This is a genomic window from Tepidibacter formicigenes DSM 15518 (assembly GCF_900142235.1).
GTDB classification, from domain to species: Bacteria; Bacillota; Clostridia; order Peptostreptococcales; family Peptostreptococcaceae; genus Tepidibacter; species Tepidibacter formicigenes.
Window position 1 is genome coordinate 1 of sequence record NZ_FRAE01000012.1, and the last position, 57,671, is coordinate 57,671.

Annotated in this window: 67 protein-coding genes (1 of these 67 running past the window's edge); 11 read left to right on the forward strand and 56 right to left on the reverse strand. The window is 33.4% G+C overall.

From position 1 onward, the window contains the following. The coding region (locus tag BUA77_RS13700; protein WP_278280551.1) for a hypothetical protein at positions 1-186 on the forward strand (186 nt) is incomplete at its 5' end. Positions 187-335: 149 nt separating this feature from the next. Here BUA77_RS13700 and BUA77_RS03425 read toward each other — a convergent pair. The 40 genes from BUA77_RS03425 to BUA77_RS03605 form a co-directional block, all read right to left on the reverse strand. Beyond that, positions 336-1,247, reverse strand: a complete 912-nt coding sequence (locus BUA77_RS03425) for a phage tail protein I (protein WP_072887328.1) — start codon at positions 1,245-1,247, stop codon at positions 336-338. After that, on the reverse strand, positions 1,240-2,370 hold the full coding sequence (locus BUA77_RS03430) for a baseplate assembly protein (protein WP_072887330.1): 1,131 nt from the start codon (positions 2,368-2,370) through the stop codon (positions 1,240-1,242). Before BUA77_RS03430 ends, BUA77_RS03425 begins: the two co-directional genes overlap by 8 nt. Next, positions 2,357-2,686 (reverse strand): GPW/gp25 family protein, encoded by a 330-nt coding sequence (locus BUA77_RS03435; protein WP_072887332.1) that lies wholly within the window; start codon positions 2,684-2,686, stop codon positions 2,357-2,359. The genes BUA77_RS03430 and BUA77_RS03435 overlap by 14 nt, the downstream gene beginning before the upstream one ends. 5 nt (positions 2,687-2,691) lie before the next feature. Then, positions 2,692-3,093, reverse strand: coding sequence for a phage tail protein (locus tag BUA77_RS03440; RefSeq protein WP_072887334.1), 402 nt, complete (start codon positions 3,091-3,093; stop codon positions 2,692-2,694). Position 3,094: 1 nt separating this feature from the next. Continuing rightward, on the reverse strand, positions 3,095-3,565 hold the full coding sequence (locus tag BUA77_RS03445) for a hypothetical protein (RefSeq protein ID WP_072887336.1): 471 nt from the start codon (positions 3,563-3,565) through the stop codon (positions 3,095-3,097). 3 nt (positions 3,566-3,568) lie between these two features. Beyond that, positions 3,569-4,867 carry a phage late control D family protein gene (locus BUA77_RS03450; protein ID WP_072887338.1) on the reverse strand — a complete coding sequence of 433 codons (1,299 nt, stop codon included), beginning with the start codon at positions 4,865-4,867 and terminating at the stop codon, positions 3,569-3,571. Then, on the reverse strand, positions 4,864-5,076 hold the full coding sequence (locus BUA77_RS03455; RefSeq protein WP_072887340.1) for a tail protein X: 213 nt from the start codon (positions 5,074-5,076) through the stop codon (positions 4,864-4,866). The genes BUA77_RS03450 and BUA77_RS03455 overlap by 4 nt, the downstream gene beginning before the upstream one ends. Continuing rightward, positions 5,069-8,512, reverse strand: a complete 3,444-nt coding sequence (locus tag BUA77_RS03460; RefSeq protein WP_072887343.1) for a phage tail tape measure protein — start codon at positions 8,510-8,512, stop codon at positions 5,069-5,071. The genes BUA77_RS03455 and BUA77_RS03460 overlap by 8 nt, the downstream gene beginning before the upstream one ends. Before the next feature lie 53 nt (positions 8,513-8,565). Further along, complete coding sequence (locus BUA77_RS03465; RefSeq protein ID WP_072887346.1) at positions 8,566-9,225, reverse strand: hypothetical protein; 660 nt, start codon at positions 9,223-9,225, stop codon at positions 8,566-8,568. A 246-nt stretch (positions 9,226-9,471) separates the two neighbouring features. Then, the gene (locus BUA77_RS03470) at positions 9,472-9,882 is read right to left on the reverse strand and encodes a hypothetical protein (RefSeq protein ID WP_072887348.1); all 411 of its coding nucleotides are present in this window, start codon (positions 9,880-9,882) and stop codon (positions 9,472-9,474) included. 57 nt (positions 9,883-9,939) lie between these two features. After that, positions 9,940-10,458 (reverse strand): phage major tail tube protein, encoded by a 519-nt coding sequence (locus tag BUA77_RS03475; protein ID WP_072887350.1) that lies wholly within the window; start codon positions 10,456-10,458, stop codon positions 9,940-9,942. 15 nt (positions 10,459-10,473) lie between these two features. Continuing rightward, positions 10,474-11,919: a phage tail sheath family protein gene (locus tag BUA77_RS03480; protein ID WP_072887352.1), complete on the reverse strand. Its 1,446-nt coding sequence runs from the start codon at positions 11,917-11,919 to the stop codon at positions 10,474-10,476. A gap of 3 nt (positions 11,920-11,922) precedes the next feature. After that, positions 11,923-12,291, reverse strand: coding sequence for a hypothetical protein (locus BUA77_RS03485; RefSeq protein WP_072887354.1), 369 nt, complete (start codon positions 12,289-12,291; stop codon positions 11,923-11,925). After that, positions 12,285-12,770 (reverse strand): hypothetical protein, encoded by a 486-nt coding sequence (locus tag BUA77_RS03490; RefSeq protein WP_072887356.1) that lies wholly within the window; start codon positions 12,768-12,770, stop codon positions 12,285-12,287. Before BUA77_RS03490 ends, BUA77_RS03485 begins: the two co-directional genes overlap by 7 nt. Before the next feature lie 15 nt (positions 12,771-12,785). Further along, positions 12,786-13,343: a phage tail protein gene (locus BUA77_RS03495; protein ID WP_072887358.1), complete on the reverse strand. Its 558-nt coding sequence runs from the start codon at positions 13,341-13,343 to the stop codon at positions 12,786-12,788. Then, a complete protein-coding gene (locus BUA77_RS03500; RefSeq protein ID WP_072887360.1) occupies positions 13,340-13,675 on the reverse strand; it encodes a hypothetical protein in 336 nt (111 codons plus the stop codon). Before BUA77_RS03500 ends, BUA77_RS03495 begins: the two co-directional genes overlap by 4 nt. After that, the gene (locus BUA77_RS03505) at positions 13,675-14,730 is read right to left on the reverse strand and encodes a major capsid protein (RefSeq protein ID WP_072887363.1); all 1,056 of its coding nucleotides are present in this window, start codon (positions 14,728-14,730) and stop codon (positions 13,675-13,677) included. The genes BUA77_RS03500 and BUA77_RS03505 overlap by 1 nt, the downstream gene beginning before the upstream one ends. Before the next feature lie 18 nt (positions 14,731-14,748). Next, entirely contained in the window at positions 14,749-15,129 is a 381-nt protein-coding gene (locus tag BUA77_RS03510; RefSeq protein ID WP_072887365.1) for a hypothetical protein, read from the reverse strand. 13 nt (positions 15,130-15,142) lie between these two features. Further along, on the reverse strand, positions 15,143-16,273 hold the full coding sequence (locus tag BUA77_RS03515; protein ID WP_242939075.1) for a head maturation protease, ClpP-related: 1,131 nt from the start codon (positions 16,271-16,273) through the stop codon (positions 15,143-15,145). Beyond that, positions 16,248-17,777: a phage portal protein gene (locus BUA77_RS03520; RefSeq protein ID WP_072887367.1), complete on the reverse strand. Its 1,530-nt coding sequence runs from the start codon at positions 17,775-17,777 to the stop codon at positions 16,248-16,250. The genes BUA77_RS03515 and BUA77_RS03520 overlap by 26 nt, the downstream gene beginning before the upstream one ends. A 15-nt stretch (positions 17,778-17,792) precedes the next feature. Next, entirely contained in the window at positions 17,793-18,026 is a 234-nt protein-coding gene (locus BUA77_RS03525) for a DUF6148 family protein (RefSeq protein WP_072887369.1), read from the reverse strand. Next, complete coding sequence (locus BUA77_RS03530; RefSeq protein ID WP_072887371.1) at positions 18,027-19,847, reverse strand: phage terminase large subunit family protein; 1,821 nt, start codon at positions 19,845-19,847, stop codon at positions 18,027-18,029. Then, positions 19,828-20,328 carry a hypothetical protein gene (locus BUA77_RS03535; RefSeq protein WP_072722910.1) on the reverse strand — a complete coding sequence of 167 codons (501 nt, stop codon included), beginning with the start codon at positions 20,326-20,328 and terminating at the stop codon, positions 19,828-19,830. Before BUA77_RS03535 ends, BUA77_RS03530 begins: the two co-directional genes overlap by 20 nt. A gap of 168 nt (positions 20,329-20,496) precedes the next feature. Next, positions 20,497-21,258, reverse strand: coding sequence for a phage terminase small subunit (gene terS, locus BUA77_RS03540; RefSeq protein WP_242939076.1), 762 nt, complete (start codon positions 21,256-21,258; stop codon positions 20,497-20,499). A 155-nt stretch (positions 21,259-21,413) separates the two neighbouring features. Then, entirely contained in the window at positions 21,414-21,842 is a 429-nt protein-coding gene (locus BUA77_RS03545; protein ID WP_143145337.1) for a hypothetical protein, read from the reverse strand. Positions 21,843-21,920: 78 nt separating this feature from the next. Then, positions 21,921-22,982 (reverse strand): ParB/RepB/Spo0J family partition protein, encoded by a 1,062-nt coding sequence (locus tag BUA77_RS03550; RefSeq protein ID WP_072887373.1) that lies wholly within the window; start codon positions 22,980-22,982, stop codon positions 21,921-21,923. Between the two features lie 36 nt (positions 22,983-23,018). Continuing rightward, positions 23,019-23,780 (reverse strand): ParA family protein, encoded by a 762-nt coding sequence (locus BUA77_RS03555; RefSeq protein WP_072887375.1) that lies wholly within the window; start codon positions 23,778-23,780, stop codon positions 23,019-23,021. Positions 23,781-23,797: 17 nt separating this feature from the next. Continuing rightward, entirely contained in the window at positions 23,798-24,049 is a 252-nt protein-coding gene (locus tag BUA77_RS03560) for a hypothetical protein (RefSeq protein WP_072887377.1), read from the reverse strand. A gap of 2 nt (positions 24,050-24,051) precedes the next feature. Beyond that, the gene (locus tag BUA77_RS03565; protein ID WP_072887379.1) at positions 24,052-24,960 is read right to left on the reverse strand and encodes a M78 family metallopeptidase domain-containing protein; all 909 of its coding nucleotides are present in this window, start codon (positions 24,958-24,960) and stop codon (positions 24,052-24,054) included. Then, entirely contained in the window at positions 24,935-25,189 is a 255-nt protein-coding gene (locus BUA77_RS03570) for a hypothetical protein (RefSeq protein ID WP_072887381.1), read from the reverse strand. Before BUA77_RS03570 ends, BUA77_RS03565 begins: the two co-directional genes overlap by 26 nt. Before the next feature lie 20 nt (positions 25,190-25,209). Beyond that, entirely contained in the window at positions 25,210-25,506 is a 297-nt protein-coding gene (locus BUA77_RS03575; protein WP_072887383.1) for a hypothetical protein, read from the reverse strand. Then, entirely contained in the window at positions 25,503-26,051 is a 549-nt protein-coding gene (locus tag BUA77_RS03580; RefSeq protein ID WP_072887385.1) for a Holliday junction resolvase RecU, read from the reverse strand. Before BUA77_RS03580 ends, BUA77_RS03575 begins: the two co-directional genes overlap by 4 nt. A gap of 16 nt (positions 26,052-26,067) precedes the next feature. Beyond that, positions 26,068-26,883, reverse strand: a complete 816-nt coding sequence (locus tag BUA77_RS03585) for a rolling circle replication-associated protein (RefSeq protein WP_072887387.1) — start codon at positions 26,881-26,883, stop codon at positions 26,068-26,070. A 528-nt stretch (positions 26,884-27,411) separates the two neighbouring features. After that, positions 27,412-27,615 (reverse strand): hypothetical protein, encoded by a 204-nt coding sequence (locus BUA77_RS03590; RefSeq protein WP_072722899.1) that lies wholly within the window; start codon positions 27,613-27,615, stop codon positions 27,412-27,414. An 81-nt stretch (positions 27,616-27,696) separates the two neighbouring features. Next, positions 27,697-28,017 carry an NUMOD4 domain-containing protein gene (locus BUA77_RS03595; protein ID WP_072887389.1) on the reverse strand — a complete coding sequence of 107 codons (321 nt, stop codon included), beginning with the start codon at positions 28,015-28,017 and terminating at the stop codon, positions 27,697-27,699. After that, positions 28,014-28,187: a hypothetical protein gene (locus BUA77_RS13705; protein ID WP_159428939.1), complete on the reverse strand. Its 174-nt coding sequence runs from the start codon at positions 28,185-28,187 to the stop codon at positions 28,014-28,016. The genes BUA77_RS03595 and BUA77_RS13705 overlap by 4 nt, the downstream gene beginning before the upstream one ends. Positions 28,188-28,238: 51 nt before the next feature. Continuing rightward, positions 28,239-28,406 (reverse strand): hypothetical protein, encoded by a 168-nt coding sequence (locus BUA77_RS13710; RefSeq protein WP_159428940.1) that lies wholly within the window; start codon positions 28,404-28,406, stop codon positions 28,239-28,241. A 6-nt stretch (positions 28,407-28,412) separates the two neighbouring features. Then, on the reverse strand, positions 28,413-28,559 hold the full coding sequence (locus BUA77_RS13715) for a hypothetical protein (protein WP_159428941.1): 147 nt from the start codon (positions 28,557-28,559) through the stop codon (positions 28,413-28,415). A gap of 20 nt (positions 28,560-28,579) precedes the next feature. Then, positions 28,580-28,750, reverse strand: coding sequence for a DUF6906 family protein (locus BUA77_RS14130; protein WP_200773914.1), 171 nt, complete (start codon positions 28,748-28,750; stop codon positions 28,580-28,582). A 285-nt stretch (positions 28,751-29,035) separates the two neighbouring features. Beyond that, positions 29,036-29,290 (reverse strand): hypothetical protein, encoded by a 255-nt coding sequence (locus tag BUA77_RS03605; RefSeq protein ID WP_072887393.1) that lies wholly within the window; start codon positions 29,288-29,290, stop codon positions 29,036-29,038. Positions 29,291-29,402: 112 nt separating this feature from the next. Here BUA77_RS03605 and BUA77_RS03610 point away from each other — a divergent pair, with 112 nt between their 5' ends. From BUA77_RS03610 to BUA77_RS03625, 4 genes are all read left to right on the forward strand, one after another. After that, complete coding sequence (locus BUA77_RS03610) at positions 29,403-29,795, forward strand: SWIM zinc finger family protein (RefSeq protein WP_072887395.1); 393 nt, start codon at positions 29,403-29,405, stop codon at positions 29,793-29,795. Between the two features lie 170 nt (positions 29,796-29,965). Continuing rightward, on the forward strand, positions 29,966-30,511 hold the full coding sequence (locus BUA77_RS03615; protein ID WP_072887397.1) for a helix-turn-helix domain-containing protein: 546 nt from the start codon (positions 29,966-29,968) through the stop codon (positions 30,509-30,511). Positions 30,512-30,551: 40 nt separating this feature from the next. Then, entirely contained in the window at positions 30,552-31,061 is a 510-nt protein-coding gene (locus tag BUA77_RS03620) for a hypothetical protein (RefSeq protein WP_072887399.1), read from the forward strand. Positions 31,062-31,122: 61 nt separating this feature from the next. After that, complete coding sequence (locus BUA77_RS03625) at positions 31,123-33,042, forward strand: recombinase family protein (protein WP_200773915.1); 1,920 nt, start codon at positions 31,123-31,125, stop codon at positions 33,040-33,042. Positions 33,043-33,159: 117 nt separating this feature from the next. Here BUA77_RS03625 and BUA77_RS03630 read toward each other — a convergent pair whose 3' ends face one another. Continuing rightward, positions 33,160-33,909, reverse strand: coding sequence for a 16S rRNA (uracil(1498)-N(3))-methyltransferase (locus tag BUA77_RS03630; RefSeq protein ID WP_072887403.1), 750 nt, complete (start codon positions 33,907-33,909; stop codon positions 33,160-33,162). 2 nt (positions 33,910-33,911) lie between these two features. After that, entirely contained in the window at positions 33,912-34,853 is a 942-nt protein-coding gene (gene prmA, locus BUA77_RS03635; protein ID WP_072887405.1) for a 50S ribosomal protein L11 methyltransferase, read from the reverse strand. Positions 34,854-35,030: 177 nt separating this feature from the next. On the opposite strand from prmA, the gene BUA77_RS03640 reads away from it, so the two are divergent. The 5 genes from BUA77_RS03640 (at position 35,031) to BUA77_RS03660 (ending at position 41,829) form a co-directional block, all read left to right on the forward strand. Continuing rightward, on the forward strand, positions 35,031-36,044 hold the full coding sequence (locus BUA77_RS03640; protein WP_072887407.1) for a copper amine oxidase N-terminal domain-containing protein: 1,014 nt from the start codon (positions 35,031-35,033) through the stop codon (positions 36,042-36,044). A 111-nt stretch (positions 36,045-36,155) separates the two neighbouring features. Next, entirely contained in the window at positions 36,156-36,668 is a 513-nt protein-coding gene (locus tag BUA77_RS03645; protein ID WP_072887409.1) for an NADH-quinone oxidoreductase subunit NuoE family protein, read from the forward strand. Positions 36,669-36,680: 12 nt separating this feature from the next. Further along, entirely contained in the window at positions 36,681-38,567 is a 1,887-nt protein-coding gene (locus BUA77_RS03650; protein WP_330389990.1) for an NADH-ubiquinone oxidoreductase-F iron-sulfur binding region domain-containing protein, read from the forward strand. 15 nt (positions 38,568-38,582) lie between these two features. Beyond that, complete coding sequence (locus BUA77_RS03655; RefSeq protein ID WP_072887411.1) at positions 38,583-40,421, forward strand: NADH-dependent [FeFe] hydrogenase, group A6; 1,839 nt, start codon at positions 38,583-38,585, stop codon at positions 40,419-40,421. 175 nt (positions 40,422-40,596) lie between these two features. Next, entirely contained in the window at positions 40,597-41,829 is a 1,233-nt protein-coding gene (locus BUA77_RS03660) for an EAL and HDOD domain-containing protein (RefSeq protein WP_072887413.1), read from the forward strand. A 69-nt stretch (positions 41,830-41,898) separates the two neighbouring features. Here BUA77_RS03660 and dnaJ read toward each other — a convergent pair whose 3' ends face one another. The 8 genes from dnaJ to gpr all read right to left on the reverse strand — a co-directional run bounded on the left by dnaJ (position 41,899) and on the right by gpr (position 52,079). Continuing rightward, positions 41,899-43,044, reverse strand: coding sequence for a molecular chaperone DnaJ (gene dnaJ / locus BUA77_RS03665; protein WP_072887415.1), 1,146 nt, complete (start codon positions 43,042-43,044; stop codon positions 41,899-41,901). 59 nt (positions 43,045-43,103) lie between these two features. Continuing rightward, positions 43,104-44,948, reverse strand: a complete 1,845-nt coding sequence (gene dnaK / locus BUA77_RS03670) for a molecular chaperone DnaK (RefSeq protein ID WP_072887417.1) — start codon at positions 44,946-44,948, stop codon at positions 43,104-43,106. A gap of 51 nt (positions 44,949-44,999) precedes the next feature. Further along, a complete protein-coding gene (gene grpE / locus BUA77_RS03675; RefSeq protein WP_334292345.1) occupies positions 45,000-45,539 on the reverse strand; it encodes a nucleotide exchange factor GrpE in 540 nt (179 codons plus the stop codon). Between the two features lie 22 nt (positions 45,540-45,561). Next, positions 45,562-46,596, reverse strand: coding sequence for a heat-inducible transcriptional repressor HrcA (gene hrcA, locus BUA77_RS03680; protein WP_072887419.1), 1,035 nt, complete (start codon positions 46,594-46,596; stop codon positions 45,562-45,564). 92 nt (positions 46,597-46,688) lie between these two features. Next, positions 46,689-47,825, reverse strand: coding sequence for a radical SAM family heme chaperone HemW (gene hemW, locus BUA77_RS03685; protein WP_084605466.1), 1,137 nt, complete (start codon positions 47,823-47,825; stop codon positions 46,689-46,691). Between the two features lie 88 nt (positions 47,826-47,913). Beyond that, complete coding sequence (gene lepA / locus BUA77_RS03690) at positions 47,914-49,716, reverse strand: translation elongation factor 4 (protein WP_072887423.1); 1,803 nt, start codon at positions 49,714-49,716, stop codon at positions 47,914-47,916. A gap of 342 nt (positions 49,717-50,058) precedes the next feature. After that, complete coding sequence (gene spoIIP / locus BUA77_RS03700; protein WP_072887425.1) at positions 50,059-51,054, reverse strand: stage II sporulation protein P; 996 nt, start codon at positions 51,052-51,054, stop codon at positions 50,059-50,061. Positions 51,055-51,131: 77 nt separating this feature from the next. Continuing rightward, the gene (gpr, locus tag BUA77_RS03705) at positions 51,132-52,079 is read right to left on the reverse strand and encodes a GPR endopeptidase (RefSeq protein WP_072887426.1); all 948 of its coding nucleotides are present in this window, start codon (positions 52,077-52,079) and stop codon (positions 51,132-51,134) included. Between the two features lie 263 nt (positions 52,080-52,342). Between gpr and rpsT the strand changes: the two genes are divergently transcribed. Further along, positions 52,343-52,609 carry a 30S ribosomal protein S20 gene (gene rpsT / locus BUA77_RS03710; RefSeq protein ID WP_072887427.1) on the forward strand — a complete coding sequence of 89 codons (267 nt, stop codon included), beginning with the start codon at positions 52,343-52,345 and terminating at the stop codon, positions 52,607-52,609. A gap of 46 nt (positions 52,610-52,655) precedes the next feature. Here the strand turns inward: rpsT and holA are convergent, their stop codons facing one another. The 6 genes from holA to BUA77_RS03740 form a co-directional block, all read right to left on the reverse strand. Continuing rightward, positions 52,656-53,687, reverse strand: a complete 1,032-nt coding sequence (gene holA / locus BUA77_RS03715) for a DNA polymerase III subunit delta (RefSeq protein WP_072887428.1) — start codon at positions 53,685-53,687, stop codon at positions 52,656-52,658. Next, complete coding sequence (locus tag BUA77_RS03720) at positions 53,665-54,927, reverse strand: ComEC/Rec2 family competence protein (RefSeq protein ID WP_072887429.1); 1,263 nt, start codon at positions 54,925-54,927, stop codon at positions 53,665-53,667. The genes holA and BUA77_RS03720 overlap by 23 nt, the downstream gene beginning before the upstream one ends. Before the next feature lie 129 nt (positions 54,928-55,056). Continuing rightward, on the reverse strand, positions 55,057-55,575 hold the full coding sequence (locus BUA77_RS03725; RefSeq protein WP_072887430.1) for an ECF transporter S component: 519 nt from the start codon (positions 55,573-55,575) through the stop codon (positions 55,057-55,059). Between the two features lie 83 nt (positions 55,576-55,658). Then, on the reverse strand, positions 55,659-55,904 hold the full coding sequence (locus tag BUA77_RS03730; protein WP_072887431.1) for a hypothetical protein: 246 nt from the start codon (positions 55,902-55,904) through the stop codon (positions 55,659-55,661). A 55-nt stretch (positions 55,905-55,959) separates the two neighbouring features. Beyond that, positions 55,960-57,117, reverse strand: a complete 1,158-nt coding sequence (locus BUA77_RS03735; RefSeq protein ID WP_072887432.1) for a GNAT family N-acetyltransferase — start codon at positions 57,115-57,117, stop codon at positions 55,960-55,962. A 1-nt stretch (position 57,118) separates the two neighbouring features. Further along, positions 57,119-57,671: the 3' portion of a DUF2156 domain-containing protein gene (locus BUA77_RS03740; RefSeq protein WP_143151289.1), read on the reverse strand. The gene runs 332 nt beyond the window's last position; the window shows 553 of its 885 coding nt (coding positions 333-885); the start codon falls outside the window, past its right edge — the gene reads right to left on this strand; its stop codon occupies positions 57,119-57,121.

Genomic DNA, 57,671 nt, shown 5'->3' on the forward strand with positions numbered 1-57,671 from the left:
ATTTGTGAAAGGTCTATTTCTCAACTAAAAAACTTTATTCAAATCAAATCATCTAAAGTTAGAAATACTGTTTCTTTAAAAGCTGATGTTTTACTGGCTTGTATTTCTCAGTTAGTTGCGTTTGTTTTAATGTTTAAGACTAACAATATCCACAATCCTCTTGCTATTAAATCTTTAATTGCTTAAGTTTTTTTAAACTCTATATCCTTTTTAAAAAGGTTTTACTGAACCTTTATTTAACTGCGTCTTTTTTTGAATATTACTGTTAATAACTCTTTCTATTTAGTAATTTCAACTCAATTTTTCTGTGGATAACCTTTCACTCTATTTTGCAACTACCTATAACTCTTACAAAGTGATGTGCCGCAACGTTTTACATTGTACTTGTACCCCTCTGCTGTAATTGATTGCGATATTCCGCCATCGTTAATGCTTGCGCCTGTGTTTCTTTGCGGCAATGTTCCCGTCTTTGCTTTCCTTGTCATTTCGGCGGTATATTTGAATCCTTCTGCTACTACTGGGGCATTTATGTTGCTTTCATGTAAAGCCGCTATGATTGAGCGATATGGAACGGTCCCTGCCGCTGGACTTGTGAATTTGAATCCCTCTGAATCCTTATGCAATTCAACATCTGATTCGCCAATTGCTCCTATTGTATTTCTTTGCGGCAATGTCCCTGCAATCTGCTTCCCTGTAATTCCGGCTTTATAATGGAACGCATTCGTCTCAATTCCTATTTCAAGTTTTACAGTGCATTGATAGATAAGTTCATCCATATGCGCACTTTTTCTTTTATACGAATCTACTGCTTTTTTTATTTCAAAATATCCCGCTCCTGCTCTCGAATGTGTTGTGTCTAATACAACCCGGAAAGAGAAAGGCTCCCCGTTATATTTAAACCATTCTTCTACATAACTATTGGGATGAAGGTTCCCCAGCGCTGTTTCAACTGCAAATTTTGTTCCTAACCTTTTATGGACCTTGACACTATCTTTAATCAAAGCCCGTTTTGCTTCAATTGGATAAGAATAATCGTACCAATCAACGTGCAAATCGTATGCTAAAATATCAAGCGCCTCTTCTTCCAGTTCATCAATTCTGGCATATATGATATTTTTTCGCGCCATCTTGCTTGTTTTTTGCAATTCTTCTCCAATTACTTTTGCAAGAGCAAGCATGTTTTCATCTTTTTTCAAACTTGGCGGCAGCATTCTCGTCAAATCAATATCGTAAATAGTATTATTCATCTTCAACCCCTCCATTTATTATGCTTGGGGGGTTTTGAAGCGTTGCAACCTTGTTTTCTTCCACAACTGCATGTGTTGGACTTGTTACTTCGACACGTTTTATTCCCGTTTTCATGAGCAGTGAAATCAAATAAGATGGGTTTATATCTCTTCCCATCTTCTCGGTTTGCCACTTCTTATATTCATTTACCGCCTTTTTAACTTCTTTTGATATCACCATACCACTGTTTGCACTTGGCTTCGGAATGTAGTACGTAAATTCGATATTAAACGGCACAACCTCTGGTGCTGACACCGTTACAAAATCCGTAAGAGGTCGTGTGTTATCTGCTGAAATAGCTGTTTCAACATCTTTCAAAACCTCTTCCCCGGGCAATTCTCCATCTTTTAGTAATACTCGTACATCTACAACTCCGCGTTCCGGTGAAGTTGCTGAAACGTCCGCTACTTGTGAAGAAGCTGTTTTGGCATGATATATATATGCACCTTCCGGTCCTGCTGTCGAAAAACTTTCCATACTTTCGCGCATTCGCTCGTAAAAAGCTTCGTCCGTTTCTCTTTCTGTACCTCCTGCGCTAGTTGTAATGTTTTCTACCTTTTCATAATATGGGAATAAATCAACAATTTGAGTTATTTGCCCCGGTATAAAATCGTTCCCTATTTCCCCAGCCTTTTGACATACCGCAAGTACATCACCGTATAATTCACCAGCTTTAATGTAAAGGTCCTCTATAGTTTCAAATGTAATTTCTCCATCAACTGTTACTCTTGTCCCTTTTGGCACGATTTGTTGCGAAGAAAGTATTGTTGATAAATAAAACCTAAATGTCGTTTTTGCCGCTTTTGCTTCAAGTCTGTATGTGTCTTTGAAAATTTCTGCAAGCGAATCCAGATACTCCCCTTCTGCATACCTCGGAATATTTTGTTTTGCTGATTCATCAATAATGACCCTTTCTTGTATGATTATATCGGCAACCCAAAGAATGAAAAGGCGTGTCGGGTCCGCGGGATATAGAGTTCTCCCGGTAAACATTTCATATGATTTTATCAAGCTGTTTACAAGCAATTCCGTATCTGTATCAACAAAGCTTATTTCTGGGTATTTCCTGTTATTCTCCGTCAACTATATTCACCTCCACCCGCGGAATGAGTTTCCCTGCTTTTGTTTCCTGCTCTTCCTCTACAAATGTAATGTTTTCAATTTCTGCTCTCGGCTCATATCTTTCAATTGCGTCCAGCACTTCTGTCACAAGAATTGCTTTCGCTACTGGTAGGGGTTTATCCAAAAAGCGTTGAGGAAGCCCGAAACCTCTGTCAAGCGGCACTGTAAATTGTGGCGTTGAAATAATCATTGCCACATTCTGCAAAACCTCTTCAACAACCGTTTCTGGTGCAAGGTTTATTTTTTTATTATCATTCGCCGTAACAATATGAGCCATCCTCTTCACCTCCTTACATATTCTTTTAGTGAAATAGATACTTTTGCAATAAGTAAATTTCCTTTGTTGTCAAACCTCTCTAAATCCTTCGAGGTTTTCTCTATAACCCATTTGTATTTCCCGTATGCTTTATTACCTATCACAAGACGCATAATTTTTCCTTTTCTCTCCGCGTCAAGAAGTTTATTTATTTCTTTAATAGGGTTTACTCCTAAAAACGCTGAAAAATTCATTTTAAATGAAATAGAATCCGCATTTCTTCCTGTAAATTCGAGTAACGTATCTTTTAAGTGCCTGTCATGAGTGGCATACTTTACGGAACTGTCCCATTTCATACCTTCAAATGTTTTCACTGTTTCTTTTGATACACTAAAAACTATATCTCCAAGTGTTCCTATGATAGCCACATCACACCCCTCCTATTACAAATCCATCACTTCCGCCGTTCGGCATGTATATACAAAGTACCAATTGACCTACATATGGAATCCACGGATATACTTTCACGATATGTTTATGTGTCTTTTCTTCAATCACTCCGGTATACGTGCAACTCCCTGTGCTTTCCGGAATAGATTCTTTCTTTTCATACTGGATTGTCTTTTGCAAAATAATAGTGTCCGGGTCCGTGTTTGTATAAATTTCACCTAGCCCAAACTTTCTGTCCGCTGTTGCGTATTGAGCCGTTAAATCCCACTTTTCGCCGTCAACCTCTTTTTCAATTGTAATTGTCGGGCTATTTTTAAGAATTTTTAACGGTCCAGAAACAAGGTTGTTTTTATCAGCGAACTTCACTCTTGCCGTTCTATTTTCTACATCAACCGAACTCACCGTGCCAACTCGCACCATATTTTTTAATACATTCAATTCCTCTTTCATTTATCAATATTCCTCCAATACACGGCGTAATTTAATGTTTACAGTGTACCCGCCTGTCAAATTATGCGTTGCGCTTTCGATGATATATTTTCCATCAAATGCGCCATACCCCACAACATCAACCGTTACCCCTGCAACTAGGTCCAAATCTCCAACGAGAGTAAACTCCGCGGTAAATTCTTTTTTATTTTTTTCTCTTAGTCTTTTCATTGCAAGTTTTCTGGCTTCTTCTCTGTCATTTACTTTCTCGTTAATTTCCAGAACTTGACCGCTACCCGGTGTATTTCTCGGCTGGTAAGTGTATTCAATTGTTTTCCCTGTTTTAGGGTCTGTATAACTAACATGACATTTATCATATGCCGTGTCATTGAAGTTTGTTGAAAATCTATAACTTTTCACATCTGATTCACCGCGTTTTATCTTTCTTATCGTGTCTTTTTTCTCGTATGTTGCAGCGTCAAATAGAACAATCGTTTTTGCTGTTACTTTTAGCGATATTCCTGCATTCTTGCAAAGTGTTTTTAAAAAAACAATATCAGATTGTTGCACTTGCTCTCTTCGGTCATAGTATGGATTGTATGCCGATTCAAACATACACTTCATGCCGTTTTTACTTGCAATTTCTTCTGCTATAGCTTTAAGAAAAATATTTTCCCACGCTTTGGTTTTTTTCTGCTTTCGTATTGTTGATGTATAAGGGATTGAAGTTCCTTTTAGGCTTACTTTAGCAGGTGGTCCGCTTCCATCCACGCTGTCTATTTCAAATAAACCACAATCAAGAACTTTATCCTTTCCTGTCGAATCCCAATTTTTCTGAACGATAAGTGCATGAATCATCGCGCCTTTTGCTCCACCGCTGTTTGTCATTGTTTCTCGTTTTGCCGAAATCTTTTCCACTTGATTTTCAGCAAACCACCCTCTTTTGTCAACATGAATTGGGTATGGCACGCCTTGTTTTATGTTCAACTTAGTAATTTTTCCTTTGTAGTTTGTCACAGCACTTCCCGGTGTTCCTCTTCCATAACTGCTATATTGAGGTTTACCATTCACAATTACTTCATCACCTATTTTCCAACCACTATTATTAGTCTCTGGTGTTCGGGGCTGGGCTGGCGTATTAAGCCAATCGTCCAGCCAAACCCCTTCCCTATCATCAAGCGTTAATTGCAAATCATCCGTTTTATCCTCTTCGTTATCAGTATAAGTCATTGACAAAAAATATTTGTTTACATCCGCGCTGATATCCACCCCCTCAAATTCAAGGCGTATTTCAACGCGTCTTGCCATTTCATTATTGCTCATACTATCCCTCTTTTCCACGGTGGCAGTTTCGCCGAAACCTCCGCTTCTATTTCTGGAATATCAATCACTATTCCTGCGGGGAAAATGGCGGTGTGACGATGTTGCAAATTGTTTTTTATGAGTTTATCGGTATATTTTTCATCTCCAAGCGTTTTATATGCTATCGTGTCCCACATATCGCCTAAAACCGTTGTATATTTTTTACTCATATCTTCCCCGCCTTTCGTCCTCTTCTTTTTTTCTTATTCTTTCTTCCACTTCGTTTAATAATTCCTCATTGTTTTTCTTCAACTTCTCTTCTAGGTCATTCGGTGCGTTACCGTCAACATGGATTGTCGGTTGGTTATGAATTGTTATTTTTGTTACGACTTGTGTTGAATCTGCTTTTACTGTTGGTGCTGTAACTCCTGCCGCCGTGCCTGTGCTATATGCAAGTTGAAGTTGCGGCAACATAGGTCCTCTTGGCACTGCCGCTCTTATAGAAGAAAGCATTGCTTGCAACATCGGTGCAAACATAACAACTTCTTTTACTTCATTGTAATTATTCTGCGTATTTGCTTTATTGATATTGTTGAATATTTTCCCTGTTTGTGCGGCTGTAAATACTTTTCTTCCTTTTGCATTGGTAATAAGTTCCGCACCTTTTTCACCAGCAATAAATGTGTCCGGTGTATAGTTTGACCCTTTTGCAAACATCGGAATTTTAGGAATGTTTAAATCAAACTTTTTCCCTCCGACCACCGGAACCCAATCCGGTATGTCAAAACCAACCTTGTTGATACTTCCTATAACTCCATTCACTATTGAAATAACGGCATTCAAAGGCGCTTTTACAATACCGCCCAATGATTGGAATATTCCTTTGAAAATATCTTTTACGCCTGTCCAAGCTTTTTCCCAATCACCTGTGAACACGCCCACTATGAAATTGATTATGCCTTTAATTGTGGTCAATAACCCCCCAATAACTTGCATTATCGTGTGGAGCGCCCCTGTGATAATTGATTGAATCATCGGCATTACCACACTAACAATATTCATAACCGCCGTTGCCACACCTTGAATTATAGTCCATAGTCCTTGAATAATACTCGCTATGGTCGGCGCCCATTCTGCAAATTTTTGTGCAATCATTGGAAGCACTGTCACGACTATAAAGTCGAAAATATCTGCTATTACTGGTTTTACATACGTGTCAACAAAAGTTATAAACTGTCCCACGATATTTCCTATTGTTTGGAATACTGTCACGAACCCATTTAAAAATTCAGCTAATGCCGGGTTATTTTCCCCAAATGTATCATTGATAAATTTCCTTATGTTTTGGATTCCTCCATCCGAAAATACATTCTTAATTGCATTACCGATGTTGCCTATCGTTGCAACTACTTTGTTAAATACTTTAAGTCCAGCTTCTCCAAATACTCTTTCTACAACACCTCTTACTCCATCTAGGTTATCGCGTAAAATCTGAATAGCAGAAATGATTAACATGACCACTCCAACGACCGGGAATATTTTCCCGAATATGCCGCTAAACGGTCCTAATATTGCGCCGCCTAAGTTCATGAGAGGTGAAATTAATTTCCCTATGCTCATAAACGGCTTCGCTACCATCATCCCTATTCTTCCAAGTGGTCCAGCAATTATCCTGCTTCCCACTCCACTAAATATTGATGTTATTCTGCCGCCCATTCCTCCAAATACGCCTAATATCCTACTGCCAACACCACCGAATATGCCTGTAACTGCATTCCCAATGCCAGAAAATATAGTTGCAATTCTTCCGCCACTGAATATTTGTCCAATCGCACTCCCAACACCACCAAGCGCACCTCTTATTCCTCCGAAATAATTTCTTAATCCTGCACCCGCTGTTGTCAATCTGCTTGAAAGTCCCATCGCTTCAACGCCTGCAACTGCCGCTCTCCCTCTAAACAATGAAAATACTTTTTGAACGCCTAGAACTCCGCCTTTTAATTCCAGAAATCCTAATTTTGCTGTTATCGTTGCAACTTTAAAAGCAAGAAGCCCAGCGGCAACCTTTGCTACCGTTTCAATTAATTCTGGATTCTTTTCTGCAAAGTCTGCAAATTTTGTGACCAATTCGGACAACTTTTCCGCGGCTTTCCCTACATATGGCAAGAATGTATTCCCCAAAATAACACTAAGTCTTGTAATACTATTTTTGGCTAGCTGTACTTTGTTTTCTGTTGTTCCTGCTCTTGAAGCGTATTCCTCTTCCATGCTTCCTGCGTACAAAGACGCGTCTCCAACTTTGTTCAATTGTTCTTCAAGCAAATTCAATTTTGTTAGCATAGGAGAAAGTGCCGCCACTGATTCTTCTCCGAAATAATTTTTCAGCGCCGCTGTTTTTTCTGCTTCTGGTAACTTATTAACCGCCTTCATAAAATCAAGAAGAGCGCCTTTTGCGTCTTTTTGCATGCGTTCCGCCAGTTCCGTTGCCGATATTCCCAGCTTATCAAGTACGGCTCTTTGTCTTTTGGTAGCGGCATTTCCCGCAGTCATAGTCGTCATTACTTTTTTGATACCTGTTGCGGCAACATCTTCACTTACTCCAACCGCGACCAACGTTGCTCCGAGCGCGGCAACTTCTCCACTGGCAAAGCCTGCCACTTCTCCCAACGGTCCAACTTTAGTAACAATTGATGAAATCTGCTGGGTATTCGCCGCTGATGTATTGCCTAAATAGTTTATTTTATCGGATAACTCCACAACTTGTTCTTGCGTAAGTCCAAACGATGTTCTCCACTTTGCCAGCCATTCTCCAGCTTGTGCCGCTGTCGTGTCAAAAGCAATACCCATTTTTGCGGCATCTGTTGAAAAACCGATTATTTCTTTTCTTGCAATCCCCGCTTGTCCAGCCGCCGCCGCAATTTCCGTTAGTTCTTTAGGTATCATAGGTATTTTTGTTGATAAATCAAGAATTTCTTTTTTCATTAAATAATATTCTTTTGTCAATTTCCCTGTTGTATCATCTTTTAATCCATCAACAACCTTTGCCACGTCCGCCATTGAAGATTCAAAATCTTTTGCGCTTTTTACAGGACCAGCATAGAACGCCGCACCTATTGCAGAAACAACGCCCACCGTGCCTACAAGCTGTGTTCTAGTGTTTGCAATTGCGGCGGCATTCTTTCTTTGGGCGGTGTTAATCCTGCTCAACTCTTCTTGACTTCTCTGCACTGATTGGTAACTTCTAGCAAGTCTTTCATTTGCCGTTTCCAAGTTGTTTGTATTTACACCTGCACTCCGCAATTCTTCGCCTAACTCTCCAAGGCGTCTTTCCTGTTCCTCTATTCGAGTGGTGGTTGCTTCTATCTGGCGGGCATTCCTTTCAAATCTTCTTCTTAAAGATTCAGAAGGTGTCTCTGTTTGGCTCATTTCCTGTTGCAATCTTTCATGTTCCGCAGTTAATTCCGCCAGTTTTTGCCTACTTTTTTCAACTGCATTCGATTGCTTTTTATATCCGTCTATTTTCCCAGAAAGAGAATTTATCCTTGTAAGAGTTCCTTGAAGTTGCCTTGTTGTATTCAATGCTGACGTAAATGAACTATTGAAATTTGAACCCAGCGCCGCTTTCAGTTTAAATAAAAGTTCATATTCTTTTCTACCACCCGCCAAACTCCCACCTTCTTTCATGCAACTAAAAAGCAACCTACCTCAAAAGGTGGTTGCTATTTTCCATTATGGCTTTTTTGTTTTTTTACCGGTGTTGTGAATGCTTTTTCAACACTCCAATCATATTTGTATATTCTATTCAACAATACATTTCGTTTAAATCCTAATGTCTTTTCCCATTCTGTTATTGTCTTTGTTTCTCCATTGTATGTGATATTGATATTATTTCTTGTGTTATTGCATTGAGTTTCCCAATCGGTCCATCTGCAATTTTCGGGCGAATATCCCTTATCATTATCTATTCTGTCAATACTTAAATTTTCTTTGTATCCATTAGATATGGACCATTTTTTAAACACTTGAAAATCTTCTTCCCATTCTTTACATATTGTTATCCCTCTGCCTCCATAATTTTTGAACGCTTGGGAATTAGGATTCTTCACTCGTTGTCGCATAGCTATCCAAATTTGATATAGTTTTGTCTTGCTTTCGCCAGTGTTGTCTTTTTTTATGTTGTATCTTGTGATTTTTTCACGGCGTAAACACCCACAACTTTTTGCGCGTCCATTGCGTAAATTCCCTCTTGTAACAAGCACTACTTCACCACAATCGCATTGACAATACCACCTTGCGTGATTGGTTTTATCATTTTTTCCTCTTTTTATCACAACAAGTTTTCCAAATCGTTGTCCAGTTAAATCAATTAGCTTTGCCATAGCTTTGCCTCCCTATTTCACTCTTTATTTAAAATACTACAAAAACTCAAGCGCGTTGGCAAGCGGTTCGGTATAGCACCTCTTAAAAAATTTATTTTCCTTTATCCTCTTCCATCGCGCTATTAATATCCTCAATCCACATAATAAGTTCTTGTATTCTCATATCTAAGAAAAAAGGAATAGGGGTATATGTTGCCCTAGCCAATCGGAAACTTTGTTGTCTGAACCATTGTCCGGGTTTAACTTTTAGTAACCCGCATTGATTAAAAAATCGCGCGCGGCATTTGTAATTTTATTAAATTCCGGAAGCGGTAAGCATTCCAATGCGTCCGTTCCGATATTTCCAGCTTTAGCCGCCATCCTGCATTGAAACCCTCTTGAAATTTCTGGTGCAAGCGCGTATTCTCCCATAGCCTGCATTTCCCCCTCTATACTTATCATATCTTTTCCAGTTAATTTGTCGAAATAGAAATTCAGCTTTTCAAATTTCTTCCCTTCGTATTCAAACGGCTTTTTAAATTCATGCACATAAACGCCGTTATTCCCTTCTGTTGCTTTGTTTTTCTCTTTCGATGTATTTACCTGTCCATTTGTTTTTTCTTGCCCTGTTCCCACTCCTGTGCCTTCTGCATTAATATTTTTGATTTCTCCACTCATTGTTTTTTCCTCCCTTTTTTATTCGGTTAAATTAAAACCAGCGGTTGTTGCCGCTGGTTATTTTCCAAGTGCTTTTCTTACATCTGCCAAATAATCTGTTCCATTGACAAGATAAATGAAATTTAATATATCAACTTCAAGTACCTTTTCACCGTCAATGAATGTAGCCCAATACGTCACCGCATATTCTCCGCTTGCCTCTGCCGGTGAAGCTGGCGCAACTTTCCCCGGATTGAGTTTCTTTGGTTTTACAACCATAACATGCTTAATTGGTGTTACGGTAGTTTTCCCAGAAACAGTGTCTTTTCCTTGCTGTGCCACTCTTAAATCAATTTGATGGTCGCGCGGTTCAAGAAGCGCCACCGCGTCTTTTACAAGTGTTCTGAAATTCAGTGTCAATGTCATTGCTTCAAGATGTCCCAAAACAACACTCTCAAAAGTTCCGCTGATTCCTGCGCCTTTTACTTCTTCCGTTAAGTTTGAAATTTCCGGCAATGTTACTTCTGCCATCCCGTAATATTCTGTTGAATTTTCATATACCGCAAAGTTAATTACGGCTTCGTTTACTTTTGGCATACTCTTTTACCCCCTTTACGCTTTAAATGCCGCCGAAACATAGTTCGCGTCATATTCTAAAATAAATTCAAGTTCTTTCGCTGGGCTAGGTGGTGTCATGTAAATATGGAATGTTGCTTTTCCACTCATGAGTGCTGTTGTGCTGTTTTCTTTGTCTCTAAACTCAACCCTACCACCAAGCAACTTTTCTTCCGATGTAAGCCCATTCAGCCATATGTTAAGGCTGTCAATAATCGAATCAATTAATCTTCGATTCAATTTGTTATCTATCTTCGACCAATATGTCAAGATTACACTGTTTGAAACCCATCCAAACATACGAGAAACGCAAATAAAATGATCTTTTACGTCTGTACTAGCTGGGAAGCAAGCCGTTTCATTTCCCCATAAAACAAAGCCCCCAATAAAATTGAGTGCCGTAACAATACCATTTGAATTGAGGAAGTTTGCTTGCTGTAAATCAAGCGCGACTTCTGTTCCATCCGCAAGAACTGTGCTATTAATTTGCAATAACTTGTTAGATGGGCTTTCGCATGGACTATCTCCATTTTCTATATCAACCTTTGTCATAAGTCCTGCCGCTTGCGTTGACATATGGAATACTTTTTCTCCTAATTTACACATCGGGAAGCAAAGTATTTGAGTTTTAACATTGATATTATTGGCTTTTTTCCAAGCCGGCGCGTCTGCATAATGCTTTGTTGACGATGTGTCTACATCTATCAGCGCTTTCCCTTCAAATATTCCATTAATATTTTGGGCTTTACTGCTCATAATCGCCGCAACTTCTGCTTTGTGTGACCATCCCGGGCAAAGTATAATGTCCGGAACTATACTGAACAATGGAAATACCTTGTCTATCAATTCAAACCCTGTAGTCTCTTTGGTTTCAACATTAAAACCGCCTATGATTTCCGCGTCTGTCACCATTGATGGGTCAACTTCATCATAAGCAATATTTAATTTCGTTGCCGCTTCTGGTATAGTTCCGCCGTCAAGCACTTCAAGGACCAGTTTCCCGCCATCATAAAACAAATCATAATCCGTTTCAATTGTGTACGCCTCTCCTGTTCCTGTTTCCGCTTTAACGACTACGGTACTTTTAATTGCTTCAAATGGCAAATAAACCTTGCCTTCTGTCAATTCCAAGTCTGCGGCGGCAACTGTCTTTTTATGCTTTGTTGGGTCAAGCACATTGACAAAGATAACCGGACTTACACCGTATAACTTGTAATGTGAATACATCACTTCGCAAAGGCTGTATTTCGCCCAATCGTCACTATAACCAAGCTCCGCAACTGCTTCACTGTAGTTATTACCGAGAATAGGCACATTTGTTTTCCCACTCACCGTATGCACTGGCGCCGTTCCTACTACAAAAGCAATGCCGCTTCCTGCTGTCACCGGAGTTGAAACCGATGTTTCAATTTGTCGCGTTTTTACGCCGTGATAAAATGCCATTTTCTATTCCTCCTTATTTTCACCCATCGCGGAAACTATATCATCATAATATTTGTTGATGATATTCCCGTGTGTCTGGGTTTTTTCTTTTAGTTCCCCAAGTTTCCCAACCGGAACAATCAAACGTTCCACTTGCGGGTATTTTTCTATTACTTCTTTGTAATATTCTTTAATGCTTTCTATGCCACCACATAGGACTGTATTGCTCTTTAATCTTCCACCGGGCAATGATGGTCCTATATATACAAAATGCTGGCATTCCTTGCCTTTTACTGTATTGGCTTTTACTTCTGTTTTTTTAACCTCTTCCCTTTTCTCATTGCTGGTAGAGGTTGTTGTTTCCGTTGGATTTTCTTTTCTTTTTGCTACCATATATTTTTAACCTCTCTTTCTATTTCTGGCATTTCCCAAATAGTGAGCATTTCACCCATATAGTACGGTGCGGTATCATCTGGATATACAATGTATTCAAGCGGTTTTTTAATCAAGAATTGTTCACCTACAACCCCATCTTTTAACAACGAAATACGTATTCGTGTTAATACATTCAAAACGTCCATTGCCCCTTCGCCGCCATCCTCTGAATACGTCGCCACAATTATTCTTATTTTGCATTCACTCTCCGCACTTTGTCCTTCTTTTTGTTCATCTTTTCCAGTTAAAAACTGTAAAAGTATATAAGGAATACGCTTTGTTTCACCTTCCTTATCTGGCAAACGCATTTTATGAACTTCTGCTGGGCGTTCTTTAGCTTCTTCGCTACTTGATTTTGTACGAACCGAAAGAATAATATCTTTCGTGTGTTCCTCAATATATTTTTTTAGTTTTTCAAGTAATACAACCGCCGTCATGCTTCAACCTCCTTATTAAACATAACCGTTTAGTATTCGGCTTATTTCATGTTCAATACGTTTATTCACCGTCTCTTGTGTGGCAGCTTCAACCCTTTGCAAAACCTCTTCATTTTCCATCATATGGGCTGTCGATGGTCCAAAAAGTTGTTGTGATGTTTCACGCTTTCTTGTCATTCTCTCGAATACACCAACGCCATACCTTCCTAAATTTGCAACATATGCTGATTGCAACCTTTTTGCGCCTTCATTCTTCAACACCGAAACGCTTACAACTTTCCTTTTGGGTTGGCTTGGCGTCACCTTGAATTTAATTAATGGTATTACTGCGCCACCAAACTCAATTTGTCCTTCCAGATTGCTTGAACTCGCCCGCTTTACCTTCATGTTTCGATTGCTAGTAATGTCTTTCTGTTTTATACGGTACGTTTCTCTAATCATTTTACCGGATTTTGAACGTACCGTTGCTAATCCTCTATTTATCGTGCTGTAAAAGACTTTATTCGGGGCGTTTTTTATTCCGCCAAGTATTAAATTCACTCTTTCTATTTGTTGATTTGTTATTTCAATCATTCATCCAAGCTCTCCAAATCAAGAATTATTTCGCCCGCTTCATTTCCTACTTTTACAATATTGAAAATATCGTCCCCAATCTCTATACTCGCGCCCTGTCTTGGCATAAAGTTTAAATCACTAAAAGCAACATATAACTTGACATCAACACGAAAAATGCCGCCTGCATTATCGCTTGACGGCTTTTTCCTGTCTTGTGCGCCCTCGTAATCAAGAATTACAGGAATCGTGTGATATTCTCCATCGTAATAAATTTCCATTTCTTCCGCAAATTCATCCGTATTGTGGAAAACCGCTTTTACATCACGCTTCATTTGTTCTTTTAGATTCATTACAGAACTTGTGCAACAAACCAGCTATCGACTTCGTGAGGAATTGGAAGCGGGTTACTGTTAAGCTGTAAAAATCTGCGTGATGGATTTCTTTCAATCCAAGAATCCGGAACTCTCTCTCCTTCTACTGTAATGAAATTCTTCGTATTTTCATCGAGTAGTGTAACTGCTCCATAGTACATAGAGTAATTCGCTCCTGTAGAAATAAGAGCAAGTGTTTTTTCTGGTACAAGTGGTTTTTGCTCTGGCGCTTCTGGATTTGTCCAATCGTCCAAATACCATTCATTGTAAGTATAAATGTCCAAACCTTCTGCGTGAAGAGTACCTATATATGTTGTACCGTTTGGAAGTTCGCGTGGTTTGATAGACGCAAGGTCATAACCTTTTGTATCAAGTATTTTTTGCACTTTAGGGTGATTAATAAATGCCGTCGCAACATCATCTGACATTACACACACATCGCAATTTACAAAGCCGTTTTTTTGAACTTGCTTCCTCCATCTTTTCAAGTCTGCAATCGGGTCTGATGTTTCAGCACCCCATTTTTTAGCCGCTGTTGTGATAGTTTCTTTGTTCGTAAAACTAAAGTCAATTACTTCGTTGATTCCATCGCCAACAATCGGAATCGTACCCGTGAAAATCGCTTGCGCGCACATCCATTCTTCACGCCTTACAATCATTTCGTTAAGCTCCGTGAAATCTCTCGCAAGTTTTTCAACTACTCTTTCTGCTGGACTTTTACCTCCATATATACTTTCACCCGGCATTCTTTGCATAAGGTCGTCCACTGTCGTAATTTTGTTTGGCGCTACAAGTGGCGGCGTATAAGATTTCGTTTGATATCCACTATTTGGAATCGTCTTGCCTCCAATTTTTCTATGAACAAATGGCGCAAGCGCTCTGTTCCCTTTTTTAAAATCTACATCAACGCTTTTTGTTGTAAAAGTCTGAATGTTTTTAAAGAATGTCGTTCTAAAAAATGTATGCACTTTCGGCATACGCGTAACAACCTTCCCCATAGTACGCGGTTCAAAAATACTTATTTCATTTGCCATTTTCTATTCCTCCCTTTTCTACTTTAAGAAAATCCCTAGTTTTCTGAATGCTGGTTTCAGCATATCAATTGTAACGTCTGCCGGAAGTGGAATTTTATCCGCGAAAAATTCGCCAGTTAGATAAATAGCCGCTTCCCCGCCACTTCCATCTTCTGCGGCTATTCCATAAAGATTTTCGACTGTGTTTTCTTCAATTGTTTTTGCAGGAATCGCATTAGTCGTGTCTACCTCTGTTGCTTCAATTTTAACAACTGGTTCAATTTCTCCCCCGACAAGTTTAACGGGCGTATGTTTAGCTACTGTTGCCCCACTTTTAATCGGATATACACCTTTTGTAATCGGATAATCGCCTGCAATAATATTTTCCGGCGTGTTTGTTGCGGTATTTACTTCATACATGTTTTATCCCTCCTTATTTGCTTTCTGGAAACAACTTATCAATAGCCGCGTCATATGGATTTTCTCCATTGTTATTCTCCACGCCTTCTTGACTGCTGCTTCCTACTTTATTGATGTTACTGTTCACTACATCTGCATTTCTACTTGCAAGGTAATTTGCTCCTTGCTTTTTCTGCTCTGCCACAATCTTCATTGCTACTTCTGCGGCGGCAATTGGGTTTTCAAATTTTGCATTGTTTACAATCCCTTCGTAACCATCAATCGCCATTTCTTCAATGTTTTTAATGCGTTCACGTTCTTCTTTTGCCGCGGCATTTTCTATTTGCTTTGTTAAATCTGGGAACGCGGCTTTCAATTCATCAACTGTCTTAATTTCCATAGTGTTTTCACTCTCCTTTGTTTTGGTTTGTTTAGGTGTTTTATTTGAAAAACCTCTGCTGTCATGTAGAGAACATAGGTTTAACAACGAAATAGGTGGATTTCTATACATCTGCATATCCAATGCGGCTGAATTGACTACGTTTTCAATGGTGTTTTCTGCTTCTTCTTCAAACATCAATTCATCGCAAAAACCGTTTTCAACTGCTTCATCTCCTGTGTACCATGTTTCAGCCGTCATAAGGTCTGAAATTTCTTTTTTGTCTTTTCCTGTTTTTGCGGCATAAGCATTTATAATGCCTTGCTTTATTTTTTCAAGCATGGCTTGCCCTTTACTGAAATCACTTATGTTGTAATATCCATAAGCAAAAACCATCGGGTCATGTATCATAAAATAACCACTTGATGAAATCGCTATTGATTCGCAAGCTGCCGCAATACCAACTGCCGCACTTCCACAAAAACCATCAATTTTACAATTTATTTTCTTTCCTTCTTGCCTTTTTTCTCTTATAGCAGTTCTTATTGCTTCCGCCGCAAAAACATCGCCTCCACCACTATTTATGCGCACGCATATTTTCGATGTTGTTATTTTGTTCAACTCTTCTTTGAACAAAATTGGTGTCACTTCCGTTCCTTTTTCATCTGTCCACCAATTATAACTTTGTTTATCAGCAATCACATCGTATATTAATATTTCTGTTAAATCTCCGTTAGCTTGCGTGAAATTCCACGCAATTTTACTTGCTATTAGCTTCTTCTGCAATGTTTCTCACCTCTTTCATTAATTGTTCTTCTCTTTTTAATTGCTGTACGTTTTTGTAGAAATCTCCGCCAGTAAGTTCCATCGTTTCTCTGTCACGTGTAGAGAATCCATTTGCAACCCGTTTTTCTGCCGCGGTGACTTCTTGTACTGGATTTAAAAGCCCTTGTGCTGGTCCATTCCACTCCGCTCCACAATATGCTTTCCTAATAATTGGGTCTGCAAAGAATCCGGGAGCCGGTATTCTCCCTTTCGCAATCGCTTCCGCTAGCCATTCTTCAAAAATCGGCTGACAAAAATCATTTGCAAGCCATGTTCTGTACATTTTGAACATTTTCCACGCTTCAAGTAAAGCGCCTCTCGACGCACTGTACGAAGCATTAAAGTTCTTTACAAGTAATTCGTACGGAATTTCAAGCGCGGCACCAATTTGTCTACAAATAGCAATTACAAAGCCATCGAACGCAGTGTTTGGTCTACCGGGGTTTAATTCTTTTGCTTTTTCACCTTCATTTAAGTCGATAATCGCCCCCGGTGCAAGTTCAAGAGTTCCATCATCCGCACTGTCTACTTGTTGCTTTTCTGGTATAATTTCACCTAGTGCAGTTTCACTGCTTGCACTTTCTTTTTCGATAAACACAGTAAACATTCCGCTAACAACCGCCGCAACAAGTTCCGCGTCTGTATAACGCCCTAGCTGCTTCAATGCTTCGATAACAGGTGCAAGGAAAGGAACACCTCTTCTTTGTCCTATGCGTTCCCTATTCATTACATGAAGCACATTTCTTCTTCCCGTTTTCGCTCCATAAGCTTCAACCCTTGTCCATTTAGTTTCTATTGCTTCAAATGATAACGGATGATGTGTGCTGATATGGTACGCCACGACTTCTCCAGCTTCGTTCACTTCTACACCTCCGACAATTCTGGGGTTTGTGTTTCCTGCTGGGTTACTTAATCTATCAGCTTCAATCAAGCAGATTCTCAAGTCATAAGGCATATTGATTCTTTTAGTTACTGGAAGGGTAACAATTACATCTCCACTCATAAGCCAATTCAAAAACGCAAGCTGTTGAAGTTCATAAAAGTTATCTAGTCTTTCAATGTCGCAAGCAGGAGAATCCGCCCACAATGCAAATTCTCTTTCGATTTTACTTTCAAGCTTGCTAGCTTCCTCTTCCGAAATCCCCAGCACTTCGTAATCTACTTGGCTTTTAAGCCTCAATCCTCCGCCGACTACATTGGTCCTGCATGTTTTGACTGCTCCTGTCGCAAGCGGAACACCCATATACAAATCACGTGAACGTTGTCTTAATGTCGCAAGATTTTCTTGTATATCCTCTTTAGCGCTTCCGCCACTATAAAGCCAACCTAATAGTGATTTTTTAGTATGCGAAGCCCCGTAATTGCTATAACCACTATTTATGATTTTAAGTCTTTGACGCGCGGCAACACGTTTAAGTCCTTTTTCTGGCGATATAGCGGCTATTGCCTTATCTAATATATTCAATTTTTTTCACCTCCTTTATAAATCACGGAGAACAACTCTCATTACTCGGTTTCTGCCCTTTCTTTTCGATATGTTTTTAAGTTTTTCAACTTCATTCTTCCAGAATTGAATTTGTTTTCTTATTTCCGGAAGATTCGCTTTCGTCAAGCTTCTTGAACCTATGGAATAGCTTTGGCTTGTTGTGACCTCCAATTCAGCGGTCAACCAAGCTTCCAAATGCTTCTTTGCTACTTCAAGTGTGTATGCCATTTATATAATTCCTCCCGAACGTGAACGCCTACCACGTTTTTTAGTCTGCACGGCTGACGTTTCTTTTTTATCTTGCTTTTTAAGTACCGGATTCGCTATTTCAAGCGCAACCGTCGCATAGTTACGAACGTCAAGTGGCTCATTTCGTTTATATCCGCTGTTTTTTAGCTTCCATACATATTGTGCTTTACCTCGTTTATAGGTCATTACCATTTTTTCAGCAGTTAAACCTTTAAAATATTCTTCCGTATAACCTCTGTCTTTCTCTTTTGGAAAATGACAATAGTTCGGTCCTTCTTCCTTTACCGCTAATCTCTGATATAGCAATGATTTTCCTGTATCGACTCCAATAGTAAACAAAGGTGTTTTCTCTCTGTTTGATGTTGATGGCTTGCTGTAGTAAGGAACTTCCGCTCCTCCTTTACCTTTAATAGCAAAAATGCGGCGTGCTGTCCTCGGTTTGCAAAATTTATACACTTGGTTAGTAAAATGTCCTCCACTATCTATACATGTGCAAATGATTTTTAATTTTGCGCCATCTGCTCTGGTAAATGTTTGATTGAGGAACGTATCTAGTTCGTCCCATATGCCTTTTAGCTTCAAGTCTCCATATATTACTTGATATTTTATTCCCCAGCTTTCTTTACCTTCGCCCCATCCAACAACTTCAATTTCGAATCTATCATCTTGCGTGTCAACTCCTGCGGTTAAGCAAATTACCTCTTCCGGAACTTCGCAATTATATTTTTCTCGGCGCTTGTAGAGGTCGTCTTTTTCAAGTTGTTCGCCTTGTTCTTCCCACGTTTGCCCCATTTCTGTATTGGTCCAAACTTTTAATAATTCGATATTTCCCTTTTTCTTTTCTTCATTTGCTGTCAAAAACTTTTGAACTATCTCTTTCCACTCGACAAACAAAGAGGCAAGGGCATTTAGATGAAATCCTCTAACTTTTCTCTCTGGGTATTTTGCAATAAACTTACCTTTCTGGAACTGTTCCTTCCAATCAATCTCATTTGATACAACGCCACACTTTTCACATACGTGTGAAATATCGTCAAGATTATTTTTATCAAATACCACCCTTCCCCATTTTAACGGCTGATATTCTCCACACTCTGGACAAGGTACGCACCATTCCTCTTGCGTGCTATGTTCAAACTCAACCTCTATTCGCGAAAGTCCTTTAATAGTGGGTGTACTTACGCATATTTCTTTCTTATTCCAAAATGTCGTAAGTCTTTTCCCAGCCAATAGAAGTGGGTCACCTTCATTCCCCGCGGTTGCTGGGTAGCGGTCTATTTCATCCGCAAGCAATATTCTAATAGGTCGAGACGCAAGAGAAGAAGCTGAATTTGCTCCAACCATCGTGACATGTCCACCCGGAAATATTTTTTGCAAAATCGTGTTCCCACTGTTTCTGCTTTTGTCATTCACTCTATCTTTCAGTACCGGCGTATCTCTCAACATAGGAGAAAGCCTGTCCTTGCTAAATGTTTCCGCCATTTGTATCGTTGGTTGTAGCACCATAATCGGGCTAGGGTCATAATGCATATAATATCCTATAGGATTTAAAATAAACCCATCCGTTTTCCCTAACTGTGCCGCACTCATTACGACAACTTTTTGCACCTTTATATCAGAAATCGCGTCCATGATTTCTCTTTGATATGGTGCTTTTGTTGTTTTCCATTTGCCCGGCTCTGCGGATGATTCAGAAGAAAGACGGCGGTATTCATCCGCCCACTGTGAAATTGTCATATTTGGCGGCGGCTTCAACACTGAAAATATCCTTGCGAATAAATCAACTGTCGCTTTCTTCATCGTCATTCACCCTCTCTCCGAAAACTGTTTTAAAATCTGAAAGCTCGTCTAGTGATTCATCAATATGCTCTTTTAGTATTTTGAATATCTCTGTTTTGTCTTTTTTTTTGCTTAAAATTGGTGAAAGTTTTGCAGGTATTGCCATTAAACGACTTTTGAAATTAATGAGCATATCAGTCATTACGACTTCTATATCGTCCGAACTATGCAATTTATTTTCTTTTATCTTTAATTCAAACTCTTCATTCAATCGCTTGGCACGCACTAACTTTGCGCGTTCTGTATAGTAGTCAATGTTCTCTTCTGTTTCGGGGTTACGTTTTCTTAGATAATTTATATATCTGTGTACCGTGGGAATGAGTTCATAAAGTCCGTTGCTGTTTGGATATTCTTCAATGATTTTTTCGTCCCTCAATTGCCGCACTCTTCGTTCTGAAATATCAAGAAAACGCGCAATCGCTTTTGCGTTGTAAAGTTTCAAAAGCAACACCCCCTTCTTTTTTTATTTTTTGAACACCCCCTTATAAAATTTTTCCGCAAATTCCGGAAGTGGTTTTTTGTATTTTATATCTAGGCAAATCCCGGGCGTCAGCGGACCCGCAGGCTTTATATTTCGCTGGAAGAACCTATGGTTTTTTTAGCATATACCTTAAATTTCTTCTGTTCCATCATCTTTGGTATCGTCAATCTCTCCTGTTTCTGGGTCTATGTTGAATACCCCTTTTAGTTTTTGTTTTGCAAGGCGATATTTTTTTTCTTCGAGTTCTATACGTCGCCTGTCGAGTTCGTATGACTTTATACTGTCAAGAAGCTTTATTATTCTGCCATGTATTTTATTCAACTCTGCCTCTAACCTTAAAGTCCTATCGAACGGACTTGCTTTTACAACTGTTTTCATGGCTGTTTTTAATTCTTCTATGTTACTCCTCTGTTTTTGCTTCTTTTTATCCTCCTGCTTTGGCACAAGCATTTCAACAACCTTGTCCACGTGCAATGCCTCTTCATTCTCCTGCTCTAAAGCTTTAATTTTCCTTTTCAAATCATTTTCTTTTGCTATTAGCAATTGAAGTTCTCTCAACATATTTTCTTGTGTGTTCAGCGTAATTGATTCTATATACGCCCTTTCCTCTGGCGGTAAATCGTCAAGATGTACGGTTGAATATGCACCGTGCGTTTCTGCGTTCTTATTCCGGAGAGGTGCGCCATGCCCTGTTGCGTTTTTATTCCCGGGTTGTCCTCCGCGCTTCTTCTTCCCAAGTTCTGCTTTCCAATCATCTTGACTTTTCCATTTTCTTATACTGCTTTCTGGCACTCCTGCTTCTTCTGCCAATTCTTTTGTCTTTATTTTCCCTCCGCTTTCAATCCATTTTTTCTTCACAACTTCCCGCATTGGATGTCTCGGTCTTGCCACTGGCTCTTCCCCTCCTTTCGTTTGTTTTTCTATTTTGCTTTTCGTTACCTTTCCGGAAGCAAAAAAATAATGAGCCTAGAATCAAATAGGCTCATGTGGTATAGATTTCCATACTACAAATATACCGCATAAAAAGCGGACAAAACGGACAAAATTCAGTTTTTTTTAAAATATCTTTTGATTCTTTTTCTAGGTGTATCTCCGTTAGGATAACCGTACACTTTTAGAGCGACCATGCTCCATGTCATTCCTTTTATGTACCTTAATTCTATAATTTGGCGCACTTTACTATCTTCTATATTCTCGATAAAATTTTCTATTTCTTCTAACTCGCGATATAGTTTTAATTTTCTATCATTTAATCTTTCTGTTACTCTTTTTATCTTATCTCGTCTTTTGATATTAACTCCTGTTATTTTGATTGTATGTTCTGTATACGGAAATGATTTCGAAGAAGCCCGTACGACATCCGATACAATTTCCTCTGATTCTTGTTGCATTTCTAAAATTCTATTCTCTAATATTTTGATTTCTTTTATTTTATCTTTAAATTGTTCAAGTTTTTTTAAATCCATTATATGCAACCCTCTTTCTTTAATTATTGTTAAGGCGGTCTATTTACCCATTTGAATGGTATTAATCGCCTTGTTGTTTTCATTTTTTCACCCTCTCTTCTGTGCTTGGGTTTTTAACCACTTCATACATATTCCATGGCGTTCCTCTATATCGCTTTGATTACATTCAAACGCATAATCACAAAACCTTCCTACGCCATCACATCTACAGCATATAAACTCCACCATTTCTGAAATATTCATCCCTTTTATAATTTCAAATATCGTGGGAAATGGTTGAGGCTCTGGGATTTCTTTTTTAACCTCTGCTTTCTTGCCCTCTCCCTCTGTTTTTATTTTCTTTTCCTCTTCTTGTATTGTTTCTTCTGCCGCTTCCTTCTGGTCCTCTTCCTGCTCTGCATTTTCTTTATTCTCTTCTGCTATTGTTTTTATTTCTGCCTTTTTCTCTTTTACATCGTTTATTGATATATTACCTTTTTCCATGTATTTTTTAAAAACTTCTTGTTGTGCTTCTTTTGGTAAAGTCGAAATTTCATATGCTGTTGATATATTGATTTTCTGTTCCTTAAACTCTTCCTTGAAATCCTCCGAAAGCTTTTTCGATATACTGTCCATCCTGCCCACTTGCGCCGCTGATGTCTTTAATGTTTTAGCAACTAATTCTCTTACTCTACCCGGCAACTTCTCTTTCTTCTTATATCTTTCTAGTAACTCTTTCAATCTTTCTGCTTGTTGTGTCTTTTCCCAATCCGTCAACTGTCTTGCTGTTGCATTTGTCGTTATTAGCAATAGTTGCTCTTTTATTTCGTCCAGTTCAGTTTCAATAGCACATGGAATAAATTCAAATTCCTTTTTACCTTCTTTCACTAAAGCAAGAGAAGCAAGGCGGCGGCGGTGTCCTGCTATAACCTTATATTTTCCATTGTCTAATTGCTTTACTGTTAAATTCTGTTTTATTCCAAACATTTCAATCGAATCTTTTAATTCCTCTATATCTTCCACGGAATAGAAGTTTTCTTTTGATGGTTCTAAATCAAACACGCTGATTGAAACCACTTTTAATGTTTTAGACTTCCTTCCTCCCTCTTTTCCCGCCGCTCCATTCAATGATGTTCCACTTAATAATGAATTAAGATTGAACTTTGCCATTTTCGCACCTCCGTTTTGTGACCGAATCGGACACTTTTATTTACTTAAATATTCTTCAACAAACTTCAAATAATCTCTTGCCGCTCCACAACGTCTTGAATATTCAATAATAGGAGTTGTTGCGAAAGTGCTTTCGTCCACTTTTTCAGTGCGGCGTATATGCGTATTAAATACCGGATATTCTGTTTGAGTTTTTAACCACTCTTCCCCTTGTTTATTAACTTCGTTTCTTTGATAACATGTAACAAGGCAACCTCTTAAACATAAACCCGGGTTCAAGTCCTCTTTGGTATTCTCAATTTGTTCTTTCAGTTCTGCCAGACCATCGAAAGCAAATTTGTCAATCTTAATCGGTATTAATATATCATCAGAAGCTACAAGAGCGTTTATGGTGCTTATATTGATGTCTGGGGCATTATCTATAATGCAATAGTCATATTCATCCTCTACAGAGCGTAGCGCTGTTTTGAATCGCGTTTGTTGCGGTCTTGTAGTATCAAGCATTACTTCAAGGTTTGCTTTAAGTAATGTCATGTTTGCTGGTATAAGGTCCAGATTCGCGTATTGTGTATGCGCAATTATTTCATCAAGGTTTACATTGTGTGTTGTCATAAGTTCTGCAACGCTAGGTTTATCATAACTGTGTAACCCAAACATCTTTGAAGCATTTCCCTGTTTATCATTATCCACAAGAAGAACACGTTTATTGTGGACAACTGCAAGTATATGTGCAATATTTGTTGCTGAAATAGTTTTTGCCACTCCACCTTTTAAATTAATAATTGATATAGTTTTCATCGTTGTTTTTCCTCCTATTATTTTAAATTCTTAAAACCGAAATTTCTTTCTAGGTAAGTAACACTTTGGGTGTCTCTCGGGTCGCATAATGGTTGTATTTGAATATAGTTCCCGCTTCCATCTAACTCATATCGAAATTCAACTTTCCCGGTTTTGAGATAATGAACGCAAGCTATATCCGTTATCCTCTTCACTTCTCCTGTATTAGCCTCTTTTACCTTGTCCCCTATTTCAAAAGGACACGTTGCATTGAATGTTGCTATTTGCATTTTTATTCCCCCTGCTCACTTATATATCGCTTGCCTTTTGAAGTTATAACATATGGATATAGTCTCACACCATCAACAACGCTTGCTTTAAACATTCCTATTGAAATATCTATGCATTCCAATTCATCTTCATATTCAAACCCATCTTCGGTCCCTTTCTCGTATTTCGCAACCTCTACTGTAACCCCATTATCTTCATGCTTTAATTGCCACTCTATTTGTATTTTTTGGAATGCTTTGTTCCATTCAGTGTTATGTTCTGATTCCTCGCCAGCAATTATATGAGCCAATTCATGTGCCAAAACTTCAATCATTGCTTCAAATGGTATATTTGTTGATATATCAATCAATGGTGTGCTGTCGTCCGCTGGAAATGTAACCATTCCGCATTCTCCAAAATCTTTTCCTTTTAAACTTGGGTTGAACTGTATATCTGCATTTATGTTCGGGTCTATGTCGTTCATTATTTTTACAATATCTTCAAAAGGATTATTGATGTATTTAATCATGTTTTTCACCTCTTCTCTGATAACCTCTAATTCCTCAACATCCTCTTTCTCAAAGCACATCGGGCAACCTGGGTTATATTTTCCAGCTTTCCAATCTGCAATAAATTCTTCCTTTTTCCCTTTGTATCTTGGAAATGGGTGTGTTTGTTCTGCATGATAAATTCCCATCATCATTTTTTCGTCAACTTCATCATCCCACCCGTAAACATGATAACTTTCGTGATTGTCATAGTCCCAAAGAGATAAAAGAAGTACAACGCCGTCAAATTCTTCATATGCCTTCTGTATATTTTCAAAATCTCTGTATGTAAGTCCTTGACCTTTATTCTGCTCTCTGATTTCATTAATTGTTTTACCGCCTGTTTTTAAACGGCATTTAATAATTTTCGGCTGATATTTCACTTTGTTTTCTCCTTTCTAATCTGTTCGCAATGTTTAAAATGCTTTCCATGGCAACTCTAATGTTTCCGTCTGTTCCTGCTGTAATGCTTAATATATTTGCAATATCTCTCAATTCTTCTGCAGCTTCAATTTCTTTTTCATTTGCTCCGGATTTCCTCATGCATTCTGGACATATCTGTAACCCTTCCGGAACTACATCGCCACATGTAATACATTTGTCTACCGCCATTTTCTTTTCGCCTCCCCTTTTTATACTGAATAACCCAACATAACCATATTGCCTGTCATTATCGCTCCTATGAAGTATATAAGCCATGCAATGAGTGCAACAAGCAATATATTCTCAATCCACCCTGCAAGCTTTAAAAGCCATTTTGCGACTTGTAGAGGATAATACAAATATTCTACTACTTTCCTTTCCTTTCCACCACTCCTGTTGATGTCATATGCATTTGCACGTATTCTCAAATTGATTTTCGGTTCAATTCCTCTTCTGATAGTGAATATTACCCAATAGAGAATTACCACTATGTTTCCTATTGTCATTTTATAGCCCCCTCTTGATTGTTTTTACTTTCTCCATGCACGTAATCCAGAAACAACACCGCTCCTGTGAATCTTACTCGGTACTGCTCCACATCTTCTGCGGTTACATATTGCCTCCCATAATGTGCTTTCATATCCCGCCAAATACTCCATGGAATAAAGAAAAACTTGTCTTGAATGCCAATGCATACCCCCGCTACTGCTCCAAGCTTTTCATGGTATTCAAGCTTCTCCATCTGCGTACTTGTCAAAACACTCCTTTTCATTCTGTCTGTTCTGGTGTACTTTGCTTCAAAGCATATTGAGCGTCCACCTTTTAAAGTCCCTTGAAAGTCTGGTTGTGCAAGTGACGTGAATCTACCTGTAAATGTCCCGTCTTTGTGTTTCTTTGTCACTCTGAACGGCTCCGGCGTTTTCCCCACTTCTGCTTGTCCATTTGCACAATATACCTTACACCCAGCTTTTATGTAAGCTTCAAAATGATGTCCTTGCGCATTGTTCACGCTGTTTTGATACCTCTGCATTACTTTTCTTTGGTCGTACATTTCTTTCACGCTCCCTTCATTCTTTACGACACATTTTCAAATATATGGACCACCCTGTATACTCGTTGTACTCTACACGGAATGCATAGTCTTTGTTGGCAAGTGTCCAACCCTCGTATTTTCTTTCCCAATACTCAATTCCCGGAGGATTCTTTGCTATTCTTTCAATTTCTCTGCGACTGTATTTGAAATCGTTGTTTCTACTCCATGGCTTTTCTAGGTTCTGCGATGAACTCCAACGTTTTTTTCCACTTGGGTTCTTTGTTAGGTATGCACACAATGCGGCAACCCCGTTTTCATCTGGCTGTAATCTGTCCGCATTAACAAATCCTATTCTTTCGCCCTTCTTTTGACCTTTCTTTCTTCTTTTGCACCATAGGTCCTCAACTGTGTCTCTGTCAAGTCCGCCATTTATGAATATATGGTGATGTATTCTCACTGGCTTCTTTCCATCTTTCCCGGTGCTGCATTCTGTAACAAGTATGTATTTCAAGGGTGGTAATCCCTCTTTTTCTCTTCTGTACTTTATACGGCGTAAGTAATTCGCAACTTCCTTTTCTGCTTCCTCTATTGTTTCTGGTAGGTACTTATCTTTGTATGTAGCTGTAACATGCAAATCCTCTTCACTGAAATTTGTATTTGCAAGCTGTGTCAAATATCTCCTTGCATTCTTATCGTTCAGATTCCTTTGCTTTGGCTCTGTGACCTTCTGTTTTTTTGCCCTCTTCCCTCTCCTGCTTACATCTTTCTGATTTTGTGAATATGGAAAAATATCAACTTCCAAATATCTATTGCCGCAATATATTTTTTTTTCTCTCATGAAACTTCTCACGGTTTTCTCTCCCTTCTCTTTTTGTTATACAACTTTAGATATAAGGAGTATTAAAACCATTCCTACTCACTCTATTCAAATATTAAAATTTATCCCCCAGTAATGAATAACTCCTATTGTACTTGTCAATAATAAATACGAGTAATGTATTTGGTATATTTTTTCTCTTGCTTACATACTCATTTATTAGTACAATCTTTTAGATATTATTTTTATATATTTTATATCTGGGTAATACTCTTTCGTTGGAATGTTAATACCCATTACAAGCCCGAATTGCGCCCGTGTCAAGCGCTGTTTTCTTGACTTTCGCCGCCATTCTGCTATAATGGATTTATAGTTTCATCGTTGTTTAGACGGCGATAGTTCAAAGAAAAACGTTTTGCATTCATTGTTGGAAGGTGCGTGCAAAGCGTTTTTCTTTTGTCCTTTCAAAATTGTTCAATTTAATTGTATTTGTAATTATTTTCCATTTTTCTAATATGCGCACCTTTACTCTCTTCCTTTTGTTTGGCACAATTGGTTTAGTCATGTTTGAATATGCTTTCTTTCTACCTTGTCCGGGTTTACTATTATTACACTGTGCGCATTCTTGTCCATTAATTCTGCTCGGATTTTGATTTTATTCCCGCTTTTTCGATAAATGATTGCCGAAATACATTTGTACTCTGCTCCATCAAATATAATGCTTTCTTCTGACATCATTGCTTCTTTCAATTCCTTGTTAGTCATTTTTATCACCTATCTTTTTAAAATCTCCTTTTAAAGCCTTTTAAATTTACCAAATCATCATATTTAAACTTGCATTTATTCTTACAGTAAATGTTGTCTGTCCAGTAAAACTCGCCATCCGAGCAATACCGATTCTCCTTTAATTCCATTTTTGTGATATAAAACCATGTTCGTCGAAGTTCTTTTCTCTAAAAATACATCCGCAACGATTTTATGAACTTCATATTCTCTATATGTCCCATTGAAATCCACTTTTACAACCATCCATTTGTTCTTTTTTAAATATGACTTGATAGGTTTAACCTTTCCATTTTTAAGCTTTCTTCTAAAATTTCCGTAATTAGAAACTTGGTATTTCTTAGACCCTGGAACATCGAGCCAGTATTCGGGTATTTTCCTCAAACTTTCACCCCCTTTGCTTCTCTTGATATAGATATTTTATTTACGGGTGATACCATGCACCCAATATTTAAGGGTTTCATATTTTTTATAGCTTCGTCTAATTCTTTTTCACTTTTGATTCCATATTTCGCAAGTGCTTTCCACACCTTATTGATGTCTGGTTTACTCAAATTCATTCGCCCCCTTTAAGATTGGTTATTTGTCTTTGCCACCGCGGCAGGCTATATTCCTGCCGCCATTAACATCTTTTTTGAATCACTCACCAATTCAATTCCTTTTACCATATAGAATATTTTTTCTTTGTCCTCTTCTGATAACTTGCTTAAAATTTTTACAAATTCTTCTGCGTCAATCTTCTTTTGTTTCAAAATAGACTTGTCTTGTAACATATTTTTTCACGCTCCTTTTTGTATTAAATAAAATTCCGTTATACACTGGTCCAATATTTCTGATTGCTCTTGAATTTCTTCTTTAGAACCACCATTTTCAATTAATAGATGTAACCTTTTTCTTTCCTGCTCTAACTTTTCTTTTGCAGTCACTCCCTCTCCCTCCTCTGTTTTTATCTCCCGACCTCTAATCTCTTATTTTTGGTTCTTATATTTCCAGATACTCTATTTACTATTTGGAATAAGTCTGGTGTATCTTTTACCACTAGCCAATTCTTAAAATTCAATCCCATCTCTTTTATTCTTTTCTTTTGCGCTCGAGTTGGGTTTTTGCCATGCTTCATACTTTCATACCTCCTATATTTTACTTTCCAATTAATGGTGTATAATTTAATTGGAAGGGGGTGTTTTTATGTGGCGTTATAAAAGCCCTATTGGCAATATTTATATCAAGTATTTGCCCGAACACCGTGCATATGGCACTATTTACAATGGCATTGTATGGGAGACCTGTGACAATCCCCAAGCTTCTGCCGATAATGTTTATTGCCATTGCACCGGTTGTCCGGAATGGGACATGCTTTGTGATATTGATAATGTCCCAACAGATTTAAGCGAATGGGAAAATGTTAATCTTCATAGTTTGTATAGTAATTTACTACTTTTAGAGATTTACTATCTTTATCAGATTTAATGTTTTCCATTCTTTGAACAATTCCAGTAATGTGATTTAAGATTTTAATGTTTTCATTGATTTCTTTTATTTCATTGTTGGAATTGCTCTCTTTCTCTTTGGCTATCTCAATCTTACTTTTTAAAATTTCTGTATATCCAATCGCTATTTCTTTAATGTTGTCAGAAATAATTTTTACTTTAGTGTCCATTTCCCTCACCTCCTCTCAGCTTCTGAATATCTTTATTTCTTCCTTTCCCTTTGCTATACTATATTTATCAATCCTGTCAGATTGAAATATAGATTAGAAAGGGGGCAATACCATGAATTTTGGAAATTGGGACAACTCTATTCATGAATACTGCGAACAAATTAAAAGAATCGCTTTTATGCAGAGAATTAAACCAGAAAATGTTTATGTGGATTTCGAGCAAAAAACCGCTGAAATTATAGGTTCTCGAGGAACTTACAATACAACTCTTAATAGTTGTACTTGTTATGATTTTGAAACTAGACAATTGCCGTGCAAGCATATATATCGTCTAGCTTTTGAACTCGGTTTTCTTGATGATTTACCTAAAATCAATAGAAAAGCTTCCAAGGCTTTCAAAGATAATATCCAAAATGAAATTGAACGTTACAAGGAATATTATCTAAATGGTGCTATTTCTATTGAAAAATTCAATAAGATTGTTAATGCTCTACAAAGTAAGTAATTCTTTTGCCCCGTGCTTTTGTACGGGGTTTTCTTTTTTATTACCTCCTTCCAAGACTTAACTTGGTTATAATTTTATATGACTAAGTTAAGTTTGTCAATACTTTTTTCTTGACCTAGTCATATTTTTTTGATATGCTTTACTTGTTAAAATAAGGAGGTGAAGAACAAATGAACGAAGTAAATGCAAGGATAATTAAGATATTCAATACCTTAAATATTAAACAAGTTGAATTTGCAAATAAAATTGGGGTTTCTCAAGCATATATTTCAAAACTTTTCAAAAAAAATTCAGTTAAAACCCCTTCTGATAGGATAATAAAACTTATTTGTAGCGAATTTAAGGTAAATGAAGAATGGCTTCGTTTCGGAAAAGGGGAAATGTTTATCGAAAATGATTCAACTATTATTTCAAAACTATCAACCGAATATAATCTTGATTCACTTGATAAAAAGATTATAGAAAGTTATTTAAAACTAGGAGAAGAACAGAGAAAAGTGATTAAAGATTATGTCTATTCTCTCGCTAAAGCCATTAATAGCGATGAAGAAATTGCCGTTACCAAAGAGAATGTGTTAGAAAAAAAGCAGAATATGTCCCAAAATGAAGAAGATTCAATCGAAAAAGAATTGAATGCATACCGTCTTGAATTAGAGGCGGAGAAAAAAGGGAGAACATCATTAGTTTTAGGCGAGCGAAAAGAAAGCTTGGGTTAAAACATTAAACTGCAAAATAAAATGATTAGGAGGTTTCAAGATGGCTGTTAATTATTGTGGAGGTATTCCGGAAATTCCCAAAGCAGGCGTTGTAGAAATTGTCGCTTTTCCGGATTCAATTAAAATTATTCGCGGATTTTCAAAAAGTATTGTTATACCGTATGATAATATTAAAAATATTTCCATGAAAACCAATGAACAGATATCCAAGGATGTTACTCTAACGAGAGTTCTTGCGCTTGGAATTTTTGCTTTAGCTGCAAAAAAGAAAACAAAGGTTGTTACAAATTATCTCTTGATTGATTATGACGCTAACGGAATTGAATGCACTGCTGTTTTTACTGGTGATAAACTTCCAAAAGTCGTTTCTAAAATTTCTAAAGCGCGCCAAAAATACTTAAAATCTAATAATAAAATTGATGAAATTTCTACAACTCGCGAAGAATCTGACTATGAATATTCTGATATAGAAAAGTTAGTTATAAAACAATATAGAAATAATCCGGAAGTTCATAAAGAAATTCATCGTTTATTAAATATTGAAGTCTAAAATTTTCTCAAAACCTCGTGCATAAACATGAGGTTATATTTTTATGAAGGGAGTTATGTACTTGAAAAAAGCCGCTTTGTATATAAGAGTTTCAACATCACATCAAATAGATAAAGATTCTTTACCCTTCCAGCGTCAAGAATTGTCTAATTACTCAAAATACGTGTTGGGTATTGATGATTTTGAAATATTTGAGGACGCTGGGTATTCCGCCAAAAATACTGATAGACCAAAATACCAAGAAATGATGTCACGCATAAAGAATAACGAATTTTCACATTTGCTAGTATGGAAAATTGATAGGATTTCAAGAAATCTGAAAGACTTTACCGAAATGTATGACGAATTAAAGGATTATGGCGTAACCTTTATTTCTAAAAACGAGCAATTCGACACCTCTTCCGCCATGGGTGAAGCCATGTTGAAAATAATTCTAGTATTCGCAGAACTTGAACGCAAGTTGACCGCTGAACGTGTTTTCTCAATAATGCTTTCACGAGCCGAAAAAGGGTTATGGAATGGTGCAACTGTTCCTCTGGGGTATAAATGGTCAAAAGAGAAAAAATTCCCTGTAATAGATGAAGAGGAAGCAAGAACGGTTAAATATATATATGACTTATACGAGAAAAAAGCTTCTACCTCTAAAGTTGCTTTTCAATTAAATTCAGAGCAAGTAAAAACCAAACGTGGTGGCAAGTGGACCTCTAAAACCGTAAATGATATATTGAGAAATCCGTTTTATATAGGTACTTACAGATACAATGTAAAGAATAGCCCTAACAGGCGTTGGAAGGATGAAAAAGAATGGGTTGTCGTTGAAAATAATCACCCGGGTTTCGTTTCAAAGGAGCAATTTGAGAAGGTTAATAAAATGTTATCTGATAATTATAAGGGTAACGGAGAATTTCAAAGAGCTAACACCAACACTCATATATTTTCAAAAATATTATTTTGTGGCAAATGCGGTTTAGGCATGAATGCAGGGCTTGACAGAGCGAGAAAAGACGGTTACAGACCATCAAGATATACTTGTTATTCAAATCATTTTACAGAGAATACCCGTAATTGCAATAATTTTGTTAGTGATATAACATTAATGCCTTTTGTATTGAACTATATTTCAAACTTTATTAATTTGCAAAATAAAATTACACAAAAGCATTCTCTTCGCGATATTGAGAGAATACTTTTGCGCGGTAAATCTTTTGTAGATGTGGAATGTATTGATAGAAAAGGTCTTGAAGAAACATACATCGCCTTTGCTGTTGGTTTCGATGATAAAGCTTATAATAATTCCAATGAAGAGGAATCCGCCGAAAACTTAGAACTAGAATCTTTGAAGAAAGAAAAATTGAAGTATGAAAAAGCATTGAAGCGACTTGAAGATTTATTCCTATTTTCCGATGAAGCTATGTCCAATAAAGACTTTTTATTCAAAAAACGTGACCTAACACAGCACCTCGAAAGAGTAAATGAGAAACTTTCAGAACTCCATAGAAGAAATGCCGATATGAGATTAACAACCGATGTTGCTTTCTTAAATAAAGCAAGTAATTTTTTAATGAGTAAACATCTTTCCGGAAAAAGAAATATTGATTATAGAGAACTTTTAGCGGTTGTTGATAAGACTTTAATACAAGATTTCATACAAACTGTTATTGATAAAATTATTGTCATTGATAAAAGAGTACATTCTATCACTTTTCAAAATGGAATTACTCATAATTTCCTTTATAAAGCTAAAGAAAAACAGAAAATGCGTCCAAAACAAAAGTTTCTTTATCGTTCTTATGAGCCAATACTTATACAGTACCTTAAAGAACACGAATCAGTATCAAGAAAAGAGGTTGAGGACCTTATAGGAATGGGGCGCACTGGTGCTGGTTCTATCCTCAAAGAATTTGTTGATAGAGGAATTGTTGAGAAAAAAGGAAATTCCGTTGCAACTAGATACTTTTTGAAAGAAAAAAAGACCACTTAATCAAAATTAGTGGTCTTTTTGCCATTTACTCAAAGCCTTATGTATCAAGGTATAGGAGCAATCATATTTACTTTAACTTTCGGTCATCCTAGGGTGTAAAATGCTACTTTTTTCAAACTACTCATCTCCTTTTAAATCAGAAAGTTCATACAGTACTATAGAAGATACAACTATAGATGCTGTTTCTGTTCTTAAAATCCTAGGTCCTAAACTTACAGAAATTCCTCCTATATTTTTAAGTTCATGAATTTCTTCTTCTTCAAATCCACCTTCTGGACCTATAAAAATCCCTATTGAATTAATATTTACACCCTTTAAAACATTTTTTATAGATTTTGAATCTTCTTTTTCATAAGGAACTAAATTTAAATCATTATTTTTCATGTCTAAAAGGGCCTCTTCAAAAGTTAAAGGCCCTTTTACTTTAGGAATAATTCCTCTTTTACTTTGTTTTGCTGCTTCATATATTATTCTTTCCCATCTTTCTATCTTTTTATCTTTTTTACCATCAATTTTTGCAACACTTCTTTTAGTTATAACAGGAATTATTTCACTTACTCCAACTTCAGTTGATTTTTGAAGTATCAAATCCATCTTCTGTCCCTTTGGAAGCCCTTGATAAATTTTTACTTTTATATTAGATTCTCTATTTATATTAATTTTTTGTGCTATATTAAAAAAAACCTGCTTTTTAGTAATATTACTTATTTCGCATATGTATTCATTATTGTTTCCGTCACATATTTCTAATTTATCTCCTATATTACATCTTAATACTCTAGAGATATGTTTTACATCTTCACCTTCTATAAAGCACTGACCTTTATCTAAATCTATATTTTTAGAATCAACAAAAAATCTATCCACTATTACTCACCCTTTTTAGATACAATTACTGCCCACTCTCCCATAGTTTTAACATCTAATATTTCAAATTTATTTTCTAAAAGAGCAGCTTTAACATCTTCTATTTTTTCTAATATTATACCAGATGATATGAATAATCCATTACTATTTAAAAATTTACCTACATCCTTTGATAAAATCATTATTATATCAGCTATTATATTTGCAACTACTATATCTGATTTTTCTTTAACTACTTCCATTAAGTTCCCATGTCTTACTTCTACTACATCTTCAACTTTATTTAATACTACATTTTCTTTTGAAACTTTAACTGCAACAGGGTCAAGATCTACTCCTATAACTTTAGATGCGTTAAGCTTTGCAGCTGCAATAGATAATATTCCACTTCCACATCCGATATCAAATACAGTAGCTTCTTCATTTACTCTCTTTTCCAATTCCCTTATACACATTGTAGTAGTTTCATGAGTTCCCGTTCCAAATGCCATTCCTGGATCAAGTTCTATTACTATTTCACCTTTTCTTTTATCATAATCTTCCCAAGTAGGCTTTACAACTATTTTCTCTCCTACTTTACTAGGCTTGTAATATTGTTTCCAAGAATTAGCCCAATCTTCTTCATTAACTTCGGTTATATTTACGCTTCCTTCTCCTATATCTAGTCCATAACTTGGAAGTAATTTTATTTTTTCTCTGATCATTTCAACTTCTGCAATAACATTTTTTTCTTCTGAAAGATAGGCTTTTATTATAACTCCTTCATATCCTGTATCAAATACATTTTCTTCTATATAATCCCAAGCCGCATCATCTTTTTCTTGAAATAAAAAATCATTTGGATCTTCTATTACTACTCCACCTACTTCAGACTCATAAAGAATACTTGTAACTGCTTCAACTGCTTCCGTAGTAGTTTTTATTGTAATCTCAATCCACTTCATAAGATCCCTTCCTTTATAATTAATTTTTTCCACTTAACTGTAGTAATTATTATACAGTAATTTCAGACAAGAATCTACATAAATATTATCTGTAACAATATTTTAAAATGATTTTAGTTATATATATGTTAATATATAATTAAGATATTATGTACAATAGAAATGAGGTGAAATTTTTTGAGAAAAATTAGCTATTTTTTAGTTTTTATTACAATATTATTATCAACAACAAGTCCCTTTATACTAGCCATTGATAAACAAATAAAAATTACTATAAATAATGAAATATTAGAATTTGATATTTCTCCTATAATTGAAAATAATAAAACACTTGCACCAGTAAGAACTATATGTGAAAAATTAGAAGCAGACATTACATGGATTGAAGATAATAAAGAAATTATTATAAAAAAAAATAATACAACTATAAAAATCAAGATAAATGATGAAAAAGCATATGTTAATGATAAATTAGTTATTTTAAACGCTACACCTAAGATAGTATCAAATAAAGCACTAGCTCCAATACGATTTATATGTGAAAATCTCAATATGAATGTAGTTTGGGATGATAAAAACTATACAGTTGTTATTAATGATAACTATAATAATATTTATAATTCACTAAAAAAATCTTTAAACTATAAAGGTGAATTTGATATGAAAATGGTTATGAATATAAAAATAGAAGATATTGATTCATTACAGTTCAATTACAATATAGAAGGATTAACAGATAGTAAAAATTCAAATATTAACGGTATCATGTATTTAATAAAATCTGATGATGCTAATATTCAAGTCCCATATAAACTTATTAATGTAAATGAAAAAAAATATATAAAATATCTTGATAAGTGGAATAATAAAGAAAATATAGAGAATGCTGATTATTTTGATGTTGATTTAAATTTAATCAATTCTTTAAACAATAGACTTATTTCTAATTTTAAAAATCTTACTATTAATAAAATAAATTCAGGATATTTAATAAATTACACAAATGAAGAATTTGATAATTGTATGATAGAAATATATTTAAACGATAAAAATGAAATAATAAAAGAAATTGCTACTTATACTATTCATAGTATCCAAAAAGAAAAAAAAGTGGATACTCAATTTATTATAGATGTAGATTTTAAAAATACTAAAAATGAAATAAAAATTAATCCTCCAATTAAAAGTTAGGTCTAATTAAGATCTAACTTTTTTCATTTTTTCTATTAATGAATAATGCTATATACATTGGTAAATAATACATATTGAATTGTAGAATAATACAAAAGGCAGGTGAAATACATGGAAATCACAATCGAAAAGCATGAAAAAGATAATTTTAAAAAACTAAATGAAATTATTGAAAAATATAAAGAAGAAGAAGGTATGCTTATTCGTATTTTACAAAAGTCTCAAGAAATATTTGGATATCTTCCAGAAAAAGTACAAACATACATTTCTCAAAAACTTAATATACCAGTTTCAACCATAAATGGTGTTGTAAGTTTTTATTCTCTATTTTCAGAAGAACCTCAAGGGAAATATACTATAGGGGTCTGTCTTGGAACTGCTTGTTATGTTAAAGGAGCTCAAGATGTTTTAGAAGCTATTAAAGAAGAACTTCAAATAGATGTAGGAGAAACCAGTATGGATAAACTATTTACACTAAAAGCTACAAGGTGTATTGGAGCCTGTGGTCTTGCTCCTGTTATCACAATAAATGAGGAGGTTCACGGCAGAGTATCTCCAGCAGATGTTCCATCAATTCTTTATAAATATATTAAAACTCATAAAGAAACGCAAGTCATTAAATAGGAGGTGAATATATTGTTAAAATCTATTGAAGATTTAAAAAATCTTAAAGATGAATCTTTAAAGTCTATATCTTTACGTCTTAAAAATTCAAATGTTGAAAAAGAAATTGATAAATATCATATTTTAGTTTGTACTGGAACTGGATGTACTTCTTCTAAAAGTAATCTAGTTCGTGAAAAATTAGAAAATGAAATAATTAAAAGAAATTTGCAAGATAAAGTTAAAGTATTTAAAACTGGATGCTTTGGTTTTTGTAAATTAGGACCAATATTAGTTGTCCATCCAGATAGAACTTTTTATGTTAAAGTAGATCCTGATGATGTAGATGACATACTTGATAGTCATATTTCTAAGGGAAAAATAGTTGAAAAACTTTTATATCACTCTCCTCAAAATGATGAGGTACAAAAGACTATAGATGAAATTGATTTTTTCAACCATCAAATGAGAATTGCTCTTAGAAATTGTGGAGTTATTAATCCTGAAGATATAAAAGAATATATAGCCATGGATGGATATATGGCTCTTGGTGATATTTTAAGCAAGAAAACTTCTCCTAAAGAAATTATAGAAGAAATAAAAAAATCAGGCCTCCGCGGTCGTGGAGGAGGAGGTTTCCCTACCGGACTAAAATGGGAATACGCTGAATCTTATAAAAATGATAAAAAATTTGTATTATGTAATGCAGATGAAGGTGATCCTGGAGCTTTTATGGATCGTTCCATCCTCGAGGGAGATCCACATTCAGTTATAGAAGCCATGATAATTGCAGGATATTGTATCGGAGCACATAAAGGATATGTTTATGTAAGAGCTGAATATCCTATAGCAGTCGAAAGACTTGAAATTGCTATAGACCAAGCTAAAAATTTAGGTATTCTTGGCAAAAATATATTAGGATCATCTTTTGATTTTGATCTAGATATAAGACTTGGTGCAGGGGCTTTTGTATGCGGAGAGGAAACTGCTCTAATTCAATCTGTTATGGGTCTTAGAGGTGAACCAAGACCAAGACCTCCTTTCCCTGCAGAAGTTGGTCTTTGGGAAAAACCAACTCTAAATAACAATGTAGAAACATATGCAAACATTCCAATAATACTCAGAAAAGGTTCTAATTGGTACTCAGGTATTGGAACAGAAGATAGTAAAGGTACTAAAGTTTTTGCTCTAGCAGGTCAAATAAATAATACAGGCCTTATAGAGGTTCCTATGGGAACTACACTTAAAACAATAATTTATGATATAGGTGGTGGAATTCACGATAATAAAAAATTCAAATCAGTTCAAACTGGAGGTCCATCAGGAGGATGTATTCCAGCAGAGTTATTAGATGCAAAAATTGACTTTAAATCTCTAACTGACATAGGTTCAATGATGGGTTCTGGTGGGCTCATTGTAATGGATGAAACAGATTGTATGGTAGATATTGCAAGATTTTATTTAGAATTTGCTCAAGACGAATCATGTGGTAAATGCGTTCCTTGTAGAGTAGGTACAAAACGACTTCTCGAAATACTAGATAAAATAAGTAAGGGTAAAGGTGAAATACAAGATTTAAAAATACTTGAAGACCTTTCTTATGATATTAAAGATTCTGCTTTATGTGGCCTTGGACAAACAGCCCCTAATCCTATTTTAAGTACATTAAAATATTTTAAAGATGAGTTTATAGCTCATATTAAGGATAAACACTGTCCTGCTGGTGTTTGTAATGATTTATTAAAAGTTATAATATCAGATGAAAAATGTGTTGCTTGTGGAATTTGTGCCAAAGTTTGTCCTGTAAATGCTATTACAGGAGAAAACAGAAAACCACCTTTTACTATTCATCAAGATGTTTGCATTAAATGTGGAGCATGTATTCCAAAATGTCCTGTAGATGCAATATATAAAAGATAAAGGTAGGTGAAAAAAGTGGAAAACATTACTGAAAATAAAGAACAAAAGATAAAAAATGAAACTGTAAATATAAATATAGACGGGATAGATTATAAAGTTCCTAAAGGAATTTCAGTTCTAGAAGCTGCTCGAATGTTAAATATTGAAATTCCAAGTTTATGCTATTTAAAAGATATTAACGAAATTGGTGCTTGTAGAGTTTGTGTTGTTGAAGTTGAAGGTTCTCGTAATCTTCAGGCATCTTGTGTATATCCAGTAAGAGATGGAATAAAAATTAAAACTAATACAGAAAGAGTAAGACGAGCTAGGAAATCTGCTGTAACTTTATTACTATCAAATCATCATAGAGAATGTCTAACTTGTATTAGAAATTTAAATTGTGAGCTTCAGAATTTAGCCGACAATTTAGGAGTTAGAAATATACCTTATACTGGAGAAATGAATGATTACGGATTTAACGATAATAATCCAGCAATACAAAGAGATTACAATAAATGTATAAACTGCCGTCGATGTATGGCAATTTGTGATAAAATTCAAGAATGTAATGTATACTCACCTTTAAATAGGGGGCTAAACACAATAGTTGCACCTGCGTTTAAAAAAGATTTAGCAGACGTTACTTGTATTATGTGTGGCCAATGTATACTCGCGTGTCCTACGGCATCTTTAAGCGAAAAAGAACATATTAGTGAAGTTTGGAAAGCAATATCTGATCCTGATAAAGTTGTAGTCGCTCAAACTGCTCCTTCTATTCAAGTTACTATTGGAGAAATTTTTGGAATGCCTACAGGTTCATTTGTTGCTGGAAAATTAGTATCATCTCTTAGACGAATAGGTTTTGATAAGGTATTTGCTACAGATGTTACAGCAGATTTAACTATTATGGAAGAAGGTAGTGAATTAGTTGAAAGATTGTTACATGAACCAGAAAAGCTACCTCTTCTTTCCTCTTGCTGCCCTGGTTGGGTAAAATTTGCAGAACATTTTTATCCAGAGTTTTTACCACATTTGTCATCTACAAAATCTCCTCACGAAATGTGTGGAGCTTTAACTAAGACTTGGTATGCTAAAAAATATGGAATAGACCCAAGTAAAATAGTAAATGTTGCTATAATGCCTTGTACTGCTAAGAAATATGAAGCAGCAAGACCTGAAATGACTTCTGATGGATTTAGAAATGTTGATTATGTTTTAACTACAAGAGAATTAGGTCGTATGATAAGGGAATCAGGGCTTGATTTTCCAAATTTACCTGATGATAACTACGATGAACCTTTTGATCAGTATAGTGGAGCAGGTATGATTTTCGGAGCTACAGGTGGGGTTTTAGAAGCAGCTGTTCGCAGTGCTCATAAGTTAATAACAGGTGAAGAAATGCTAGTTCCTGATTATGAAGATGCTAGAGGTCAAAGTGGACTTAAATATGGAACTGTTAAATTAGGTGACAAAAATATTACAGTAGCAATTGCTCACGGAACAGGAAATGCTAAAAAAGCTTTAGATATGTTTAAAAGTGGTGAGAAAAAATTTGATTATATGGAAGTTATGGCATGTCCTGGGGGATGTGTTGGTGGTGGAGGTCAACCTATTTTAGGTACTAGAGATCATAAGTATATATCTTTAGATTATCGTCATAATCGTGCAGATACACTGTACAACATTGATAAAGGTAAAAATATAAGACGTTCACATGAAAATCCAAGAATTCATCAAATTTACGAAGAATTTTTAGATAGTCCTCTATCAAAAGTAGCTAAAAAATATCTTCATACAACTTTTACACCAAGAGGAAAATATGCTTATCTAAATAAAGAGACTCCCCATGAAGAATTTAACAAAAAAGATAAATAAGCTGTTGGCAAAATGCCAACAGCTTATTTATTTTTCTCATTAATTATATAATAAAATAAAAAATCTTTATATTCGCTAGAAAAAGCTATTTTTCTCTTTTTTCTAATTTTTTCCGACAATAATCTTTTGTTTTGTGGTATAAATATAATAGACACTTTTAATTAGGAGGATTTTTATGGAGGTATTTGTTGCTAGACAGCCAATTTTTAATAGATATAAAGAGGTTGTAGCATACGAACTTTTATATAGAGATGGAAGCAAAAATTTCTTTGACAATAGTATAAGTTCTAGCAAGGCTACTTCAATTTTACTTATAAATAGTTATTTTTCAATAGGAATAGAAAACTTAATAGGAGGCAATAAAGCTTTTATAAACTTTGACAAAAAACTTATCGAAACGGATATTCCATTAATTTTTAATAATAATACTATAGTTATAGAACTATTAGAAGATATAGTCCCTGATAAAAATTTCGTTGAAAAAATAAAAAAACTAAAATCAAAAGGTTATACAATAGCTTTAGATGATTTTGTATATGATTATCCTTATAATGAATTGGTAGAGCTTTGTGATATTGTAAAAGTTGATTTTCTCAGTAATTCTAAAGAAGATATTGTAAATATAATAAAAAAATGGAAAAAAGACAATAAGAAATTTATTGCCGAAAAAGTTGAAACTGATGAAATCTTTAAATGGGCAAAAAACATTGGATTTGATTATTTTCAAGGATATTTTTTCAGTAAGCCAAAAATAGTTAAAGGAAAATGCATGAAAATAAACAATATTCATTATATACACATACTAAAAGAACTAAATAAAAAAGATGCATCTTATAATAAAATCACAAAAATAATAGAAAATAATGTAAATATAACTTATAAGCTTTTAAAACTTGTTAACTCAAAATTTACATTTGTAAATGAAATTTACTCTGTAAAACATGCCCTTACAATATTAGGATTAAAAGAAATAGAAAGATGGATATCTTTAATAATGATACAAGATCTTTCAAACAATAGTCCTGACGAAATTTTCAAACTCTCGATTTTCAGATCTAAATTCGGAGAATTGCTTGCTAAAAATTCTATTTACAAAAATAGAAAATATGAAATAATGCTTATGGGTCTTTTATCTGTTATTGACAACTTGTTAGAAGAACCTATGGAAAAAATATTGAAAACACTTCCCCTAGGAATTGATATTAAAAAAGCTATGTTAAAAAAAGAAAGTATCTTTTCTGATATCTATAATTTAATAATTGAATATGAAAAGGGTTCTTGGTCTGAAATTTTGAATTATACAAAAAAACTAAATATAAATATAAACAAACTTCCAAATATTTATTTTAAATCAATAAAATGGAGTGATGAATTATTTGAATATATAAAAAATGCAAAGCATGATTAATGTTCAAATAATAAAAGCATCTTCAGTTAATATAACTAAAGATGCTTTTATTATTTAATCTAATTCTTTCTATTTAAATAAATCCTTCATTTTATCAAAAAAATTTTTACGCTGTTCATGAATTTCTTCTCCACTTTCCTTGGCAAAATTTCTTAAAATCTCTTTTTGTTTATCGGAAAGCTTTCTAGGAACCTCTACTATAACTTTCACATACTGATCTCCTCTAGAGTTTGAACGAAGTCTTGGAATTCCTTTTTCTTTTAATCTAAATACAGTTCCACTTTGAGTTCCTTCTGGTATCTTATATTTAACCTTTCCATCTAGTGTAGGAACTTCAACTTCATCTCCAAGAGAAGCTTGAACAAATGTTATAGGCATTTCACAGTATACATCATATCCTTCTCTTTTAAATAATTTATGAGGAGCTACATCTATAACAACATATAAATCTCCTCTTGGACCTCCTCTTAATCCTAACTCTCCTTCTCCAGAAAGTCTTATTGCAGACCCATCATCTACTCCCGCTGGTATTTTTATGCTTATTTGTTTTGTTTTTTTAACTTCTCCTTTTCCATTACATTTGCTACATGGAGATTCAACTATACTACCTTGGCCATGGCAAGTATGACAAGTTCTAACATTCATAATAGTTCCAAAAGGTGTTCTTTGTGCCTGTCTAATTTCACCACTTCCGTTACAAGTTGGACAAGTTTTCTTTGATGTTCCAGGCTTTGCACCCGAGCCATTACACACATCACACTTTTCACTTCTATTTACCTTAATTTCCTTTTCAACTCCAAAAGCAGCTTCTTCAAAGGAAATAGTCATTCTATATCTTATATCTGCTCCTACTTCTGGACCATTTCTTCTTTTAGTTCTTCCTCCAAAAGCTCCACCAAATATATCCCCAAATACATCTCCAAATATGTCTTCAAATCCACCAAAACCAGATCCTCCAAAGTCAAATCCTCCTTGACCTGAAAAACCACCATTCACTCCTGCATGACCAAACTGGTCATAATTAGCTCTTTTTTGTGAGTCCGATAAAACCTCATAAGCCTCATTTGCTTCTTTAAATTTTTCTTCTGCTTCTTTATCACCCGGATTTCTATCTGGATGATACTTCATAGCAAGTTTTCTATATGCTTTTTTAATTTCTTGATCTGTTGCATTTTTATTCACACCAAGAACTTCATAATAATCCCTTTTACTCACCTTATCACCACCATTATCACAATAATAGCTTGTGGCTATTTTGCCACAAGCTAATTATATTACTTATCATCATCAACTACTTCATAATCTGCATCAACTACATTTTCACCTTTAGCATTTTCATTATTTCCTGCATTTTTCTCAGCTCCTTGCTGTGCTTGTGCCGCTTGTTGATACATTTCCTGAGAAATTTTATGGAATTTATTCATCAATTCTTCAGTTGCTTTTTTGATTTCCTCTGAAGTTGCGCCTTCTTTATCTTTTACTTCTTTTAGGTTCTTAAGAGCACTTTCTATCGCTTCTTTATCAGAAGAATTAACTTTATCTCCTAACTCATTTAATGTCTTTTCTGTTTGATATATAGTAGATTCAGCATTATTAATAGCTTCTATTTTTTCTTTTCTTTCTTTATCTTGTTGAGCATGCATTTCAGCTTCTTTAACTTTCTTTTCTATTTCTTCCTCTGAAAGATTTGTACTAGATGTAATAGTTATTTTTTGTTCTTTACCAGTTCCAAGATCCTTTGCTGAAACATGAACTATACCATTTGCATCTATATCAAACGTAACTTCTATTTGAGGCACTCCTCTTGGAGCAGGAGGTATATCAGTTAATTGGAATCTTCCAAGCGTAGTATTATCCGCTGCCATGGATCTTTCTCCTTGAAGAACATGAATATCAACAGCTGTTTGATTATCTGCAGCAGTAGAGAATACTTGAGATTTCTTAGTTGGTATAGTAGTATTTCTTTCTATTATTTTAGTAAATACTCCTCCTAAAGTTTCAATTCCAAGAGATAATGGAGTAACATCTAAAAGTAATAAATCTTTAACTTCTCCTGCTAATACTCCACCTTGAATTGCGGCACCAACTGCAACACATTCATCTGGGTTTATACCTTTATGAGCTTCTTTTCCTAAGAATTTCTTTATAGCTTCTTGTACAGCTGGAATACGAGTTGAACCACCAACTAATAAAATTCTATCAACATCAGATGGATTAAGACCTGCATCAGATAATGCCTTTCTAGTTGGCTCCATAGTTTTTTCAACTAAATGAGCTGAAAGTTCTTCGAATTTAGCTCTAGAAATATCCATATTTAAATGTTTTGGACCAGTTGCAGTTGCAGTGATAAATGGTAAATTTATGTTTGTAGTCATAACACTTGAAAGCTCTTTTTTAGCCTTTTCTGCAGCTTCTTTTAGTCTTTGAAGACTCATTTTATCTTCTCTTAAGTCAACACCTTCTTGTTTTTTAAATTCTTCAGCTATATAATTTATTATTACTTCATCAAAGTCATCTCCACCTAAATGATTATTTCCACTTGTAGCTAAAACTTCAAAAGCCCCATCTCCTATTTCAAGGATAGATACGTCAAAAGTACCTCCACCTAAGTCAAATACTAATATTTTTTGATCTTGATCAACTTTATCAAGTCCATAAGCAAGTGCTGCTGCAGTAGGCTCATTTATAATTCTTTTTACTTCAATACCTGCAATTCTTCCTGCATCTTTTGTTGCTTGTCTTTGAGCATCAGTAAAATAAGCCGGAACTGTTATAACAGCTTCTTTAACAGGTTCTCCTAAATAACTTTCAGCATCAGCTTTTAATTTTTGAAGTATCATAGCTGAAATTTCTTGTGGAGTATAATCTTTGCCATCTATATTAACTTTGTAATCTGTTCCCATATGTCTTTTTATAGATATTATAGTTTTGTCAGGATTTGTAACAGCCTGTCTTTTTGCCGGTTCTCCTACTATTCTTTCTCCATCCTTACCAAAAGCTACAACAGATGGAGTAGTTCTTAACCCCTCAGCATTAGCAATAACTACCGGTTCTCCTCCTTCAAGTACTGAAACGCATGAGTTAGTAGTTCCTAAATCAATACCAATTATTTTACTCATATGTATATCCTCCTTTTTTATTTTATTTCTATATATTTTTAATAATTATATTTATTTTGATACTTTAACCATTGCTGGTCTTATTACCTTACTAGAAAGCTTATATCCCTTTTGAAAAACTTCTATTACTTTATTTGAATCTATACCTTCTACTTCTTCCTGAGCTACAGCATAGTGATAATTTGGATCAAAATCACTATCTTCAGCCTTAATTTCTTCAACTCCAAACTTATTTAAAGTATCTACTAACTGTTTTAAAACAAGCTCTACACCTTTATAAATTCCACTTTCTTTTTCTTCTTCTAAAGAGGACTGAAGAGCCCTCTCCATATTATCTATTACAGGAAGAAGTTCTAATACAATTTTTTCATTAGCAAATGTACTTATATCACTTTTTTCTTTTTCTACTCTTCTTCTATAATTATTGAAATCTGCTTGAAGTCTTTGAAGAGAATCCTTAAGGTTATCTATTTCTTTTTCCCTAGAATCTACAATCTCCTCTTCATTTTTCTCTTGTTCTTCTTCATTTTCTTTTATTTCTTCCTCAATAACTTCTTCATTCATTACTTCTTTTTCTTCCAAAGTTTTCACCCCTTATTTACCAATTATATGTTTATAGTTTCTTTTTAATTGAGTTTTTCAAAGTATTTCCCATATAATTTATAACTGAATATATTTTAGAATAATCCATTCTAGTAGGCCCAATTATACCAATTTTTCCTATTACTATACCATCTATATCACAAGTAGCTGTTATTACACTACAATCCTTTATACTTTCACAATAGTTATCACTACCTATTACTATATTCACATCTTCTTTTTTTATTCCTTTAGTATTTAAAACATTTGCAACAATTTTCTTTTCTTCTAACATATTAAAAAAAGCCTTAGCTTTTACTATATCATTAAATTCTGGAAAATTAAATATATTAGTAGCACCATTTAATAAAACTTCTAAATCATCTATTTCAATTAAATTAGACACTATACTTTCAAAAACATTATCAAGTATATTGCTATAATTTATCATTTGTGACTTTATATATTTTATAAAGCTTTCATCTAAATCATCAATTACTTTACCAATTAGTTTATCATTTAATACTTTAGAAATTACATCTATTTTATCTTCTTTTAGCCCTAATGCATTGCTTATTATAGTATTTTTAACTACCCCACTATCTGTAATTACTACTAATAAAATACTATTAGGATTAATATATACTAACTGCAAATGCTTTATTTTACTTTCCCTTATTTTAGGCGTTAAAGCTACTGAAGTGCAATTCGTAAGCTTTGAAAGGAGCTTTAAAGTCTCTTCAAGTAAATCTTTTACTTCTCCTATATTTTTAACTACAGACTTCTTTATTACATCTTTTTCTGCTTCATCTAATTGCCCTTCCTCCATCAAACTATTTACATATAGCTTATATCCTTTTTCAGATGGTATCCTACCAGCAGAGGTATGAGGCTGTATTAAATATCCCATTTCTTCTAAATCAGACATTTCATTTCTTATCGTAGCTGCACTAACTCCTAGATTATATTTTTTAGATATAGTTCTAGAACCTATAGCTTCTGCATTAACAATATAATCTTTTATTATAGCCTCGAGTATTTTTATTTTTCTTTCACTTAAATTCATAAAAATCACCTCTTTGCTGTTAGCACTCATTGTGTTTGAGTGCTAAAATCCTTCTGTATTTAAAATATCACTATTAGTTTTCTTTGTCAAGATTAGTCTTTTAAAAATTCTACAAATACCTTATTGCTAATATCTATTCCCTTATCTGTTAAATAAAGTCTATCTTTAGTAAAATTTATTAAACCTTCATTCTTTAATTTTTCTATTACATCTTTATATTCTTTCATAAAATCTATTTTAAAATATTCTTCAAACTCTTTAAAGTATATTCCTTCCTTCATTCTAAGTCCCATAAATATCTTTTCTTCTAATTTATCTTTTTTTTCTAGCTTTTGACTGCATTCTATAGGTAAGTCATCATTATTTAATCTTTTAAAGTATTTCTCTAATGAACAATAATTTGAATATCTAACTCCTTCTATATAAGAATGGGCCCCAGGTCCTAAACCTAAATACTCTTTACACTTCCAATATAATATATTGTGTTTACATTCATATCCTGATTTTGAAAAATTAGATATTTCATATTGATTATATCCTTTATTTTTTAAATAATCCTTTGTATAATGATACATTCTTAATTCTATTTCTTCATCTAAAATATTTAATTCTCCTTTTTTATGCATGTTCCCAAATACTGTTTCATCTTCTATTATTAATGAATATGCTGATATGTGAGTTGGATTTAAATTAACTACTTTTTCAAGTGTTTCTTTCCAATCATTAAAGCTTTGATTAGGAAGTGAAAACATAAGATCAACATTTATATTTTTAAACCCTATATCTTTCGCATCATTAAAATTTTTTTCAAATTCTTCATATGAATGTATCCTTCCTAAAAAATCTAAATGCTCTTGTTGACTTGCTTGAAGTCCAACACTTAACCTATTTACACCTAAATCATATAAAGTTTTCAACTTTTCTTTTGTTAGTGTACCAGGATTTGCTTCTATTGTAATTTCTGCATCTTTTTTTATATTAAAACCACTATATATATTTTCAAATATACTTTTAAGTTCACTTTCACTTAATACTGTAGGAGTCCCCCCTCCTATAAAAAACGTAGAAAAATAATTTTCTTTTAATTTTTTAGAATAAATATTAATCTCCTTTATTAAACTCTCAATATAATTTTCCTTATCTTCTTTAGTAAACTTAAAAGAATTAAAATCACAATAATTACACTTTTTTATACAAAAAGGTACATGTATATAAAGTCCTCTTTCCAATATAATTCCTCCTAAAAAGTCAAAGTCCTAATACTATTTTAAACTGCTTTTTAGCAAAATAAAATAATACAGGACTTTAATACTTTAATTATTTATCTATCTTAAGCACAGACATAAATGCCTTTTGTGGAACTTCAACTGAACCTATTTGTCTCATACGCTTTTTACCTTCTTTTTGCTTTTGAAGAAGCTTCTTCTTACGAGATATATCTCCTCCGTAACACTTAGCTAAAACATCTTTTCTAAGAGCTTTTACAGTTTCTCTAGCTATTACTTTATTTCCTACTGATGCTTGTATAGGAACTGCAAACTGATGTCTTGGTATTTCATCTTTTAACTTTTCACACATTGCTTTACCTCTAGTATAAGCTGTTGTTTCATGTACTATAAATGATAGTGCATCTACTTGCTCCTTATTTATAAGTATATCAAGTTTTACAAGCTTAGATGGTTTATACTCTTTAAATTCATAATCAAGAGATCCATATCCTCTTGTTCTAGATTTTAAAGCATCAAAAAAGTCGTATATTACTTCATTTAACGGAAGTTCATAGTGAAGCATTACTCTTTTTGTATCTATATATTCCATATTCTTCATCTCTCCACGTCTTTCTTGAGCAAGCTCCATAACAACTCCTACGTAATCATTTGGAACTATTATATTAGCCTTTACTATAGGTTCTTCCATCATTTGTACTTCAGCCATTGGCGGAAGATTAGTTGGGTTTTGAATCATAAGAACTTCTCCATTGTGTTTAGTAACTCTATATATAACAGAAGGTGCTGTAGTTATTATATTTAAATTAAATTCTCTCTCAAGTCTCTCTTGAATTATTTCCATATGAAGCAGTCCTAAAAATCCACATCTAAACCCAAATCCAAGTGCAGCTGAAGTTTCTGCTTCAAATTCAAGTGCTGCATCATTTACTTGTAATTTTTCCAAAGCATCTCTTATGTTTTCATACTTTTCTCCTTCGGCAGGATAAATACCACAATAAACCATAGGTGTTGCTTTTTTATATCCAGGCATAGCCTCATCTGTAGGATTATTAGCATCTGTTATGGTATCTCCAACTTGACAACTTCTTATTTCCTTTATACTTGCAGCTACATAACCAACATCTCCTGCTTTTAACTCATCTATAGGAACTTGTCCAGGTGCCATTATACCTACTTCTGTAACTTCAAAAGTTTTTCCAGTATTCATCATTTTAATTTTCATGCCTTTTTTTAAGGTTCCTTCAAACACTCTTATGTATGCTACAACACCTTTATAACTATCATAATAAGAGTCAAATATTAAGGCTTTTAATGGTGCATTTTCATCACCTTGTGGAGGAGGTATTTGCTTTACTATTGCTTCTAATACATCTTCTATATTTAAACCTTCTTTTGCAGATACTAAAGGGGCATCAGATGCATCAAGTCCTATTATATCTTCTATTTCTGTTTTTATTTCATCTGGTCTAGCACTTGGAAGATCTATTTTATTAATAACAGGTACTATTTCTAAATCCTGATCTATTGCTAAGTATACATTAGCAAGAGTTTGTGCTTCTACTCCTTGAGCAGCATCTACAACTAAAAGTCCTCCTTCACATGCAGCAAGACTTCTTGAAACTTCATAGTTAAAATCTACATGTCCTGGAGTATCTATTAAATTTAAGAAATATTCATTTCCATCCTTAGCTTTATACACTAGCCTTATATTTTGAAGCTTAATAGTTATTCCTCTTTCTCTTTCTAAATCCATATTATCTAAAAGTTGTTCTTTCATTTCTCTTTCACTGACAAGTCCAGTATACTGAATTAACCTATCTGCCAAGGTCGATTTTCCATGATCTATATGAGCTATTATACTAAAATTACGAGTTCTATTTTGTTTACTCATTATTTTCTTTTGCCTCCTCATCTATCTTAAAATATATATATTATAACTTTATTATCACAAATAACACAACTTTTATTTTATAATGTAATTATTTATATTTCAATAAATTTTCTACAGAAAAAATAAAGTTTATCTTATTTAAAAGATAAACCTTTCATAAAAACATATAATTTTATTAGCACTGGCCCATCATAAATCCCCATGAAACTTCCAGTTCTATAATCTATCAAACTTATTGAAATTATTAAGAATAAAAAAATACATATTGTAAATAAAATTTTGTATTTTTTATTTCTTTTATTTTTTTTATACTCTAATGTCTTTTCTAAGCGTCCCATAAAATCACCTATTCATGCCATTCAAAGCTTCATCTAATACATCAGCCAAGTATTTAGTAGTTTTTAAAGCTTCATCTATTGTATTTGCATTTCCTCCAATTTCTAATAAAGCATAATTATTAGAAAGAAATTGATTAAATCTTCCGTAAGGTTTTACAATTACCTTTTTTGCAAGTCCTGGATACTTCTTATTACTTATACTAGTTATATATCTAGCAAACTTTTCCACTTCTTTTCTATTAGGACTTTCAGGTCCTACAACTATTGAAAATCTAGCAACTTTTTCTCCGTTTATAGTAACAGTTTCTTGACTTCTTACTTTTTTCCTCATTTCTTCATTTTTTATATCTACTCCATCTCTATGTATATCAAGTACAACTTTTATAGAATTATATTTTTTTAGTATATTAGAAGCAGTTTCAAGAGATCTTTTATAAGAACCATTAAAAGAAGGGTAGTCATGATAATCCATATTATGTAGAACAGAATATCCTCTTTTTTCTAGCTCTCCTTTTAATTTTTCCCCTATTGACATAACAGAATATTTCTTATTTAAAGAATGGTAATTTCCTATCTTTTCTGGTTCATAGCTTTCTGTACCATGTGTATGATATATAAGAATTTGAGGTTTTCCTTTTGCTAATTCAATTTTATCAGGAACCTCAATTTTTATGTTTTTATCATTATTTTCCTTAATCTTTTCATTATTTTGATAAGGTACAACGTTTATATTTTGCATTTTATCATCCACTACTTCTATTTTTATATAATCTTTATTATTTGACGTTGCTATTTCATTTTTATCTTTTTTTAGTAAATTAAATCCTATTTTAACTAAACCTTTATTTTTCCCTTCTAATTCTAATTCAGGGTAAGTTTTTCTTATAAGATATTTTAAAAAATCCTCTTCATCAGAATTAAGTGCAAGACTAGTAAATGAAAATATTGTTATAAAAGATATAGCTAATATAATGCTTATTAATATTTCTTTTCTTTTCATTAGTATTCCTCCCCTTATTTTTGTCCAATTGTTAGTCTAAATTTAAAATCACTTTATACATTTTATGAGGAGAGTTTTTAATTTATTCCTGGATGTAAAGATTTATTTAAAGCTCCACTTATTATTATTGATAAATTATCTATTATTTCATCAATATCCTTTGGAGTCACAATTACATTTTTATCATATGGTTCAAGTATATCCTTTATTAAATGATATTTTTCTTCTTGCTTTAAAGATTTTAGCATATTATAAAACTCTTTTCCTTTTTCACTTTCATTTATTAAATTATCTAAAGTCATATCTATTATGTCAGAAGTTAAGGTAGCTGCATCTACAACAGTTGGAACTCCAATAGCTATTACGGGAACTTTTAAATATTCTTTATTTAATGCTTTTCTTATATTTCCTATACCTGCTCCCGGAGAAATTCCTGCTGTAGAAATTTGAATTGTGCTATTTACTCTTTCCAGCTTTCTAGAAGCTAAAGCATCTATAGCTATAACCCCATCTGGGTTTATCATATCTACTAAAGATTTAACTGTTTCACTAGTTTCAATTCCTGTTAAACCCATAACTCCTGGACTAAGAGCTGCTACTTCACTTAAATCGTCATCATATTCTTTATTATAGGTCTTAAATAAGTGCCTTGTAACAAGAACCTTTGATATTGTTTTTGGACCTAATGCATCAGAAGTTATATTCCAGTTTCCAAGACCTATAATTAATGTTCTTTTGTTCTTATCTTTACCAAGTATTTTTGTCAATTCTTCCATAAGAGCATTTATTATAGAGTTTCTAGATTCCTCATCATCAAATGTCAAAAGATTCGATTCTATGGTTACATAAATCCCCTTTTCTTTTCCCATTATTTCTTTACCTTTATCATCAAGTATTTCTATTCTTGTTACTGTATAATTTTCATTTTCTTCCCTATCCACCTTAACTCCTGGTATTTCTACATTTTTATCTTCACTATACATTTCCCTAGCTTCTATTGCCAAGTCTGTTCTTATATTTTTCAAAATTACCCCTCCATTATTTTAATGTATAGTATTATTTTTTACAAAAATTCATTTTTTATAACGAATAGAAAATTATATACCTTAATTTTTTATAAATTTCTATTAATTTATTGTAAAACATTCATTTTTTGGTTATAATTTTAAGAGTTATAATTTCTGAATAGTATTAATATATATTTAGCCTTGATTTTTAGATTTTTTTCTGATAAAATCTACTTTGTTGACATTGAAGAAACATATTTACATACAAGGGGGTGAACAGGTTGGCAAACATAAAATCAGCTAAAAAGAGAATAAAAGTTATAGCTAAGAAAACTGCTTTAAATAAAGCTAGAAAATCTCAAGTTAAAACTGCTATAAGAAGATTTGAAGAAGCTTTAGTTGCTGGAAATAAAGAAGAGGCTATAAGCAAATTCAGATTTGCTGAAAAGAAAATCTATCAAGTAGCTGCTAAAGGAAGTATCCACAAAAACGCTGCAGCTAGAAAAGTGTCTAAGCTAGCTAAGAAATTAAATGCTATAGAGGCATAGGATAGATAACGGTTCTTATAAAACCCCAGAAATTCTGGGGTTTTTTTCATACACAAAATTTACTAATAATTATTTCTAAAGCCAAAGTATCTTTTATTAACCCATTTTTTATTGAAAAATCTGCATCTAAAACCTCATTCAATAGCTTTACTATAACTTCATTGTTAAAGTTTTTTCCTTGATTTAAAGCTTTAGTTACAACATATGGGTGTACATTAATTTTTTGGGCTATAACATTTGAAGAATATCCAACCTTTTGAAGTTGTTTACTTTGTATTATTATTCTAAATTGCCTTCCTATCATGCTTAAAATCATAAGAGGAGATTCACCTTCAAGTATCATATCATTTAATATTTTCATAGATAAACTTGAATTTTTATTACCTATTGCATCAATAAGCTTAAATATATCATTTTCTATTTTTTTAGAAGATAATTTATCTATTACTTCTTTAGTTACAGTATTTCCTTTACCTGTAAAGGATGCTATTTTAATAATTTGATTTTCTAAATCCGAAAGTGTTTTATTAGAGGTTTTATTTTGATAATCTTCTATGTTTAAAAAATACATTATTTCTTGCCTACCTATATCAACATTTTCTTTTTCAAATCTATTTTTAGTCCATTTAAATAATTCTGTTGAGTCTAATCTATCACAGTTTATTACAATACCTTGTTTTATTAATTCCTTTACTAATTTTCTTCTTTTATCTATATCTCCATAAACTATAAATACCAAAGTGGATTGTTGTGGAGTATTTTTTAGGTAATCAATAAGATTATTTTCATCTTCTTCTGTAAAATTTTTTCTTTTATTTTTTAGAAGTTCAAATTCTTTTACTATAATAATTCTTCTATCATCCATAAAGGGAAGAGTCTCTACATTACTTAAAAGTAAATCCATTGTAATTTCTCTTCCATCTAAAATAGAATAGTTAAAATCCAGAAGGGAATGATTCAAACTTTCTTTAAAAACCTTAATTACATTGTCTAATAAATAAGTTTCTTTTCCATAAAATAAGTAAAGCTTTTTGAAGTTTTTACTTTTAATATCTTTAATAATATCCTTGTACTTCATTTTTTTGCTCCTTTACAATTTTTGTTTCTCTAAAAAGCATATAAGACATTAAAAGTATATAATAAAGAATTACTAATTTCAAATTTACATTTTTTAATTCTATGTAAGAAAATTTAATGTTTGATAGATAGTTTATTAATAGAAAAATATAATCTTGTATAAAAATAACTGTTTTTATAAATATAAAAGTAATTTTAAGATTTAAAAAAGACATAATTAAGGATATTAAAACTAAACTTATTAAAACTCCAATAAAAGGAACAATAAGTATATTAGCTACCAAAACCATTATTGGTATTATTTTGAAATTAAAATATATTATAGGAAGTGTAAGTATATTTGCAGCTATGGTAATAGATATTAATGGATAGCTTATATATTTATTTATAATACTATAAAAATAAATTATAGATAAAGTTGCAAAGAATGATAATTGAAAGCTTATGCTATATATTACAAAAGGATTTTCAATTATCAAAACAATTCCTACAAAAGATAAAGAACATATTCCATCATATTCTCTTTGTATAAATAAGGCTAAATACATAATTATTGAAAAAACACAAGCTCTAACTACTGAAGGAGTAAAACCAACTATAAAGCAGTAAAAAAATAAAGATACTACCATAATCATAAGCTTATAAAATTTATTTATCCCTCTTATGATAAAATTAAAAATGTATATAATTATACCTACATGAAGCCCAGAAAGTGCTATTATATGAGATGTACCAGTTTTTGAAAAAGAATCTAAAATTTCCTTTTCTATATCTTCTTTATCTCCCAATACTAAAGCTTTTAAAAAAGGAGCCTGATTTCTAAAAATATTTTCTAATCGATTTTCTATAAAACATTTTCCTTTATATGAAAAATAATATATATTCTTATTTTTATTTTCTACTTTATAGTTTCTTAGATTTATAATTCCTATATATCCAATAGACCTTAAATATCTTCCATAATCAAATTCATTTAACTTTAAATCTTCAAGGCTCTTAAGTTTTCCATTTATGCAAACATAATAGCCTACAGGAATTTTATGTTTTTTATTGAAATCTCTTACTAAAAATTCACCTATTTTATATTCAAAATATTTTTCTTCATAATTAGCTTTTTTAACTATACCTTTTAACTGTATTTCATTATTATCTAATTTATAAAAATTATCTTCATAGTTTTTAGTATATATAAATGCAAATAAGAGGCTTGTTATAAATATAATAAAAATTGGTCTTCTCATATGAAATATATATGCCTTTCTTTTTCATTATTGCACCTATATTATATCCTTAGATTAGTATATATAAACCTAAAAAAGCCCTAGTATTATTAACAAATAACACCAGAACTTTTTGCCAGATTTATATATTTAATTTTTTATTAAGTTGTTTTTGCTTATATAATTAGTTTTAAGTATAGCCATGGCTACAGGAACACCTATAACAATACTTCCTACTCCTTGCATTATATTTCCAGGAATTGATTCTAAAGCTACAATAAAACTTCCTTCTAATATACCTCCTGCAATATAATAACCAATTACCATGAATGAAGCCCCTACGAAAGATGAAATTATCATTCTAATTTTATTTATAGATTTTTTCATTAAAACTCCAACAATAAAACCTTCTGCTCCTTTTATAATTAATGTAAAAATAGCCCAATGAGCATATCCACTTAATATATCAGCAAGAGCTGAGCCTATCCCTCCTGCAATCATACCTGGCATAGGTCCAAATAAAATAGATGTTATAAATATTATACTATCTCCAATATTAATAAAACCATTTGTAGCTGGCATAGGAATTTGAATAACTATTGTACCCATACAAACAGCAGCTATCATAAGTCCAACAAAAACTAAATAAGTTGTTTTTGTATTTTTCATAAAATCCCCCCTACTACATTATCTTAAATTTAATTATAGCAAGGAATATTTTTTATAACAACACTCTTTGTAACCATACAATTTTATTTTTTACTATTTTTTGTCATACTGTGATATCCAGAAAATAAACCACTAGCAGTAAGTCCTGAAATTATTCCATTTAATATACTTTGCTTTATATCTCCTTTAGGTTCAAAAAATACACACATACTTATACCTAATGCTAAAGAAACTAGCGGAGCAAATTTTTTAGGCATACCAGCTATTTTTATAGCTTGTATTATACCTATTATTAAAGAAATTATTATAGGGTTAGAATAAATCTCCATGAAATTCACCTCCTATTATTATACTTATTCAAAAAAAACAAAAAGGCCCTAAGGCCTATACATATTCATTAATATAATTTATTTTTTTAGTAAATAATTTTTCAAAGTCTTTTAACCTATCTTTACTTTTAACATTTATTTTTCCTAAAAACAAAGCTTCTTTAGTATCTATATAAGAAAATCCAAGTTGGCTTAAAGTATTTATATCAATAGTCAAATCTTCATTTTCATTAGTCTCTAAAACTTCAATTTCTCCTTTTCGAATATTAATATTAAATACTTTATTATTTTCATCTATAAAATCATCTTCTACTTTTAAATTTAAGTTTGCATCTATATTTAAATTTAAAGACTCAATAAATTTCTTAAAATTAATTATTCTTCCCATCATAAATGGTTTTATTTTAATATCTATGTTTCTTAAATTAAGAGTTAAATATTTTATTTTATCATCAATAGAAGAAGATATATTTGCTTTTTTAAATTGTGTATTATGATTATAAATAAACTTTAAAAATGATTTTAAAGCATTTATATTTTTATATGCAATTTCTCTAACAAATAATGTTTTATCCATTTTAAAATATATTATATATCCGTCAGGACCTTCTTCATTTTCATGAATATATATATATCCATCTTCTGAATTTATCTCTTTAAATAAATTCTCAAAATAATTTTCATCTCTTAATATATATCCGTTTTTATCTTTTAAAAAAGATTTATAAACATCAATTAAACCAGGAATATCTTCCAAAGAAGCTTTTTTTAAATTACCATTTATTTTAAAATCCTTTAATATTTCAATATCCATATTATATTCTATTTGGTCACAGCAATGCTCATACCCAAAATACCTATACAATCTATAATCTATAGGCATAAGTATAGATACAATCTGATTTTTCTTATAAAGCTCATTTAAAGCACTCTTCATTATAATTTTCATAGCACCCTTTCCTCTTGCATCAGGAAAAGTTGAAACACCTACAACATAAGATGTATCATAAGGTTTATTATTTAAAACTATTTTATACTGATTAAGCTGAAGAGATGAAATTATATTATTATCAATTTCTACAACTAATGTATTTTCTTTATTATATTTATTTTCAAAATAATAATTAAAAAAACCTTGCGTATCATCAAAACAGTATTTCCACATTTCTTTTATTTCTTTTAAATCTTCGTCTTTAGCAAATCTAACCTTCATATTAAACCTCCAATACAGTATATTTTTCTACAAACCTATCTGGATAATAAGAAAGTTTTGCTTTTCTTAACCCCTCAACCCCCAAATCTTCTTCTCTATTTACAAATTCCACATCCGGAAACTCATTTTGTAAAAATAACTTATTTATCATTGGATAAAGTCCCCTTATATTAGGATTTGCCTTTTCAACATGAATAAGCGCCATATTATCATTTAAATATTCTCCAAATGTAAAAGCTTCAAGCTTCTTATCTATATATATTCCCCCTACCGTAACATCTAATTTATCATAATTTTTAAATACCTTCTCAATGGCTTCTCTTTCACTTTCTATACTTTCATCCTCTTCCTTATTTTCAGTCCATTCATCTAAAAGTTTAAGACATTCATGAAAATCCTCTTTCCCTAATCTTTTATAAAAATATCTATTTTCATATTCCTTTAAAAAAGCGTTTATATGATTTCTCTTTTTTTGATACTTTCTCCCTTTTAAAGTTCTAAGATTTTCTCCTAAATATACATAATCAAAATAATCTCTTTCCTCTATATATTTA

Bases quoted from the DNA above. Each gene is read 5' to 3' on its own strand.
- BUA77_RS03470 (WP_072887348.1), bottom strand. From the start codon at position 9,882: ATGAGTGGAGAAATCAAAAATATTAATGCAGAAGGCACAGGAGTGGGA.
- prmA (WP_072887405.1), bottom strand. From the start codon at position 34,853: ATGAAGTGGATTGAGATTACAATAAAAACTACTACGGAAGCAGTTGAA.
- BUA77_RS03615 (WP_072887397.1), top strand. From the start codon at position 29,966: ATGAACGAAGTAAATGCAAGGATAATTAAGATATTCAATACCTTAAAT.
- BUA77_RS03425 (WP_072887328.1), bottom strand. From the start codon at position 1,247: ATGAATAATACTATTTACGATATTGATTTGACGAGAATGCTGCCGCCA.
- hrcA (WP_072887419.1), bottom strand. From the start codon at position 46,596: ATGAATTTAAGTGAAAGAAAAATAAAAATACTCGAGGCTATAATAAAA.
- BUA77_RS03475 (WP_072887350.1), bottom strand. From the start codon at position 10,458: ATGCCAAAAGTAAACGAAGCCGTAATTAACTTTGCGGTATATGAAAAT.
- BUA77_RS03560 (WP_072887377.1), bottom strand. From the start codon at position 24,049: ATGCAAATAGCAACATTCAATGCAACGTGTCCTTTTGAAATAGGGGAC.
- BUA77_RS03590 (WP_072722899.1), bottom strand. From the start codon at position 27,615: ATGACTAACAAGGAATTGAAAGAAGCAATGATGTCAGAAGAAAGCATT.
- BUA77_RS03720 (WP_072887429.1), bottom strand. From the start codon at position 54,927: ATGAGAAGACCAATTTTTATTATATTTATAACAAGCCTCTTATTTGCA.
- BUA77_RS03495 (WP_072887358.1), bottom strand. From the start codon at position 13,343: ATGATTGAAATAACAAATCAACAAATAGAAAGAGTGAATTTAATACTT.
- spoIIP (WP_072887425.1), bottom strand. From the start codon at position 51,054: ATGAAAAGAAAAGAAATATTAATAAGCATTATATTAGCTATATCTTTT.
- BUA77_RS03620 (WP_072887399.1), top strand. From the start codon at position 30,552: ATGGCTGTTAATTATTGTGGAGGTATTCCGGAAATTCCCAAAGCAGGC.
- BUA77_RS03725 (WP_072887430.1), bottom strand. From the start codon at position 55,575: ATGAAAAATACAAAAACAACTTATTTAGTTTTTGTTGGACTTATGATA.
- holA (WP_072887428.1), bottom strand. From the start codon at position 53,687: ATGAAGTACAAGGATATTATTAAAGATATTAAAAGTAAAAACTTCAAA.
- lepA (WP_072887423.1), bottom strand. From the start codon at position 49,716: ATGAGTAAACAAAATAGAACTCGTAATTTTAGTATAATAGCTCATATA.
- BUA77_RS03435 (WP_072887332.1), bottom strand. From the start codon at position 2,686: ATGGCTCATATTGTTACGGCGAATGATAATAAAAAAATAAACCTTGCA.
- BUA77_RS03575 (WP_072887383.1), bottom strand. From the start codon at position 25,506: ATGACAATAGGAAACATAGTGGTAATTCTCTATTGGGTAATATTCACT.
- BUA77_RS03660 (WP_072887413.1), top strand. From the start codon at position 40,597: ATGGAGGTATTTGTTGCTAGACAGCCAATTTTTAATAGATATAAAGAG.
- BUA77_RS03445 (WP_072887336.1), bottom strand. From the start codon at position 3,565: ATGAAAGAGGAATTGAATGTATTAAAAAATATGGTGCGAGTTGGCACG.
- BUA77_RS03570 (WP_072887381.1), bottom strand. From the start codon at position 25,189: ATGGCGGTAGACAAATGTATTACATGTGGCGATGTAGTTCCGGAAGGG.
- BUA77_RS03485 (WP_072887354.1), bottom strand. From the start codon at position 12,291: ATGGTAGCAAAAAGAAAAGAAAATCCAACGGAAACAACAACCTCTACC.
- BUA77_RS03505 (WP_072887363.1), bottom strand. From the start codon at position 14,730: ATGGCAAATGAAATAAGTATTTTTGAACCGCGTACTATGGGGAAGGTT.
- BUA77_RS03450 (WP_072887338.1), bottom strand. From the start codon at position 4,867: ATGAGCAATAATGAAATGGCAAGACGCGTTGAAATACGCCTTGAATTT.
- BUA77_RS03530 (WP_072887371.1), bottom strand. From the start codon at position 19,847: ATGAAGAAAGCGACAGTTGATTTATTCGCAAGGATATTTTCAGTGTTG.
- BUA77_RS03500 (WP_072887360.1), bottom strand. From the start codon at position 13,675: ATGAATCTAAAAGAACAAATGAAGCGTGATGTAAAAGCGGTTTTCCAC.
- BUA77_RS03645 (WP_072887409.1), top strand. From the start codon at position 36,156: ATGGAAATCACAATCGAAAAGCATGAAAAAGATAATTTTAAAAAACTA.
- BUA77_RS03455 (WP_072887340.1), bottom strand. From the start codon at position 5,076: ATGAGTAAAAAATATACAACGGTTTTAGGCGATATGTGGGACACGATA.
- BUA77_RS03610 (WP_072887395.1), top strand. From the start codon at position 29,403: ATGAATTTTGGAAATTGGGACAACTCTATTCATGAATACTGCGAACAA.
- BUA77_RS03550 (WP_072887373.1), bottom strand. From the start codon at position 22,982: ATGGCAAAGTTCAATCTTAATTCATTATTAAGTGGAACATCATTGAAT.
- BUA77_RS03580 (WP_072887385.1), bottom strand. From the start codon at position 26,051: ATGTACGACCAAAGAAAAGTAATGCAGAGGTATCAAAACAGCGTGAAC.
- BUA77_RS03465 (WP_072887346.1), bottom strand. From the start codon at position 9,225: ATGGCAAAGCTAATTGATTTAACTGGACAACGATTTGGAAAACTTGTT.
- BUA77_RS03490 (WP_072887356.1), bottom strand. From the start codon at position 12,770: ATGACGGCGGTTGTATTACTTGAAAAACTAAAAAAATATATTGAGGAA.
- BUA77_RS03555 (WP_072887375.1), bottom strand. From the start codon at position 23,780: ATGAAAACTATATCAATTATTAATTTAAAAGGTGGAGTGGCAAAAACT.
- BUA77_RS03510 (WP_072887365.1), bottom strand. From the start codon at position 15,129: ATGTATGAAGTAAATACCGCAACAAACACGCCGGAAAATATTATTGCA.
- BUA77_RS03525 (WP_072887369.1), bottom strand. From the start codon at position 18,026: ATGGCATACACACTTGAAGTAGCAAAGAAGCATTTGGAAGCTTGGTTG.
- BUA77_RS03480 (WP_072887352.1), bottom strand. From the start codon at position 11,919: ATGGCATTTTATCACGGCGTAAAAACGCGACAAATTGAAACATCGGTT.
- BUA77_RS13710 (WP_159428940.1), bottom strand. From the start codon at position 28,406: ATGTTACAAGACAAGTCTATTTTGAAACAAAAGAAGATTGACGCAGAA.
- BUA77_RS14130 (WP_200773914.1), bottom strand. From the start codon at position 28,750: ATGAAGCATGGCAAAAACCCAACTCGAGCGCAAAAGAAAAGAATAAAA.
- BUA77_RS03730 (WP_072887431.1), bottom strand. From the start codon at position 55,904: ATGGAGATTTATTCTAACCCTATAATAATTTCTTTAATAATAGGTATA.
- BUA77_RS03735 (WP_072887432.1), bottom strand. From the start codon at position 57,117: ATGAAGGTTAGATTTGCTAAAGACGAAGATTTAAAAGAAATAAAAGAA.
- dnaK (WP_072887417.1), bottom strand. From the start codon at position 44,948: ATGAGTAAAATAATTGGTATTGATTTAGGAACTACTAACTCATGCGTT.
- BUA77_RS03605 (WP_072887393.1), bottom strand. From the start codon at position 29,290: ATGGACACTAAAGTAAAAATTATTTCTGACAACATTAAAGAAATAGCG.